The 55491-nt window shown below is 71.1% G+C and carries 53 protein-coding genes, 1 tRNA gene and 1 pseudogene (1 of these 55 cut by a window edge); 21 read left to right on the top strand and 34 right to left on the bottom strand.

Annotation, left to right across the window (positions count from 1 at the left end; genetic code table 11):
- Nucleotides 1-274: 274 nt before the first annotated feature.
- Together GWK15_RS01345 and GWK15_RS01340 are read right to left on the bottom strand one after the other, a co-directional pair.
- Nucleotides 275-691, bottom strand: a pseudogene (locus GWK15_RS01345) (trigger factor); the annotation flags it as partial.
- Nucleotides 692-738: 47 nt separating this feature from the next.
- Nucleotides 739-823: transfer RNA gene (locus GWK15_RS01340), tRNA-Leu, on the bottom strand.
- A 127-nt stretch (nt 824-950) separates the two neighbouring features.
- Here GWK15_RS01340 and GWK15_RS01335 point away from each other — a divergent pair.
- Nucleotides 951-1574: a glutathione S-transferase family protein gene (locus GWK15_RS01335; RefSeq protein ID WP_168038315.1), complete on the top strand. Its 624-nt coding sequence runs from the start codon at nt 951-953 to the stop codon at nt 1572-1574.
- 12 nt (nt 1575-1586) lie between these two features.
- On the opposite strand, the gene GWK15_RS01330 is transcribed toward GWK15_RS01335, so the two are convergent.
- The 3 genes from GWK15_RS01330 to GWK15_RS01320 form a co-directional block, all read right to left on the bottom strand.
- Complete coding sequence (locus tag GWK15_RS01330) at nt 1587-2846, bottom strand: sigma-70 family RNA polymerase sigma factor (RefSeq protein ID WP_168038313.1); 1260 nt, start codon at nt 2844-2846, stop codon at nt 1587-1589.
- Between the two features lie 47 nt (nt 2847-2893).
- Nucleotides 2894-3316: a YciI family protein gene (locus GWK15_RS01325; protein WP_168038311.1), complete on the bottom strand. Its 423-nt coding sequence runs from the start codon at nt 3314-3316 to the stop codon at nt 2894-2896.
- Between the two features lie 105 nt (nt 3317-3421).
- Nucleotides 3422-5806: a 1-deoxy-D-xylulose-5-phosphate synthase N-terminal domain-containing protein gene (locus GWK15_RS01320; protein WP_168038309.1), complete on the bottom strand. Its 2385-nt coding sequence runs from the start codon at nt 5804-5806 to the stop codon at nt 3422-3424.
- A gap of 400 nt (nt 5807-6206) precedes the next feature.
- Here GWK15_RS01320 and GWK15_RS01315 point away from each other — a divergent pair, with 400 nt between their 5' ends.
- The gene (locus GWK15_RS01315; protein ID WP_168038307.1) at nt 6207-6650 is read left to right on the top strand and encodes a cupin domain-containing protein; all 444 of its coding nucleotides are present in this window, start codon (nt 6207-6209) and stop codon (nt 6648-6650) included.
- Between the two features lie 73 nt (nt 6651-6723).
- Here GWK15_RS01315 and GWK15_RS01310 read toward each other — a convergent pair whose 3' ends face one another.
- Nucleotides 6724-7383 carry a glutathione S-transferase gene (locus tag GWK15_RS01310; RefSeq protein ID WP_168038305.1) on the bottom strand — a complete coding sequence of 220 codons (660 nt, stop codon included), beginning with the start codon at nt 7381-7383 and terminating at the stop codon, nt 6724-6726.
- 95 nt (nt 7384-7478) lie between these two features.
- On the opposite strand from GWK15_RS01310, the gene phaZ reads away from it, so the two are divergent.
- A complete protein-coding gene (gene phaZ / locus GWK15_RS01305) occupies nt 7479-8690 on the top strand; it encodes a polyhydroxyalkanoate depolymerase (RefSeq protein WP_168038303.1) in 1212 nt (403 codons plus the stop codon).
- Here phaZ and GWK15_RS01300 read toward each other — a convergent pair.
- The 3 genes from GWK15_RS01300 to GWK15_RS01290 all read right to left on the bottom strand — a co-directional run bounded on the left by GWK15_RS01300 (nt 8687) and on the right by GWK15_RS01290 (nt 12415).
- Nucleotides 8687-10111, bottom strand: coding sequence for a malonyl-CoA decarboxylase (locus tag GWK15_RS01300; protein ID WP_168038301.1), 1425 nt, complete (start codon nt 10109-10111; stop codon nt 8687-8689). The two genes, phaZ and GWK15_RS01300, sit on opposite strands and share 4 nt — an antisense overlap.
- Nucleotides 10112-10247: 136 nt before the next feature.
- Nucleotides 10248-10625 carry a hypothetical protein gene (locus tag GWK15_RS01295; RefSeq protein ID WP_168038299.1) on the bottom strand — a complete coding sequence of 126 codons (378 nt, stop codon included), beginning with the start codon at nt 10623-10625 and terminating at the stop codon, nt 10248-10250.
- A gap of 353 nt (nt 10626-10978) precedes the next feature.
- Entirely contained in the window at nt 10979-12415 is a 1437-nt protein-coding gene (locus tag GWK15_RS01290) for an NAD(P)H-hydrate dehydratase (protein ID WP_168038297.1), read from the bottom strand.
- Nucleotides 12416-12464: 49 nt separating this feature from the next.
- Between GWK15_RS01290 and GWK15_RS01285 the strand changes: the two genes are divergently transcribed.
- From GWK15_RS01285 to GWK15_RS01260, 6 genes are read left to right on the top strand one after another with little or no spacing between them, the layout of a single operon-like run.
- Nucleotides 12465-13772: a sulfite oxidase gene (locus GWK15_RS01285; RefSeq protein WP_168038295.1), complete on the top strand. Its 1308-nt coding sequence runs from the start codon at nt 12465-12467 to the stop codon at nt 13770-13772.
- Nucleotides 13772-14128: a hypothetical protein gene (locus GWK15_RS01280; RefSeq protein WP_168038293.1), complete on the top strand. Its 357-nt coding sequence runs from the start codon at nt 13772-13774 to the stop codon at nt 14126-14128. The genes GWK15_RS01285 and GWK15_RS01280 overlap by 1 nt, the downstream gene beginning before the upstream one ends.
- A gap of 55 nt (nt 14129-14183) precedes the next feature.
- A complete protein-coding gene (parA, locus tag GWK15_RS01275) occupies nt 14184-14807 on the top strand; it encodes a ParA family partition ATPase (RefSeq protein WP_168038291.1) in 624 nt (207 codons plus the stop codon).
- 9 nt (nt 14808-14816) lie between these two features.
- Nucleotides 14817-15278, top strand: a complete 462-nt coding sequence (locus tag GWK15_RS01270; protein WP_168038289.1) for a CopD family protein — start codon at nt 14817-14819, stop codon at nt 15276-15278.
- Nucleotides 15275-15724 (top strand): GNAT family N-acetyltransferase, encoded by a 450-nt coding sequence (locus GWK15_RS01265; protein ID WP_168038287.1) that lies wholly within the window; start codon nt 15275-15277, stop codon nt 15722-15724. Before GWK15_RS01270 ends, GWK15_RS01265 begins: the two co-directional genes overlap by 4 nt.
- Nucleotides 15725-15729: 5 nt before the next feature.
- Nucleotides 15730-16221 carry a DUF2165 family protein gene (locus GWK15_RS01260; protein WP_168038285.1) on the top strand — a complete coding sequence of 164 codons (492 nt, stop codon included), beginning with the start codon at nt 15730-15732 and terminating at the stop codon, nt 16219-16221.
- Nucleotides 16222-16227: 6 nt separating this feature from the next.
- Here GWK15_RS01260 and GWK15_RS01255 read toward each other — a convergent pair whose 3' ends face one another.
- Complete coding sequence (locus GWK15_RS01255) at nt 16228-17343, bottom strand: helix-turn-helix domain-containing protein (protein ID WP_168038283.1); 1116 nt, start codon at nt 17341-17343, stop codon at nt 16228-16230.
- A gap of 122 nt (nt 17344-17465) precedes the next feature.
- The gene (locus GWK15_RS01250) at nt 17466-18398 is read right to left on the bottom strand and encodes a DMT family transporter (protein WP_168038281.1); all 933 of its coding nucleotides are present in this window, start codon (nt 18396-18398) and stop codon (nt 17466-17468) included.
- Between the two features lie 71 nt (nt 18399-18469).
- On the opposite strand from GWK15_RS01250, the gene GWK15_RS01245 reads away from it, so the two are divergent.
- Genes GWK15_RS01245 through metC form a run of 4 tightly spaced genes read left to right on the top strand, consistent with a single transcriptional unit; the run spans nt 18470 to nt 21884 of the window.
- Nucleotides 18470-19111, top strand: a complete 642-nt coding sequence (locus GWK15_RS01245) for an NUDIX domain-containing protein (RefSeq protein ID WP_168038279.1) — start codon at nt 18470-18472, stop codon at nt 19109-19111.
- Nucleotides 19112-19834 carry an alanyl-tRNA editing protein gene (locus GWK15_RS01240; protein WP_168038277.1) on the top strand — a complete coding sequence of 241 codons (723 nt, stop codon included), beginning with the start codon at nt 19112-19114 and terminating at the stop codon, nt 19832-19834.
- Between the two features lie 5 nt (nt 19835-19839).
- Nucleotides 19840-20682 carry a 3-mercaptopyruvate sulfurtransferase gene (gene sseA / locus GWK15_RS01235; protein WP_168038275.1) on the top strand — a complete coding sequence of 281 codons (843 nt, stop codon included), beginning with the start codon at nt 19840-19842 and terminating at the stop codon, nt 20680-20682.
- Entirely contained in the window at nt 20682-21884 is a 1203-nt protein-coding gene (metC, locus tag GWK15_RS01230) for a cystathionine beta-lyase (RefSeq protein WP_168038273.1), read from the top strand. Before sseA ends, metC begins: the two co-directional genes overlap by 1 nt.
- A gap of 42 nt (nt 21885-21926) precedes the next feature.
- Here the strand turns inward: metC and GWK15_RS01225 are convergent, their stop codons facing one another.
- The 5 genes from GWK15_RS01225 to GWK15_RS01205 form a co-directional block, all read right to left on the bottom strand.
- A complete protein-coding gene (locus tag GWK15_RS01225) occupies nt 21927-22259 on the bottom strand; it encodes a glycine zipper domain-containing protein (RefSeq protein ID WP_245211377.1) in 333 nt (110 codons plus the stop codon).
- 12 nt (nt 22260-22271) lie between these two features.
- Entirely contained in the window at nt 22272-22685 is a 414-nt protein-coding gene (locus GWK15_RS01220; RefSeq protein ID WP_168038271.1) for a Rap1a/Tai family immunity protein, read from the bottom strand.
- Between the two features lie 138 nt (nt 22686-22823).
- Complete coding sequence (locus GWK15_RS01215; RefSeq protein ID WP_168038269.1) at nt 22824-23057, bottom strand: YMGG-like glycine zipper-containing protein; 234 nt, start codon at nt 23055-23057, stop codon at nt 22824-22826.
- Between the two features lie 17 nt (nt 23058-23074).
- Nucleotides 23075-23506, bottom strand: a complete 432-nt coding sequence (locus GWK15_RS01210) for a Rap1a/Tai family immunity protein (RefSeq protein ID WP_168038267.1) — start codon at nt 23504-23506, stop codon at nt 23075-23077.
- 148 nt (nt 23507-23654) lie between these two features.
- Nucleotides 23655-24116 carry a Fur family transcriptional regulator gene (locus tag GWK15_RS01205; protein WP_245211376.1) on the bottom strand — a complete coding sequence of 154 codons (462 nt, stop codon included), beginning with the start codon at nt 24114-24116 and terminating at the stop codon, nt 23655-23657.
- 43 nt (nt 24117-24159) lie between these two features.
- On the opposite strand from GWK15_RS01205, the gene hisI reads away from it, so the two are divergent.
- The 3 genes from hisI to GWK15_RS01190 are packed head-to-tail and all read left to right on the top strand — an operon-like array spanning nt 24160 to nt 26631.
- A complete protein-coding gene (gene hisI, locus GWK15_RS01200; RefSeq protein WP_209441965.1) occupies nt 24160-24564 on the top strand; it encodes a phosphoribosyl-AMP cyclohydrolase in 405 nt (134 codons plus the stop codon).
- Complete coding sequence (locus GWK15_RS01195) at nt 24561-25610, top strand: CobW family GTP-binding protein (RefSeq protein WP_168038261.1); 1050 nt, start codon at nt 24561-24563, stop codon at nt 25608-25610. Before hisI ends, GWK15_RS01195 begins: the two co-directional genes overlap by 4 nt.
- A 58-nt stretch (nt 25611-25668) precedes the next feature.
- On the top strand, nt 25669-26631 hold the full coding sequence (locus tag GWK15_RS01190) for a formylglycine-generating enzyme family protein (RefSeq protein ID WP_168038259.1): 963 nt from the start codon (nt 25669-25671) through the stop codon (nt 26629-26631).
- A gap of 4 nt (nt 26632-26635) precedes the next feature.
- On the opposite strand, the gene GWK15_RS01185 is transcribed toward GWK15_RS01190, so the two are convergent.
- Nucleotides 26636-26890 carry a SemiSWEET family sugar transporter gene (locus GWK15_RS01185; RefSeq protein ID WP_168038257.1) on the bottom strand — a complete coding sequence of 85 codons (255 nt, stop codon included), beginning with the start codon at nt 26888-26890 and terminating at the stop codon, nt 26636-26638.
- Nucleotides 26891-26939: 49 nt separating this feature from the next.
- Between GWK15_RS01185 and GWK15_RS01180 the strand changes: the two genes are divergently transcribed.
- From GWK15_RS01180 to lpxB, 3 genes are read left to right on the top strand one after another with little or no spacing between them, the layout of a single operon-like run.
- The gene (locus GWK15_RS01180) at nt 26940-27539 is read left to right on the top strand and encodes a GNAT family N-acetyltransferase (protein WP_168038255.1); all 600 of its coding nucleotides are present in this window, start codon (nt 26940-26942) and stop codon (nt 27537-27539) included.
- Nucleotides 27536-28435, top strand: a complete 900-nt coding sequence (locus tag GWK15_RS01175; protein ID WP_168038253.1) for a nitrilase-related carbon-nitrogen hydrolase — start codon at nt 27536-27538, stop codon at nt 28433-28435. Before GWK15_RS01180 ends, GWK15_RS01175 begins: the two co-directional genes overlap by 4 nt.
- Entirely contained in the window at nt 28432-29586 is a 1155-nt protein-coding gene (gene lpxB / locus GWK15_RS01170; protein WP_168038251.1) for a lipid-A-disaccharide synthase, read from the top strand. Before GWK15_RS01175 ends, lpxB begins: the two co-directional genes overlap by 4 nt.
- Before the next feature lie 93 nt (nt 29587-29679).
- Here the strand turns inward: lpxB and GWK15_RS01165 are convergent, their stop codons facing one another.
- The 3 genes from GWK15_RS01165 to GWK15_RS01155 form a co-directional block, all read right to left on the bottom strand.
- Entirely contained in the window at nt 29680-30453 is a 774-nt protein-coding gene (locus GWK15_RS01165) for an SDR family NAD(P)-dependent oxidoreductase (RefSeq protein WP_168038250.1), read from the bottom strand.
- Nucleotides 30454-30641: 188 nt separating this feature from the next.
- Nucleotides 30642-31709: a ketopantoate reductase family protein gene (locus GWK15_RS01160; RefSeq protein ID WP_168038248.1), complete on the bottom strand. Its 1068-nt coding sequence runs from the start codon at nt 31707-31709 to the stop codon at nt 30642-30644.
- 19 nt (nt 31710-31728) lie between these two features.
- A complete protein-coding gene (locus GWK15_RS01155) occupies nt 31729-32682 on the bottom strand; it encodes a Gfo/Idh/MocA family protein (protein ID WP_168038247.1) in 954 nt (317 codons plus the stop codon).
- A gap of 115 nt (nt 32683-32797) precedes the next feature.
- On the opposite strand from GWK15_RS01155, the gene secD reads away from it, so the two are divergent.
- The gene (secD, locus tag GWK15_RS01150; RefSeq protein ID WP_168038246.1) at nt 32798-35365 is read left to right on the top strand and encodes a protein translocase subunit SecD; all 2568 of its coding nucleotides are present in this window, start codon (nt 32798-32800) and stop codon (nt 35363-35365) included.
- A 21-nt stretch (nt 35366-35386) separates the two neighbouring features.
- Here secD and GWK15_RS01145 read toward each other — a convergent pair whose 3' ends face one another.
- The 14 genes from GWK15_RS01145 to GWK15_RS01080 all read right to left on the bottom strand — a co-directional run bounded on the left by GWK15_RS01145 (nt 35387) and on the right by GWK15_RS01080 (nt 54672).
- Nucleotides 35387-36556 (bottom strand): iron-containing alcohol dehydrogenase, encoded by a 1170-nt coding sequence (locus GWK15_RS01145; RefSeq protein WP_168038244.1) that lies wholly within the window; start codon nt 36554-36556, stop codon nt 35387-35389.
- On the bottom strand, nt 36553-37440 hold the full coding sequence (mmsB, locus tag GWK15_RS01140) for a 3-hydroxyisobutyrate dehydrogenase (protein ID WP_168038242.1): 888 nt from the start codon (nt 37438-37440) through the stop codon (nt 36553-36555). Before mmsB ends, GWK15_RS01145 begins: the two co-directional genes overlap by 4 nt.
- A gap of 11 nt (nt 37441-37451) precedes the next feature.
- Entirely contained in the window at nt 37452-38378 is a 927-nt protein-coding gene (locus GWK15_RS01135; RefSeq protein ID WP_168038240.1) for a Bug family tripartite tricarboxylate transporter substrate binding protein, read from the bottom strand.
- A 111-nt stretch (nt 38379-38489) separates the two neighbouring features.
- Nucleotides 38490-39551: an ABC transporter ATP-binding protein gene (locus tag GWK15_RS01130; protein WP_168038238.1), complete on the bottom strand. Its 1062-nt coding sequence runs from the start codon at nt 39549-39551 to the stop codon at nt 38490-38492.
- A complete protein-coding gene (locus GWK15_RS01125) occupies nt 39548-40534 on the bottom strand; it encodes an oligopeptide/dipeptide ABC transporter ATP-binding protein (protein WP_168038236.1) in 987 nt (328 codons plus the stop codon). The genes GWK15_RS01130 and GWK15_RS01125 overlap by 4 nt, the downstream gene beginning before the upstream one ends.
- Nucleotides 40531-41964, bottom strand: coding sequence for an amidohydrolase family protein (locus GWK15_RS01120; RefSeq protein WP_168038234.1), 1434 nt, complete (start codon nt 41962-41964; stop codon nt 40531-40533). The genes GWK15_RS01125 and GWK15_RS01120 overlap by 4 nt, the downstream gene beginning before the upstream one ends.
- 14 nt (nt 41965-41978) lie before the next feature.
- Nucleotides 41979-43577: an ABC transporter substrate-binding protein gene (locus GWK15_RS01115; RefSeq protein WP_168038232.1), complete on the bottom strand. Its 1599-nt coding sequence runs from the start codon at nt 43575-43577 to the stop codon at nt 41979-41981.
- Between the two features lie 17 nt (nt 43578-43594).
- Nucleotides 43595-44470 carry an ABC transporter permease gene (locus GWK15_RS01110; RefSeq protein ID WP_168038230.1) on the bottom strand — a complete coding sequence of 292 codons (876 nt, stop codon included), beginning with the start codon at nt 44468-44470 and terminating at the stop codon, nt 43595-43597.
- Nucleotides 44467-45408, bottom strand: coding sequence for an ABC transporter permease (locus GWK15_RS01105; RefSeq protein WP_168038228.1), 942 nt, complete (start codon nt 45406-45408; stop codon nt 44467-44469). The genes GWK15_RS01110 and GWK15_RS01105 overlap by 4 nt, the downstream gene beginning before the upstream one ends.
- A 7-nt stretch (nt 45409-45415) precedes the next feature.
- Nucleotides 45416-47053 (bottom strand): amidohydrolase family protein, encoded by a 1638-nt coding sequence (locus GWK15_RS01100; RefSeq protein ID WP_168038226.1) that lies wholly within the window; start codon nt 47051-47053, stop codon nt 45416-45418.
- A complete protein-coding gene (locus GWK15_RS01095) occupies nt 47050-47823 on the bottom strand; it encodes a class II aldolase/adducin family protein (RefSeq protein WP_168038224.1) in 774 nt (257 codons plus the stop codon). The genes GWK15_RS01100 and GWK15_RS01095 overlap by 4 nt, the downstream gene beginning before the upstream one ends.
- A gap of 132 nt (nt 47824-47955) precedes the next feature.
- Nucleotides 47956-48831 carry a transglutaminase N-terminal domain-containing protein gene (locus GWK15_RS01090; RefSeq protein ID WP_168038222.1) on the bottom strand — a complete coding sequence of 292 codons (876 nt, stop codon included), beginning with the start codon at nt 48829-48831 and terminating at the stop codon, nt 47956-47958.
- Nucleotides 48828-51305: a circularly permuted type 2 ATP-grasp protein gene (locus GWK15_RS01085; protein WP_168038220.1), complete on the bottom strand. Its 2478-nt coding sequence runs from the start codon at nt 51303-51305 to the stop codon at nt 48828-48830. The genes GWK15_RS01090 and GWK15_RS01085 overlap by 4 nt, the downstream gene beginning before the upstream one ends.
- Nucleotides 51298-54672 carry a transglutaminase family protein gene (locus tag GWK15_RS01080; protein WP_168038218.1) on the bottom strand — a complete coding sequence of 1125 codons (3375 nt, stop codon included), beginning with the start codon at nt 54670-54672 and terminating at the stop codon, nt 51298-51300. Before GWK15_RS01080 ends, GWK15_RS01085 begins: the two co-directional genes overlap by 8 nt.
- Before the next feature lie 148 nt (nt 54673-54820).
- On the opposite strand from GWK15_RS01080, the gene GWK15_RS01075 reads away from it, so the two are divergent.
- Nucleotides 54821-55491: the 5' portion of a ferredoxin reductase family protein gene (locus GWK15_RS01075; RefSeq protein ID WP_168038216.1), read on the top strand. It continues 634 nt past the right edge of the window; the window shows 671 of its 1305 coding nt (coding positions 1-671); its start codon is at nt 54821-54823; its stop codon lies off the right edge, out of view.

The following is a 55491-nucleotide window of genomic DNA, read 5'->3' as shown; positions in this document are numbered from 1 at the left end:
TCACCGTGCCGTTCACCGCCACGTCGAAATAGGGCAGGCCCTTCTCCGAGCCGATGGCCGCGATCGTCGCCGCGAGGCCCGTCGGGACGGTCAGGCCCCAGCCCGCCGGCATCTCGCCCGGGTTGCCCGGCACCGCGCCGAGGCCGGGGCCGTTCTTCAGCAGGTCGGCCGGCAGGCGGCCGGTGAAGTCGCAGACCAGCACGTCGCCCTTGCCGGCCGCGCGCGGCTCGGCGTCCTCGAGCGAACCGTTGCGCTCGGCGATGGAGGCAAGCGCCTTCTCGATCGCGTCATCGGTCGGCTCGGCCTTCAGGCGCTCCAGCGCGATGCCGGAGAAATCGGGCATCGGGACGTCGGGCAGGATCTCGAATTCCATCTTGAACTCGAGGTCGGCGCCTTCGGCGAAGTTCACGATCTCGATCTTCGGCTGCATCGCCGGCTTCAGCCCGCGATCGTCGATCACCTTGCGCGACGAATCGGAGACGGACTGCTCCAGCACCTCGCCTAGCACGGCGGAGCCGTAGCGGCGGGTCACGACCGACATCGGCACCTTGCCGGGGCGGAAGCCCGGCATGGTCACGGTCTTGGCGATCTCGGCCAGGCGCTTGTCGCGCGTGGAGGCGATGTCGCCCGCGGAAACGGTGACGGAATAGGCGCGCTTCAGACCGTCATTCGCGAGCTCGGTGACCTGCATCGAGGGACGTCCATCCATTCTAAGGCTAGAGAAACCCGGCGGCGCCTTGGTGCGGGCGAAGGGATTTGAACCCCCACGGCTTGCGCCACCGGAACCTAAATCCGGCGTGTCTACCAGTTCCACCACGCCCGCCCGCGAGGCGCCGCGCGGCGGCAGGGGGCGGGGTGTAGCGCATGGGGCCGGGGTTTCCAAGCGCGGCTGGACGGAAATCGGCCCGAAAGGCGAGGCTGGCGGGCCGGAACGGGCCAAGGAGGGCCGGATGATCCTGATCGGGCAGTATGATTCACCCTTCGTGCGCCGCGTGGGCATCGCCCTGACATTGCTCGGCTTGCCCTTCGAGCACCGCCCCTGGTCGACCTTCGGCGATGCCGGAATGATCCGCCCGATCAGCCCCCTCACCCGCGTCCCGGTGCTGGTGGTCGACGGGGTCGCGCTGACCGACAGCCACCTGATCCTGGCGCAACTGGACGAGATGGCGCCCCCCGGGAGGGCCCTGATGCCCGCCGATCCGGCGGCGCGGCTGGCGGCGAGGCGGTTGCTCGGCCTCGCGACCGGCCTGGCGGAGACGGCCGTCAGCCTGTTCTACGAGAAGGTCCTGCACGACAGCCCCTCGCCGCTGCTGGTCGAACGGCGCGGCGGGCAGGTGGCGGCGACGGCGGAGGTGCTCGAGACCGCGGCTGCGGCGGCCGCGACGCCCTTCCTGTGCGGGGCCGCCATCACGCATGCGGACATCGCGTTGGCCGCCGCGATGCGCTTCGTGACGGAGGCGCATCCCGGGCTGCTCGACCTGGCCGCCCTGCCGGCACTGGCGCGACGCTGCGCCGCGCTGGAGGCGATGGAGGCGTTCCAGGCGATCCGGCAGCCCTTCATTCCGCCGTCGTGAGAATCGCGCGGTTCAGCCGCAGGCCGCCGCGCGCCCCAGCAGGAAGTCCCGTTCCCTCTCGTTCCGCGTCAACCCGGCGGCCTCCGCGAAGGCGACCCGCGCCTCGGCCAGCCGCCCGGCGCGGAACAGGGCGTCGCCCTTCGCCGCCGGCAGCGGCGCGTAGCCATCGAGTGCCCCGCCCGCCTCGAGCGCCTCGATCAGGCCAAGCCCGGCCGCCGGGCCGAAGGCCATGCCGTGAGCGATGGCCCGGTTCAGCTCCACCACCGGCGACGGCATCGCCACGGCCAGCCGGTCATACAGCCCGGCGATCCGCGCCCAATCCGTCTCGGCATAGGATCGCGCCCGCGCATGACATGCGGCGAGCGCCGCCTGGAGCACATACGAACCATCCGCGCCGCCGAGCGCCTCCGCCCGATCCAGCGCGGCCAGGCCCCGGCGGATCTGCAGCCGGTCCCAGCGCGCGCGGTTCTGCTCGGGCAGCGGCACCAGCGCCCCGTCCGCCCCCGTCCGCGCGGCAAGGCGCGAGGCCTGGATCTCCATCAGCGCCAGCAGGCCGAAGACCTCGGGCTCCTCCGGCGCCAGGCCGGCCAGGATGCGGCCAAGCCGGCAGGCCTCGGCGCAGAGCGCGGGCCGGACCAGGTCCTCGCCCGCCGTCGCCGCGTAGCCTTCGTTGAAGATCAGGTAGAGGACCTCGAGCACCGAGGCCAGGCGCCCTGCCCGCTCCGCCCCGCGCGGCACGGCATAGGGCAGGCCGCTGGCGCCCAGCGCCTTCTTCGCCCGCACGATGCGCTGGGCGATGGTGGCCTCCGAGGAGAGGAAGGCGCGCGCGATCTCCCCGGTGGTCAGGCCGCCGACCAGGCGCAGCGTCAGCGCCGCCCGCGCGTCGGGCGCCAGCAGCGGATGGCAGGCGGTGAAGATCAGCGCGAGGAGGTCGTCGCCATATTCATCGTCCAGCGCGGCGTCGCGAAGGCCGGCGCCGTCCTCCACGGCCTCGGCGGCGTCGCGCGCGATCTCGGCATGCTTGCGCGCGAGCATGCGCTCCCGACGGATGCGGTCGATCGCGCGGCGCTTCGCCGTCGCCATCAGCCAGGCGCCGGGATTGGCAGGTACGCCGGCGCGCGGCCAGTCCGCGAGTGCCGCCACCAGCGCGTCCTGCGCGAATTCCTCGGCGAGGTCGATGTCGCGCAGCATCCGGACCAGGCGCCCGATGAGCCTGGCCCGTTCGATGCGGAAGACCGCCTCGATCGCCTGGTGTGTATCCGCCGGCGCCACGCCGCCGGCTTAAGGCGGCGCGGCCGGGCGGCGCAAGCGCCGGGGCTTCAGCGGCCGCCGGTCTGCTCGCGCAGGCGCTCGATCTGGACGGCGAGGTCCTCGGTCATCGCCTCGCCGAAATCGCCGGCCTCGACGACCGGGCGGATCTCGATCTCGCTCGGGCCGGGCATCGGGTTGGGGCAGCGCTTCACCCATTCCACCGCCTCGGCCATGTCCTTGACGTCCCACAGCCAGAAGCCCGCGACGAGCTCACGCGTCTCGGCGAAGGGTCCGTCGATCACGGCGCGGCGCGGGCCGTCGAAGGCGACGCGCTTGCCCTGGGAGGACGGGCGCAGCCCCTCGCCCGCCAGCATCACGCCGGCCTTCACGAGTTCGTCGTTGAAGCTGGTCATCGCCTGCAGGAGCTCGGTCGTGGGCATGGCGCCCGCCTCGCTGTCGGCCGTCGCCTTGACCATCACCATCACACGCATCGTCGTTCTCCTCGATCGCGGAAGGTCCCATCGACCGTCCTGCCGATGCGACGAACGGGCGCGGTCGGAATCGACAGCACCGGCGAAAAAAGTTCGCGCCGGGCGTCAGCCCAGCAACGCCTCCGCGCAGGCGTCGAGGATCGCATCGCTGTCGAGCCCGTATTCCCGGTAGAGATCCGGGATGTCGCCCGCCTGGCCGAAGCGGTCGACGCCGAGCGGGACGACGCGCTGGCCGCGCACAGCCCCCATCCAGGCATGGGCCGCCGGGTGCCCGTCCAGCACCGTGACCAGCGCCGCGCCGGGTGCGAGCGGGGCGAGGATGCGCTCGATATGCGAGCCCGCCCGCACGCCGCCCCGCACCTGCCGCCGCGCCGCGAGCCAGTCGGCATGCAGCCGGTCAGGGCTCGTGATGGCGAGCAGGCCCGCCATGGGTTCCTCGCTCCGCAACTCCTCGAAGGCGGCGACCGCCTCGGGCGCGAGCGCGCCCTGGTAGGCGATGGCGATCCGCGCCCCCTGCCCCGGCGGCACGACCCAATGCGCGCCGGCGATCACCGCCGCCGGATCGAGGGCGCGCTGCGGCTGCTCCAGCCCGCGCGTCGACAGGCGCAGCCAGACGGCCGAACCGTCCGGCTTCTGCATGTGGTCGAAGGCGTGACGCAGCAGGATCGCGAGCTCGTCGGCATGCGCCGGCTCGAAGGAGGCCAGCCGGTCGGCCGCCATGCCGATCAGCGGCGTGTTGACGGATTGGTGCTGCCCGCCTTCCGGCGCCAGCGTCAGGCCCGAGGGCGTCGAGACCAGCAGGAACCGCGCATCCTGGTAGCAGGCATAGATCAGCGCATCGAGGCCACGGTTGACGAAGGGGTCGTACACCGTGCCGATCGGCAGCAGCCGCGCGCCATAGAGCCGGTCCGCGAGCCCCAGCCCGGCCAGCACCAGGAACAGGTTCTGCTCCGCGATGCCGAGCTCGACATGCTGGCCCTCGGGCGACATGCCCCAGCGCTGCGCGGAGGCCAGCTTGGCGTCGCGGAAAACGTCGTTCTTCTTGTGCCGGTCGAAGATGCCGCGGCGGTTCACCCAGGGCCCGAGATTGGTGCTGACGGTCACGTCCGGGCTGGTCGTGACGATGCGCTTCGCGAGGTCGGCGAATTCGCCCTGCCCGCGCCCGATCTCGGCGAGGATCTCGCCGAAGGCCTGCTGGGTGGAGAGCTTCCGCCCCTCGCCCACCCGCGGTGCGGCGAAGGCGGCGGGCACGTGGATCGTGGGCGAGACCAGCGAGCGCCCGCCAAGTGTCAGCGTCTTGCCGAAGGGAACCGAGGCGAGGAAGTCGCGCAGCTCCTCCTCGGGGATGCCGAGGCCCTCGAAGGGGTCCCATTCGTGGCCGGGGCGGATGCCGAGCGACTGTCGGAAGCTCTCCATCTGCTCCTTGGTCATCAGCCCGGCGTGGTTGTCCTTGTGCCCCGCGAAGGGCAGGCCCATGCCCTTGACCGTGTAGGCGATGAAGCAGGTGGGCTGGTCGCCCTCGGCGTCCTGGGCGCGGAAGGCCTCGGTCAGCGTCTCGATGTCATGGCCGCCGAGGTTGTTCATCAGCGCCGCGAGTTCGTCGTCGGTCAGCGGGTCGATGATGGCGCGGATGCCGTCGACCCGGCCGAGCTCGGCGAGCAGCGCGGCGCGCCAGGCGGCCCCGCCCTGGAAGGTCAGCGCCGCATAGAGGCTGTTCGGGCAATCGTCGATCCAGCGGCGGAGCTGATCCCCGTCCGGGCGCGCGAAGGCGGCTTCGAGTTTCCGCCCGTATTTCAGCGTGACGACGTTCCAGCCCATGTCGCGGAACAGGCCCTCGATGCGGCCGAACAGCCGGTCCGGGACGACGCTGTCGAGGGACTGGCGATTGTAGTCGACCACCCACCAGACATTGCGGATGTCGTGCTTCCAGCCTTCGAGCAGGGCCTCGTAGATGTTGCCCTCGTCGAGTTCGGCGTCGCCCACGACGGCCACGTGGCGGCCGGGCGGCACGCCCTCGGGCGCGAGGTTGTGCAGGTGGACGTAGTCCTGCACGAGCGAGCCGAAGGAGGCGAGCGCCACGCCGAGGCCGACGGAGCCCGTGGAGAAATCGACCTCCGGCCCGTCCTTCACGCGGGAGGGATAGGGCTGGATGCCGCCGAACTGGCGCAGCGTCTCGAGCTTGTCGCGCTGCTGCCGGCCGAGCAGGTAGTTGATGGCGTGGAAGACCGGCCCGGCATGGGGCTTCACCGCCACGCGGTCGGCCGGGCGCAGGATGCCGAAATAGAGCGCGGCAAGGATCGAGACCGAGGAGGCGCAGGAGGCCTGGTGCCCGCCCACCTTCAGCCCGTCCCGATTGGGTCGGATGTGGTTGGCGTTGTGGATCATCCAGGCCGAGAGCCAGAGCAGCTTGCGCTCCAGCGCATGCAGGATCTCGACCCGGCGCGCGGCATCGGGCGTGTCCTGGCGGCGCGACTTGCCCTCTGCGGTCATACCCGGACTCCCCCCGAACCTTCGCTCCGCCCTGACTATGGGGCCTGCGCCGGGGCGGGAGAAGGCCGCGGCGGTCAGGGGCGCCGGCGCACCCACACCGGCCCGGCCACGCCGCGGGCCAGCACGCGCATGGCGCCGAGCGTCATGGCGAGGATCAGCAGGAACTGAATGAGAGCGACCATGGCGCGTCTCCGGCGGGAACACGCCGAAGGTCGCACGCCCGATCGCTTGCGGCCGTGACCGGGCGCACGCCCCGCGTGGCTGCCAAAGTCTTGTGCAACGCAGCATTCCGCTTGCATCGGCAGCACCATCGGCGCGAGGCTGTCCGCGAGGAAGTCATCGTGCGGCGCCATTGGCCCCTGGCCCCGAGAGGCTGGCCGGCCCCTTGGAGAGCTGCGCCATGCTCGACGCGACGACCGTCAACCTGTTTTCCCACAACAAGCCGGGCGACACGCCCTGGCGGCTCGATGGGCTGAGGTCCTTCTTCGCCTATCGCGACCTCGGCATCGCTGCGGCCACGGGCGGGCGCGTCATCGCCCACCTGGTCCGCGCCAACGCAGCACCCGAGGCCGGCACCGGCTGGCACACGCACCAGGCCGACTTCCACATCGTCATCATGCTCAAGGGCTGGGCGAAGTTCATGTACGAGGACAAGGAGACGCTGGTCGAGGCCGGCGACTGCATCCATCAGCGCCCGGGCATCGTCCACTACCTCTACGACTACTCGCCGGACATGGAGTATCTCGAGGTCGTCGGCCCGGCGGATTTCGGCACCCAGGACGCCGAGGGCCCCTGCGCGGTGCCCAAGCCGGTGCCCTGGCCCGAGGGCGCGGCGCCGGGCTGACGCAGCCAAGGTGCGCTGCCTGGCCGGCAGTCGCCGGGCGCGGCCGATCGCGGCACGCGCCCGGCGGATACGCTCAGAACTCCACCTCGAGCTCGGCGATCTCCTCCTCGGGCTCGGCGGCGGCGTCGCGCGTCCATTCGACCAGGTCCGGCCAGGCGAGGACGTGGCGCGCATAGGCCGCCGGATGGCCCTTGAGCTTCACGTCATAGGTGCGGAAGCGCGTGGCGACCGGGGCGTACATCGCATCGGCGATGGACGGGCGCGCGCCGAACAGCCAGGGCCCGCCGCTGCGCTCCAGGCAATCCGTCCAGATCGCCTCGATCGCCGATATGTCGGCGCGGGGGCCGGACCAGATCGGGAAGCCGGCGCGGGTTGCCCTGAGATTCATCGGCAGGGCGGAGCGCATCGCCGCGAAGCCGGAATGCATTTCGCCCGAGATGGAGCGGCACAGCGCCCGCGCATGCTTCTCGTCCGGCAGCATGCCGGCGGCCGGGAAGGCTTCGTTCAGGTATTCGGCGATGGCGAGCACGTCCCAGATCCGCACGCCATCATGCAGCAGCGCGGGGTAGCGGATGGAGGAGGAGCGCAGCAGCAGTTCCTCCCGCACCGCCGGATCCGCGGCCGACACCGGCTGGGTGACGAAGTCGATGCCCGACAGCCGCGCGAGCAGGAAGCCGCGCAGCGACCAGGAGGAATAATTGCGGTTGGTGATGAGCAGGGTCGCCTCGGCCATGCCGCGGTCCTCGATGAAGGTGTTGCCGTGCCGATCGTCCCTGGCACAGCGTTAGCATCTCCGTCGCGCCGAGTGCCAGCGGACAGCGACCGGCGATGATCTATTCCTTCTACGACGGCCATGCTCGGGCGCTGGCGCCCATCCGCCACCAGGCGATGTTCGCCGCGGCGATGATGCGCGGCGCCGGGGCCGGGGCGGCGCCGGCGATGCGGCGGCTCCTCGCCGGGCTCGACCTCTTCGCCGGGCTGCGCACCACGCATGACCGGCCCGATTTCGGCCTGCAGCGCACGCTGCTCGGCAACCGGGAAGTCGCGGTCAGCGAGGAGGCCGTGCACGCCACGCCCTTCGGCACCCTGCTGCGCTTCCGCAAGGATGCGCCGGTGCGCCAGCCGCCGCTGCTGCTGGTCGCGCCGATGTCGGGGCATTTCGCGACGCTGCTGCGCCCGACCGCCGAGACGCTGCTGCCGGATTTCGACCTGCACGTGACCGACTGGCACAATGGCCGCCACGCGCCGCTGTCCGCCGGGCCGTTCGGCTTCGACGACTTCGTCGCGCACATCATGGCCTTCCTGCGCGCCATGGGCGAAGGCGCGCATGTGCTGGCGGTCTGCCAGCCCTCCGTCGCCGTGCTCGCCGCCGCGGCCCTGATGCATGAGGACCGCGACCCCGCCCGCCCCCGCAGCGTGACGCTGATGGCCGGGCCGATCGACACCAGGCTGAACCCGACGCTGGTCAACCGCCTCGCCTCAGGCAAGCCGTTGTCGTGGTTCGAGCGCAACCTGATCGCGACCGTGCCCTTCGGCAGCCGCGGCGCGGGGCGGCGGGTCTATCCGGGGGTGACGCAGCTCACCGCCTTCATGTCCCTCAACATCGCCCGGCACATCGCGGCGCACGAAACCTACTGGCGGAACCTCGCGGCCGGGGAGAGCGAGGCCGCCGAGGCCCATCGCCGCTTCTACGACGAGTATTTCGCGGTCATGGACCTGCCGGCGGAATTCTACCTCGAGACGGTCGGCCGCGTGTTCCAGACGCATGACCTGCCGACCGGGCGGCTGACCTGGCGCGGCCGGCCGGTGCAGCCCAGGGCCATTCGCCGCATGGGGCTGATGACGGTGGAGGGCGAGAAGGACGACATCTGCGGCCTGGGCCAGACGATGGCCGCGCTCGACCTCTGCCCGTCCCTGCCGACCTCGATGCGCAGCCACCACCTGCAGACCGGCGTCGGCCATTACGGCGTCTTCGCCGGCAAGCGCTGGCAGCAGGAGATCTACCCGCGGGTGCGGGCGATGATGCAGTCCTACTCCTAAGGCTTCGCCAGCTTCCGGATGGCAGCCGAGGCGGCACGCCGCCCCTCCCCGACATAGGCCTCGTGGTGGTCCTCGATCCGCTCGGGGTCATAGAGGTAGTTGACCATCAGCCCATGGGACTGGCGCAGGCCGTTGTCGGAGATGTCGGCCTTCCAGTTGACGCGTTCGATCCGCGCCCCGTTGGACAGGTGGAAATGCGTCACCGGGTCGCGGGCGCGGCCAGGGCGACGCGGCGCTTCCTCCTTCAGCAGGTAGCGCGCGCAGAGGCGGGCCAGCAGCGGTTCCAGCACCTTCTGCGTCGCCTCCTCCCGCCAGGGCGGGCGGCGGGCGAGCAGGCCGCGCAGGATCGTGGCCTCGTCCGGCTCAGGGGTGCCCTCGGCGGGCGGCGGCAGCAGCGGCGCGAGGGCGCGCAGCGCCTTCCGTTCCTCCTCGGTCAGCGCGATCTCGCCGGCGGCGAGGCTCGCATCGAGCCATTTCCGATAACCCGGAATGGGAGAAAGCGTGCAGAATTGCTTGATATTGCGCATTTCATCCGACAGCACCCCGACCACGCGCTTGATCAGGAAATTGCCGAAGGAGATGCCGTCCAGCCCGCGCTGGCAGTTGTTGATGGAATAGAAGACGGCCGTGTCGGCCTGGCGGGGGTCGAGCACCGGCGCCTTCTCGTCGAGCAGCCGCTGCACGCTGTCCGACATGCCCTGCACCAGCGCGACCTCGACGAAGATCAGCGGTTCCTCGGGCATGCGGGGATGGAAGAAGGCGTAGCAGCGGCGATCGGAATCCAGCCGGTTCTTGAGGTCCCGCCAGGTGCGGATGCGGTGCACCGCCTCGTATTCCACCAGCTTCTCGAGGATGACGGCCGGCGAGCGCCAGTCGATGTGCCGCAGTTCGAGGAAGGCGACGTCGAACCAGGAGGCGAGCAGCCCCTTGAGGTCGGTCTCGAGCGCCTGCAGCAGCTTGTCCCCGTCCAGCCGCGCGATCAGGTCGGCGCGCAGGTCGACCAGGAACTTCACCCCGTCGGGGATGGCGGCGAAGGCCGTCAGCAGCCGGATCCGCGGGGGTTCGAGCGCCCGGCGCAGGCGGGCGGTCGCGACCGCGCGCTCGGCGGCATCGCCGGCGGCGACGACCTTCTCCATCGCCTTGCTCACGGCGGCCGGATCTGAATCGAAGGCGGCGAGGGCGCGGAGGAACTCCGTCCGGCCCGATTGGTCGAGGGTACGGTAGGCCTCGGCGAGGCCGGCCGCGCGGGCGCGGGCGGAGACCTCGCCCCCGCGGCCCTCGAGGCAGTCGCGCAGCCGGGCGGCGAGATCGGCGTCCGCCTGGTCCCCCACCCCGACCACGGCCGCCATGTCGCGCCAGAGGGTGGAGACGCGCCGCAGCGCGCGGTCGAGAAGGCCGGCCTGGATCGCAACGTCGGACATGCACACCCCCGGTCGTGTCAGCAATGAAATCTAGCGACACATCCCGTGAAGCGAAAGCGTGACGCGCAGGCCCCTGAAAGCAGAAGGGCCGCGCTACCCCCCGGTGCGCGGCCCTTCGCTGGGTGCTTCCCCTGGATCAGGCCTTGCCGATCCCGAGAAGCGCGGCACGCACGCTGGAGACGACGCTGCCGGCCTCGGCGGCGATCTCGCCGGCGGCCTGGGCGCGGACCGGCTCATGGCCGACGGTCTCGGCCGGGCCGGGCATCGGGATGGGCTGCGAGGCCACCGCGCCGGCGGCCTGCGGCGGAACCATGCGGAGCGGCGCGGCGGGCGCGGCCGCCGCTCGTTCCGCCTCGGCGAGCCCGTCGATCCCGGTGGAGGTGGCGGGTTGCGCATCATAGAGCGACAGCAACTTCCGGACGCCTTCGAGGCGCTGGAAGAGCCGCGACGCGCGAAGTTCCGCGATGATGGACCGCTCCTCCTGGTGGAGCGCGGTGATGAGGTTGCTGCTCACTGTGGGCCCCCTGGTTCAGGAGGCGTTAACGTATGAGCAACTGAGTCATGAAATCAACGGCTTGCATCAATTTCGAGAGTCTTGTTTTTCAGATCAGGATGTGGTGTGGAGATGCGCTTCCCACAACCTAGATATAGTTCACGCAGAAGTGGTTACGCGGCGTGAGATGGTTCCGGAACGGGTCGACCGGGTGAGGATCACCCACTTCAGGGCGCAAGGGGAACCGGAATGACACTGTTGCGGTCAATGTGATCGGCGTTCTGCGCGCCCAGGTTGTTTTCCGCGTCCGAAATCTGGGCATTCTTAAACTTAATTCTAAGTAAATTCGATTATATATCTGTTTTAATTAGATCTTAGGTCGCACCTTGCGCCGCCGCGAGCGCATCGGGGATCCGCGACGCCAGATCCTCGGCGATCAGGCCAGGCCCGCAGCGGAACGCAGCCTCGCCATGGACCCAGGCACCCGCCGCGGCGGCCTCGAAGACCGGCATCCCTCCGGCGAGGAAGGCCGCGATCATCCCCGCCAGCACGTCCCCGGTGCCGCCCGTCCCGAGCGCGGCCGGGGCATGGGCATTGACCGCCGCCCGCCCGTCCGGGGCGGCGATGACGGTGTCGGGTCCCTTCAGCAGCACCACCGCGCCGGCCGCCGCCGCGGCACGCCGTACCGCCTGCAGCCGGTCCCCGCCGACGGGGCCGAAGACCCGCGCGAACTCGCCCTCATGCGGCGTCAGCACGGCGCAGCCGGCCAGGGCCTCGGGGCGGCCGGCAGCGGCGGCGATCGCGCCCGCATCGGCCACGACCTGCCGCCCCGCGTCGCGGATCGCGGCCAGGGCAGCCAGCGTCTCGGGCGCCGCCGGCATGCCAGGCCCGACCACCCAGACGCGCCGGCGCTCGTCGGCCAGCAGGGTGGCGAGCGGCGCCTCGCTGACGATGACGCCGGGATCGCCGGTCCGCAGGACATCCGCCGTGGCGCGGTCCGGCGCCAGCAGCGTCGCAAGCCCCGCCCCGGCCCGGCGGGCCCCGGACGCCGCGAGCCGCGCCGCCCCGGTCATGCCCGCCCCGGCCAGGATCGTCACATGCCCGCGGCTGTATTTGTTGGCCGCGGGGCCATGGTCGGGCAGGCGCCACAAGGGCGGCCCGGCCTGCCAGCAGCGCGGCCGCACGGTCTCCAGCACCGTGCCGGGCAGTCCGATATCGGCCAGCACCGTCTCGCCGCAGAGCGTCCGGCCCGGCATGAGCAGATGCCCCGGCTTCAGCCGGAAGAAGGTCACGGTCAGCGCCGCGGCTGCGACGACGCCCCTGCCCTGCCCCGTCGCGCCGTCGAGGCCCGAGGGCACGTCCACCGCCAGGATCGGACCGCCCGACGCGCCCAGCGTCTCCGCCACCGGGCCATCGACAGGCCGCGTCAGCCCCGCCCCGAACACCGCATCGATGACGAGGGCCGCGCGGGCGGCCTCGGCGGGCGCGAAGGCGGTCATCGGCCCGTGCCATCGCGCCGCCGCGGCGGCCGCATCCGTCCCGGCGCGCGGAGGCGCCAGCGCCGCGACGGCCACCGGCCAACCGGCCTGTTCCAGGATGCGGGCCGCGACATACCCGTCCCCGCCATTGTTGCCTGGCCCGGCCAGCACCAGCGTCCGGCACGGCCGGAAGCGCCGGATGGCAGCCCGCGCGACCGCGCGGCCGGCGGCCTCCATCAGCCGCTCGCCGGGGATGCCGCCGGCGATGGCCGCAGCATCGGCACGGCTCATCTCCTCGGGGGTCAGGAGGGCCTGACTTGCGCTGTCTCGCATGCATGCAGGATGCTCCCGGCAAGAGAATCAAACCAGGGAGGATGCCGGGATGGCCACCACGCCCCGACAGGAGCGCTCGCTCCACGAACTCTATCGCGACGACCCCGAACGTGCCGACGCCCTCGCCTGGGGCAGGCGAGGTGCGCTGAAGGGGGCGGCGCTCGCCGCCATGGGCACGGCGCTGGGCGCGGCCATTCCCTTCGCCTCCCGCATGCCGGCGGGGCTGCTGCCGGCGGCGCTCGCGCAGTCCCAGGGCGGGCCGCAGCTGCTGCAGATGGAAGGCAAGGCGCCGCTGATCATCCTCGGCGAGCGGCCTCTGGTGGCGGAGACGCCCGAGAACCTCCTCGACGACGAGGTCACGCCCTCGGACAAGATGTTCATCCGCAACAACGGCCAGATCCCCGACGCCTTCGCCGGCGATCCGCGGTCGTGGAAGATCAGCGTCACGGGCGAGGTCGCCACGCCGCTCGAACTCTCGGTCGGCGACCTGGCCGCGCGCTTCGAGGTCGTCACCCGCCGGCTGCAGATGGAATGCGGCGGCAACGGAAGGTCGGCCTTCGCGCCGCAGACCTCGGGCAACCAATGGGGCAACGGCGCGATCTCCTGCGCCGAATGGACCGGGGTGCGGCTGCGCGACGTGCTGCGCGCCGCCGGGATGAAGGAGACGGCGCGCTTCACCGGCCATCATGGCGCGGACAGCCACCTCTCGGCCCAGGGCGAGGCGATCAGCCGCGGCATGCGGATCGCCAAGGCGATGGACGAGGACACGCTGATCGCCTTCCGGGTGAACGGGCAGCCCATTCCGCACATCAACGGCGCGCCGGCGCGCCTGGTCGTGCCGGGCTGGCCGGGCAGCCTCAGCCAGAAGTGGTTCACGCGCATCGAGCTGCTGGCCGAACCGCATCGCGGCCGCGGCATGGGCGGCACCTCGTACCGCGTGCCGGTGCGGCCCATCGTGCCGGGCAGCCGCAACAACGGCGCCGACTTCACCGACATGGAAAGCATGCCGGTCCGCTCGATCCTGACGAACATCGCGCACGGCACCCGCATGCCGGCCGGCACGCGGGACGTCGCGCTGCGCGGCAAGACCTGGGCCGGAGACCTCACCGCGCGGGCAGTCGACGTCTCGATCGACTACGGGGCCACCTGGCAGCCGGCGCAGCTCGGCGCGCCGGCGAATCGCCATGCCTGGCAGGTCTGGACGGCCGGCGTGCGCCTGCCCTCGGACGGCTATTTCGAGATCTGGCACCGCGCCACGGACAGCGAGGGCCGCATGCAGCCCCACGCGGCGACCAACTGGAACCCGCAGGGCTACGGCGCCAACGCCATCAGCCGCGTGGCGATCCTGGTCGGCTGATGCGGAAGCTGTCGATCGCGACGGCGGCGCTGGCCTTCGGCGCCGTCGCGGCGGCCCTCGCCCAGGGCAACGCGCCGGGCCAGGCCGGCTTCACCGCCCCGCAGGAGGAGGAAACCGTCCTCGCCGAGGGCGAAGGCCGGTCGGAAACATTCGCCTACTGCACCGTCTGCCACAACACGGCGCTGATCCGCCGCAGCGCCTTCTCTCGCGAGCGCTGGGACGAGTTGATGGACTGGATGGCCGAGAAGCAGGGCATGAACCCGCTCGAGGGCGAATTCCGCGAGACCATCGTCAACTACCTTGCGCAGCATTACGGGCCGCGGACGCGGGGCGGGCGGAACCCCTTCCTCGACTGACGGCGCGACCGGCGGCGCACCCTGGTATGCTGCGCCGCCGTCACCGGAGTCGCTCATGGCCTTCGTCATCGCCGTAGCCCAGCGCAAGGGCGGCGCGGGCAAGTCGACCATCGCCGCCAACCTCGCCACCGCCTATGCCGAACAGGGGCAGCGCGTGGCGCTGATCGACGTCGACCCCCAGCACAGCCTCGCCCGCTGGGACGAATTGCGCGGCCGCTCGGCCAAGGCGCGGCCGCTGCATTTCGAAGCGCCGTCGGGCTGGCGCGTGCCCGGCATCCTTGACCGGCTGCGGCGGGACAGCGACGTGGTGCTGCTCGACACCGCGCCGCATGACGACACCGATGCGCGTGTCGCGATCCGGTCCTCCGACCTGGTGCTGGTGCCGCTGCAGCCCTCGGCAGCCGACCTGTGGTCGATGGATGCGACGCTCGACCTCGCGAAGAAGGAAGGGCGCAGGGTGCTGCTGGTGCTGAACCGTGCGCCTGCCTCCGGCCGCCTGCTCGACAGCGTGACGGCGGCGATCCGGGACCGCGGCCTGCCGCTCGCGGATGCGACCATCGGCAACCGGACCGCCTTCGCACAGGCCTTCATGGCCGGGCTCGGCGCGGTGGAGGCGGCGCCCAAGGGCGTCGCGGCCGAGGAGATGCGCGCCCTTGCCGCCGCGCTGCGGGGCGCGTAGGGCGTCCGCATGGCGACCATCCTCTATGTCCTGCACGTGCTCGGCGCCGTCCTCTGGGTGGGCGGCATGGCCTTCGCGATCCTGGTGCTGCGCCCCGCCGCGCATGGGGTGCTGGAAGGCCCGCAGCGCCTCGCGCTGATGCAGGAAGTCTTCCGGCGCTTCTTCCGCGTCCTGTGGCACGTGGTGCCGATCATCCTGCTGACCGGCTGGACCATCTTCGGACTGTCCTATTGGGGCTTCGGCGCGAGCGTCTGGCATGTGCACCTGATGAACCTGACCGGCATCGTGATGACGGGCGTCTTCCTCTACGTGACGATGGTGCCGTGGAAGGCGATGCGCGCGGCGATCGCCGACGGCCGCACGGCCGATGCCGCCGCGGCGATGAACCGCATCCGGCTCGGCGTGACGGCGAACCTCGGTATCGGCGTGCTGACCGTCGCGGTCGCCGCCTGGGGACGTTTCGGCGGATGAGCGTGCGGACCCGCAAGCCCCGCCTCAAGGGCATCGAGATCGTCGAGGACGCCGCGCCGGAATTCGAGGCGGTCGGCGCCATCCAGCGCGGCCTGCACGACTTCAACCAGGCGATGGGCGGGTCCTACGACCGCGAGCCGGTGACGCTGCTGGTCCAGGACGCCGAGGGCAAGACGCTCGGCGGGCTGCTCGGCCTGACCTTCTGGGGCTGGCTGTTCATCGACTGGCTGTGGCTGAGCCCCGACCTGCGCGGCCAGGGCGTCGGCGCCGACCTGCTGAAGCGCGCCGAGGCCGTGGCGCGCGACCGCGGCTGCACCAACGCCTATACCGACACCTTCTCCTTCCAGGCGCCGGGCTTCTGGCAGACGAACGGGTATGTCGAGTTCGGCCGGCTGGAGGGGATGCCCGCGGGCCATGCCCGCGTCTGGTTCCGCAAGGCGCTGTAGCCACCATGACGGCGCTGCGCCTGTCCCGCATCGCGCTGACCGCATCGCTCGCGGCATTCTTCAGCCTGATCGCCTTCGGCAACATCACCGACTACGGCACCAACTTCGCCTTCGTGCAGCACGTCATGTCGATGGACACGACCTTCCGCTCGCCGGGCGTGATGTGGCGGGCGATCACCACGCCCTGGGCGCATCATGCGGCCTATGCCGCGATCATCGCCTGGCAGGTGGGCACGGCGGCGCTGCTGTGGTTCGGCGTCGCGCGGCTGTGGGGCGCGCGGGCGGGCACGGGCGCAGCGTGGAACGCGGCCCGCGCGCCGGCGATCCTGGGCCTCACGGCGGGCGCGGTGCTCTACGGCTTCGGCTTCCTCGTCGTCGCCGGCGAGTGGTTCTCGATGTGGCAGTCGCGGGAATGGAACGGCCAGGCGAATGCCGCGATGTTCCTCACCTTCATCGGCATCGCGCTGCTGCACCTTGCGTCGGCCGAGCCGGAATAGGGCGGTTCAGAGCGCGCGCAGCAGGTCCACTAGGCAGCCGCGATCCGCACCGTCGCCGCGCCGCACGGACCGCGGCAAGGGCGCGATGCCGGCCAAGGCCTCGGCACGCAGGTCGCGCGGCGCGATGCCGAATTCCCGCCGGAAGGCCCGGCTGAAGGTCGAGGGATCGAAGAAGCCCGCCGCCTCGGCGATCTGGGCGATGCCGCGCCGCTCCTCCGGATCGGAGAGGAGGCGGTGCGCGAGGGCGAGCCGTTCCTGCTGGATCGCCGACGCGACGCCGCCAAGCGGTTCGAACAGCCGGTAGAGCGCCGAGCGTGAGATCCCCGCGAGGGCGCACAGCCGCGCGGGGCCAAGTGTCGCCGCGCCGAGGTTCTCCCGGATGATCCGCCGCACGCGCGCGAGGTGCAGCGGTTCGAGCAGCGTTGCGCCCTGTCCGTCCTCCGTGGTCACCGAGGTAACGGCGGCGCCGAGCAGGCTGCGCGTGGTCTCGACCAGGCGCGACAGGTCGGCGGCGGTCAGTGCCGTCGCCTCCCGGCCCAGCGTCGCCAGGAAGTCGGCGAGGATGCGGCCGAAGGGCGTCTCGATCGGTCGGTAGAGCGCGGCGGACAACGCGGGCTCGAGCTCCGGCACCGCGTCGCGCGCGACGAAGAGAGAGAGCCACTCGATCTCCTCCCCCCGCCGCTCGGCCTCGAAGGGGCGGGCCATGCTGAGGACGTAAGGGATGCCGGGGCGAAACTCGACATCGGCGCCGCAGCCGCTCTGCCGGTGCAGGCCGCGGCGGCAGACGGCGATGATCCAGTGGTCGAGGGAATCGCGCCGGATGCGCGCGGCGGTGCGGCCGTAATCGTAGGCCGGCAGCGTCGCGCCATAGAACATGAAGGGCCCGAAGCCGAGCGCCGTCCCGGTCGCGGGAAAGCCGGGCGCGGCGCGCTCATGCACCTTCACGCCGTCGAGGTAGGGGACGCTCAGCGAACGCCAGGCATCGAACTGCCGTTCCGGCGGCAGGGCGGCGGTGGAGACGACGACCGGACGCAGCGCGGCGCCCCGCTGCTCGGCACCGGCGGTGGACAGGCGGGCCGCATCCGCACCGGGACGCGGCAGTCGCGCTGAGACCTCGTTCATGCGGCCGTGCTTTCGTAAGGAATTCAGGCGCTTCGCAGGAAGTCACTGGACGGGAACGGGCACCGCCGGTTCAAGAATAAACTGCCCCAAGGGGAAGGACGCGCCGGAACATCACGCGATCGTCATCGCTTCACGCCGAGCGTGACTTCGCGGTGCCAGATGTAGATCCCTGCGCCAACCAGCACGCAGATCCCCGCGAAGTCCCATCCATCCGGAAGTTCCGCCCAGACGAAGGCGCCAAGCGCCGTCGTCCAGATGATCGCGGCGTATTCGAAGGGCGCGAGAAGCGTCGTCTCGCCGGTGCGGTAGGCGGTCGTCATCACCACCTGCGCGAGCGCCGAGATCAACCCGATCCCCAGCAGCAGCGCCCATTCGGTCAGGCTCGGCCAGACCCAGCCAGGCAGTGCGGCGATGCCCGCCAGCACCGCGGACCCCACCGCGAACCAGAAGACGATGGCGACGGAACTCTCCCCGGCCTCGCCCATGCGGCGGATGGTGATCATCGCCAGCGCCCAGCCGACCGATCCGAGCAGGCAGAGCGTGATGGCGAGCCCCGCTCCCTCCATCGCCGCCCCGCCGGGGCGGACCATCATCAGAACGCCGGCGAAGCCGACGAGCACGGCAAGGCCGCGGCGCCAGCCGACCGACTCCCCCAGCAACGGAACCGAGAGCACCGTGAGGAACAGCGGCATGGTGAAGCCGAGCGCGGTGACCGTCGCGATCGGCAGGTGCACGTAGCCGTAGAAGGCGCCGACCATGCCCATCATGCCGAAGACCGTGCGCGCGGCGTGGCTCATCGGGTTGCGGGTCGCGAGCGCGGCGAGACCGCCGCTGGCCAGCACCACGGGCAGCAGCGCGGGGATGGCGAACAGGTTGCGGAACAGGATGACCTCGGCGACCGGCACGCCGGCGCCGATCGTCTTGGCGCAGGCAGCGGCGAGCGAGAAGGCGGCCGTCGCCAGCAGGACGAGGAGGATGGCGCGGCGCTGGGCGCGGGTGCGCGCCTGCGGGTCGGCGGGGGCGGTCCCGCTCGTGCCGCTGCTGGCCTTCTCCATCCTGGCTGCTGCCCTCCCCTGCGCCCCGGTGCATGGACGGGCCGGGCGGCCAAGGGTAGGGTCCGGCCCGCATGAACGCCAGACACCCGAAGGCGAAGCCGATCCCGGCGCATCCCGACGTGACGGTGCTCTCGGAGGAGGTGGTCTGGGACGGCCGCTTCCCCGTGCAGCGCATCCGCTTCCGCAAGCGCCGCTTCGATGGCGGCGAAGGCGGCGTGCAGACCTGGGAGTTGCTCCGCCGCGGCGCGGCCGTGGCCGTACTGCCCTGGGACCCCTGGGCGGACCGCGTCGCGCTGATCGAGCAGTTCCGCCTGCCTGCGCTCGCCGCCGGCCTGCCGCCGGTGATGGTGGAATGCCCTGCCGGCCTGCTCGAGGACGGCGAGGATCCCGTCGAGGCCGTGCGCCGCGAACTGCATGAGGAGACGGGCCTCGAGCCCGACCGCGTCGTCCCGCTCGGCCGCTACATCCTGACCCAGGGCGGCTGCGACGAGACGATCAGCCTCTTCCTCGCCCGCGTGCGTCTGCCGGAAACGGGCGTGGTCGGGCACCACGGGCTCGAGCACGAGCACGAGGACATCCGCCTGAGCGTACTTCCGGCCGAGGACGCGCTGGCCATGCTCGACGACAACCGCATCTGCAACGCCACCGGCGCGCTGTGCCTTTCGGCCTTCGCCCGCCGGCGCGCGGCGATGCTCAAGGACTGGACCGCCTGAATGCCGACCGAACTCGTCTTCCGTGACGATGCCTATGCGCGCGAGATCACCGCGCGCGTCGTCGCCGCGACGCCCGAGGGCGTGGTGCTCGACCGCACGAACTTCTACGCCCGCGCGGGCGGACAGCCGGGCGACGTGGGCATGCTGCGCTGGGCGGGCGGCGAGATGGCCATCGCCGATACGCTGAAGGGCCCCGAGGACACCGTCCTGCACGTTCCCGCGCCGGACGCCGCGCTGCCGCCGGTCGGCGCCGAGGTGACGGCCGTACTGGACTGGGCGCGGCGGCATCGGCTGATGCGCATGCACACCTCGCTGCACCTGCTGTGCAGCCTGATCCCGGGCGCGGGCGTCACCGGCGGGCAGATCGGGGCGGACAAGTCGCGCCTCGACTTCGACCTGCCGGATCCGCCGACCAAGGAAAGCCTGACCGAAGGGCTCAACGCGCTGATCGCCGCGGACCATCCCGTCAGCGAGACCTGGATCACCGAGGCCGAGCTCGACGCCAATCCGGGCCTGGTGCGCACCCTGTCCGTGCAGCCGCCGCGCGGGTCGGGGCGCGTCCGCCTGGTGCGCATCGGGGATCCGGCGGCGCCGGTCGACTACCAGCCCTGCGGCGGCACCCATGTGCGCCGCACCGGGGAGATCGGCCGCGTCGAGGTTGCGAAGATCGAGAACAAGGGCAAGGCGAACCGGCGGGTGACGCTGGTGCTTGCGGGGGAATGACGCCGATGGAGATGCTGGTATCGACCGAATGGCTGGCCGGGGAACTCGGCAAGCCGGACCTGGTCGTCTTCGACTGCTCGACCTACCTGCCGAACGAGACCGGCAACAAGCATGACGGCTTCCGCGCCGCGCACATCCCGGGCGCGCGGATGTTCGACATCGACGCCATCGCCGATGACGAGACCGACCTGCCGCACATGGTGCCGACGCCGGCGAAGTTCGCGCGGATGATGGGTGCGCTCGGCGTGTCCAACGACACCCGCGTGGTGTTCTACGACCAGCACGGGCTGCGATCCTCGCCGCGCGGCTGGTGGATGATGCGGCTGTTCGGCCACGACAAGGTCGCAGTGCTCGATGGCGGCCTGCCGGCCTGGAAGAAGGAGGGCCGCGCGGTCGAGACCGGCGATGCCCCTGCCCCGCCGGCCGCGACCTTCATCCCCGACTTCCGCGCCGCGATGCTGAAGGGCATCGGCGACATCAAGCAGATCGTCGCCGACGGCTCGGCGCTCATCCTCGATGCGCGCGCCAAGGGTCGCTTCGATGGCGCCGCGCCGGAACCGCGCGTGGGCCTGCCCTCCGGGCACATGCCGGGGGCGGGCAACGTGCCGGCCACCGAGATGTCCGGCCCCGACGGGAAGATGAAGGACGCGGCGACGCTGCGCGCCATCTTCGCCGCCGCGGGCGCGGCGGGCGGAAAGCCGGTCGTGACCTCCTGCGGCTCGGGTGTGACCGCCTGCGTCATCGCCTTCGGCATGGTGCGCGCCGGATTGCCCGAACCCGCCGTCTATGACGGCTCCTGGACCGAATGGGCTTCGCGCCCGGAAACAACCAAGGAAAAGAGCGCCTGATGCCCGACGACGTCTCCAAGCCGCGTCACGACTACCGCTTCGCGACGCAGATGTCCCATGCCGGCCGCGCCGGCACGCATGCCCATGGCTTCGTGAACCCGGCGGTGCATCGCGGATCGACCGTGCTGCATCCGGATTGCGAGAGCCGCCGGTCCTTCGCCAAGGACCGCTACAACCGCGTCATGACCTACGGCACGCAGGGCGGGCCGACGCATTACGCGCTCGAGGACGTCATCTGCGAGATCGAGGGCGGCACGCGCTGCACCCTGGTCGGCACCGGCCTCGCGGCCGTGACCGTGCCGCTGATGGCCTACCTCAAGGCCGGCGACCACTGCCTGATGCCCGACAGCGTCTACGGCCCCGCGCGCAACATCGCGAACGGGCTGCTCGCCGCCTATGGCATCGAGACGACCTTCTACGCCCCGGCGATCGACGAGGCCGGCATCGCCGCGCTGATGAAGCCCAACACCAAGGTCGTCTACACCGAGAGCCCAGGCAGCCACACCTTCGAGCTGCAGGACATCCCCGCCCTCGCCCGCGTCGCCCATGCGCGCGGTGCGAAGGTGCTGATGGACAACACCTGGGGCATTCATCACTTCATGCCGTTCCGGCACGGCGTGGACGTGTCGATCCAGGCGCTGACCAAGTATGTCGGCGGGCACTCGGACGTGCTGCTCGGCTCGATCACCACGAACACCGAGGAGGACTTCCTCATCGTCCGTGGCGCGGCGAGCCAGATGGGGCATTTCGCCGCCCCCGACGATTGCTGGCTGGCGCTGCGCGGCGCGCGCACCATGGCCGTGCGCCTGAAGCAGCAGGAACAGAGCGGGCTGGCCGTCGCGCGCTGGTTCGAAGGCCGGCCGGAGGTGCAGCGCGTGCTGCATCCGGGGCTGCCGTCCCACCCGCAGCACGCGCTGTTCACGCGCGACTTCACCGGGTCCTGCAGCCTGTTCGGCGTGGTGTTCCAGCCGCGCTACTCGGAAGCGGAGATCTTCCGTTTCATCGACAGCCTGGCGCTGTTCGGCATCGGCGCGTCCTGGGGCGGGTATGAAAGCCTCGCCCTGCCGACCACGGGCTTCATCACCCGCACGGCGACGAGCCCCGACCTCGGCGGCTTCACCGTCCGCATCCACATCGGGCTCGAGGATGTGGCGGACCTGATCGCGGATCTCGAACAGGGCCTCGCGACCCTGCCGAAGTGACCGGGCGGCGGGCGGTCCGCGGGCCGCCCGCCCTTCCCCGCATCAGTTGCTGGTCGTCGTGCGGCGCGACTGCTGGCCCTGGCTGTAGCCGCGCTCATAGGCCGCGTTGAGCTGCTGCTGGCGGCGTTCGGCCGCCTGGCGCTCGGCGAGCTCATGCTGGTGCCACAGGTAGCCGCCGACCACGCCGGCGCCGGCGCCGATCAGCGCGCCCACGCCCGCATGGGCGGTGAAGGACCCGATGGCCGCGCCCGCGAGGGCACCGACGGCACCGCCCGCGAGCACGTCGCGCCCGCCCTGCGTCATGCTGCCGTCCGAGCAGCCGCCGAGGCCGACGACGAGGGCCGCGGCCGGAAGAATGGCGATCTTGCGCATCATGCGGTCTCCGTCTCAGCGCGCCGGGCGCCGCGCGGGCGGCTGCGGGCAGGGATAGGTGGCGATGAACCAGCGGGCGAGGCCATCCACCGCGAGCTCGTTCGACACCTGCGGGTTGTTGCGCGCCCAGGTCGCGAAGGCGGCCGCGGCCTGCGTGCCGGTCGGCGCCGGGTCGGGCACGCAGAACAGCGGGCGGTGCCGCGTGCCGGGCTGCGTCATGACGGCGTGGTACTGCGCGAAGCCGGCGATGAAGCCGCGGCAGAGCCCGTCGGCACTCGCGAAGTTCGCATCCGTCTGCGGCGTGCCGCACAGCGCGGCGAGTTCGGCGACCGTCGCGGTATGGGACCCGCGCGCCGCCGGCGGCGCCTGGGCGAAGGCCGGCGCCGCGGCCAGCAGGGCCGCCGCCGTGAGGAGTGTCTTGAGGCGCATGTCTGTCATTTCCTTGCGTCACGCGAACTCGCGGCCGCCCTTCAGGGCGACTCGGGGCGCCCGACGAGTGTCGGACGCCCCAGGCCGGATTCGCAACGTGCAAGGCGAAGGGCCGCCCGTCAGGGCGGCCCCGGTGCGTCAGCGCTGGCGGCTGCTGCTGATCGCGTAGCCGGAGGCGCCGCCGACGCCGGCGCCGATCAGCGCGCCCCAGCCGGCATTGCCCGAGAGCGAGCCGAGCGCGGCGCCGCCCAGGGCGCCGATGCCGGCGCCGGTCGCGGTGGCGCGCTGGTTCTCGGTCATGCCGGCGCAGCCGGCGAGGCCGAGGCCGAGCACAAGAACCGCGCCGAGGCGGAGAGGCTTGCGGGTGGTCATGGTGGTCTCCTCCTCGCTTAGCGGCGGCGGCCGGCCGGGGCGGCCGGGCACGGATAGGTCTGGGCCGCGAAGCGGAGCACGCCCTCGGCCGCGCGGGTGGTGGAATACTGCTGGTTGGCCGCCGCCCAGGACACGAAGGCGGCCGAGACGGTGTCGAGCGTCGGCGCCTGTTCCGGCAGGCAGAAGATCGGGCGCTGGGCGTTGCGGCCCGTGGTGTAGAGCGAATGCACCTGGCCGATCGACACCAGCGTCGCGTAGCAGGCCGGACGCAGCGCCATGGCATTCGCGTCGTCGGCCGCCGGGCCGCACAGCCGCGCGAGGTCGGCCGTGGTGAAGGCGGCGGGGGCGCCGCCGGCGGCCTGGCCCTGGGCGAGCGCCGGCGCGGCGGCGCCGGCCACGGCGAGCGCGACGGCCAGGCCGGCGCCCCGGATGATGGTGGGCGAGATCATGTGCGTGCCTTCCTCCTCCTTGCCGCGGCCCCATGGCCAGCGGTCGCTTCGGCGTCACCCCGACAGCCTGCCGGTCGGCGGCCCGCGTCACAATGATCGATCGCAAGGACACGGGACGCCCGCCGCACTGGCGGGACGTCGCGCCAAGTCAGGCGGTGCCGCAGCGCGCGCAGACGCCCTCGATCTCGACCGTGGCCTCGACCGCCGTGAATCCCACGCGCGCGGCGGCCGCCGCGATGGCGTCGGCCACCGCGCTGTCGGCGATCTCGACCGTCGCGCCGCAGCGGCGGCAGATGAGGAACTGATGCGGGTGGTCGTGCGCGTGCCCGTGCCCGGTCTCGACGCAGCCGATGAAGGCGTTCAGCCGCTCGACCTTGTGGATCAGCCCGTTCTCCAGCAGGAAATCGAGCGCGCGATAGACGGTGGGCGGCGCGGCCCCCGGCCGGTCGGCCTTCAGCCGGTCGAGCAGCGCATAGGCGCCGACCGGCGAATCCGCGGCCAGGATGAGCTCGAGCACCTGGCGGCGCAGCGGCGTGAGTTTCGCCCCGCGCCGCAGGCAGGCGGCCTCGGCCTCGATCAGTTGCTGTTCCCGGCTGATGGTCGCGGTCATGCGCGTTTCCCGTTCGCGTCGCGTGATACTATATCGTGACGGCATGAGCACCACCGCAACCGCCGCCGCGCGTTTCCTCGACGCCGTCCGCTTCGACGCCAATGGCCTCGTCGCCTGCATCGCCCAGCAGCACGACACCGGCGAGGTCCTTATGATGGCCTGGATGAACGCCGAGGCGGTGGCAGAGACGCTCGCCACCGGGCGGGTCTGCTACTGGTCGCGCTCGCGCAAGGCGCTGTGGCGCAAGGGGGAGACCTCGGGCCAGGTGCAGCGGCTGGTCGACCTGCGGGTCGATTGCGACGGGGATACGCTGCTCGCGCTGGTCGACCAGACGGGCGTCGCCTGCCATACCGGGCGGCACAACTGCTTCTTCCGGGCGATCCGCGGCGAGGAGCTCGCGACCATCGCCGAGCCCGAGGTCGACCCGAAGGCGCTCTACGGCGCATGAAGATCCCGGTCACGGTGCTGACGGGCTTCCTCGGCGCCGGGAAGACGACGCTGCTGAACCGGCTGCTCAAGGCGCCGGAGATGGCCGGCACCGCCGTCCTGATCAACGAGTTCGGCGAGATCGGGCTCGACCACCTTCTGGTCGAGCGGCTGGACGAGGACACCGTCCTGCTGAACGCGGGCTGCCTGTGCTGCACGGTGCGCGGGGACCTGGTGCGGGCGCTGCGCGACCTCGCAGTGCGGGCCGAGCGCGGGCAGGAGGTGACGCGCGTGGTGGTCGAGACGACGGGCCTCGCCGACCCCGCGCCGATCCTGCAGACGCTGATGTCCGATCCGGTGGCGCTCTCGGCCTTCACCCTGGATGGTGTCGTGACGCTGGTCGACGCGGTGAACGGGGCCGCGACGCTCGACACGCAGGTCGAGGCGGTGAAGCAGGCGGCCATGGCCGACCGCATCGTGGTGACCAAGACCGACCTGGCGGGCGAGGCGGCGGCGACGGCGCTCGAGGCGCGGCTTGTCGCGCTCAACCCGGTCGCGCCGGTGCTGCGGGCGGTGGCCGGCGGGATCGCGCCGGTTGAACTGCTCGGCATCGGTGGCTTCGCCGTCGGCGGACGGATCCCGCAGGTCGCGGCGTGGCTCGCGGCCGAGGCCGGCCACGGGCATCACCATCACGACCACCACCACCACGACCCGAACCGCCACGACGCCGCCATCCACGCCTTCGGGCTGGTCTTCGACGATCCCCTGCCCTGGCAGGGTGTCGCCACCTGGCTCGAGATGCTGGCGCTGACGCGCGGGGACAGCGTGCTGCGCGTGAAGGGCCTGCTGAACCTCGCGGGGGAGGACCGGCCGGTGGCGATCCATGGCGTGCAGCACGTCTTCCATCCACCCGTCAGGCTGGCGGCCTGGCCCGCGGGCCACGACCGCAGGTCGCGGATCACCTTCGTGCTGCGCAACCTGCCGCGCGACATCGTGGAGGCCGGACTCGTATCCTTCGTCACATCCGCGCGAGAAGCGGCCGAAATCACGAGCGAATCCCGGCGCTGACGACTACCGACTACACATCCTTGTGTAGTATCCGTCAGGTCACATGCCCATGCACGCCATGCAAAACGGAAGGATCGGGATCGCGCGGGGTCTCCTCCTGCTCGGCCTGCTTCTGTTCCCCGCCGTCGCCCGTTCGCAGTCCCAGGCCCCGCAGACCGTCCGAGACTGCGAGAATTGCCCCGAGATGGTCATGCTGCCGCGCGGCACCTTCACCATGGGCGTGCCCCCCGGGGAGGAGGAGCGGGAGACAGTTCCGGTCGACGTGCGCGGGCGATCCTCCCCGCAGACGCGGATCACCATTGCCCCGGGCCTCGCCATGGCGGCGCGTCCGGTGACGCGGGGCGAATTCGCCGCCTTCGTGGCCGCCACCGGCTATGCGCCCGGCACCGGGTGCTGGACCTTCGTGAACAGCGGGAATTCGTACGAATACCTTGAGCGGCCTGGACTGAGCTGGCGCGATCCCGGCTATCCGCAGGCCGACAACCACCCGGTCGTCTGCGTGTCCTGGGAGGATGCGAACGCCTATGCCGAATGGCTGTCGCGGCGCACCGGGCGCGTCTATCGCCTGCCGAGCGAGGCGGAATGGGAATACGCCGCGCGCGCCGGCACCGCCGGCCCGCGCTTCTGGGGCGATGCCAATTCGCAGGCCTGCCAATACGCCAACGTCGCCGACCTGACGCTGGCCTCGGCGCTGAACCTCGACCGGCGGCCTCAGTTCTCCTTCCGCTGCAACGACGGCTTCGTCTACACCGCGCCGGTCGGCAGCTTCCGGCCCAATCAGTTCGGCCTTTACGACATGCTGGGCAATGTCTGGCAGTGGACGATGGACTGCCTGAATCCCGACCTGTCGGGCCAGACCGGCGATGGCGCGGCGCGCACCACCGGGGATTGCGCCACCCGCATGATGCGCGGCGGATCCTGGAGCCACCTGCCCTGGTATGTCCGCGCCGGCAACCGCGCCCGCGGCCACGCGGCGGACCGCTTCAGCTTCGCGGGTTTCCGCCTGGTCCGCGAACGCTGACGCGTCAGCCGCGGCGCAGCTTCACCCACAGGATCGGCAGCGTCAGTAGCAGCGTCGCCGCGTTCGCGGCGACCACCGCCGGCAGCCCCGCCAGCGCGCCATAGGCGAGCCACAGCACGATGCCGGTGATCAGCAGCAGCAGCATCGCGAGGCTGAGGTCCCGCGCGCTGCCGCTGCGCAGCGTGCGTACCGCCTGGGGCAGGTAGGCGGTCGTGGTCAGCGCGCCCGCGACCAGGCCAAGGACTTCGATGGGGTTCATGCGGCCGCCCCCCTTTCCCGGCGGCGGGGGCGCCCCTATGCATCGGGCCATGGAACCTGTCCACCTCCGCTTCGAGACGCTGCGCGGCGACGATCTGCGCGCCTGGCTGCCGCGCCTCGCGGGGCTGCGCATCGCCGTCTTCCGCGACTGGCCCTACCTGTATGAGGGCGAGGCGGCCTACGAGGAGAAGTACCTCGCCGCCTATGCCGACAGCCCCGGCGCCGCGGTGATCGCGGCGATCGACGGGGAGCGCGCGGTCGGCTGCGCCACCTGCCAGCCCATGGTCGAGGCCACCGCCCGCGTGCGGGACGCCTTCCGCAGCCGTGGCATGGACCCCGCCCGCTGGTGCTATTTCGGCGAGAGCGTCCTGCTGCCCGAATACCGCGGCCGCGGCGCCGGCGTCCGCTTCTTCGAGATGCGCGAGGCCCATGCCCGCGCCCTCGGCCTTCGGGCGGCGGCCTTCTGCGCGGTGACGCGCAACGACAACGACCCGCGCCGCCCGAAGGACTACGTCCCGCTCGACGCCTTCTGGGGCAAGCGTGGCTATGTCCGGCGCGCCGACATCTCCGTCGTCTTCGACTGGCAGGAGGTGGGCGACGACCGCGAGACGCCGCACGCCCTCGGCTTCTGGGTGAAGGACCCGCTGTGAGCGCGCCCGAGGCGAAGCCGCTGCGGCTCGGCCTGCTGCAATACGGCGTCGGGCGGCCCGATGGCGTCGCGGCCTTCGGGCGCGCGCTCGAGGCACGGCTCGAGGCGGGGCGGGCGCAGGCCGACCTTCTCGTGCTGCCGGAATATGCCTGCGTCGAGCTCGGCGCGGCGTTGGTCGGCGGCGACGTCACCGACGAGCAGACCGAGCTCGCCGCCATGGTCGCGGCCGCGCCGGAGATCCTCGCCGCGATGCGAGCGGCCGCGCGGCGGCTCGGCGTCTGGCTGCTGCCGGGCACGCTGCCGATGCGCGCGGAAGACGGGCGCGTCGTGAACCGCGCGCCGCTGATCGCCCCGGATGGCCGCATGGCGATGCAGGAGAAGCGCGCCATGACGCGCTTCGAGGCCGAGCGCTGGGGCGTCTCGCAGGGCAGCGACCCGCAGGTGTTCGACACGCCCTGGGGGCGGATCGGCATCTCGGTCTGCTACGACGTGGAATTCCCCAAGCATGTTCGGGTGCAGGTCGAGGCCGGCGCCTGGGCGATCCTCGCACCGTCCTGCACGGATTCCATGCACGGCTTCAACCGCGTGCGGGTCGGCGCCGCGGCGCGGGCGATGGAGAACCAGTGCTACGTCGCCATCACGCCGACCGTCGGCACGGCCCCTTGGTCGGCCGCGCTCGACGTGAATCGCGGCCATGCGGCGGTATTCGGCCCGGTGGATCGCGGCTTCCCCGAGGACGGCGTGCTGGCGCGCGGTGCGCTCGACCAGGAGGAATGGGTGTTCTGCCGGCTCGACCCGGCGAAGATTGCGGCGGTGCGGGCCGACGGCCAGGTCCGCAACCACCGCGACTGGCCCGCGCGGCCCTTCCGCCCGGCCGCATCGGCGGCATTCGCATGACGCTGGTCTACATCGTCGCCGGCGAGGCCTCGGGCGACGTCCTCGGAGCGCGGCTAATCGCGGCGCTGCGCCGCAAGCGCCCGGACCTCGACTTCGCCGGCATCGGCGGGCCGCGCATGGCCGAGCAGGGCGTCCCCAGCCTGTTCGACTATCGCGAGCTCGCGCTGATGGGGCTGCTCGAGGTGCTGCCCAAGGTCTTCCGCCTCAAGCGCCTGCTGGCCGATGCCGCAGCCGACGTGACGGCGAAGCGCCCCGCGGTGCTCGTGACGATCGACAGCCCGGGCTTCACGCTGCGGCTCGCCTCCTTGGTGCGGTCGACCGGCGTGCCGATCGTGCACTACGTCGCGCCCCAGGTCTGGGCCTGGCGGCCAGGGCGCGTGGTCAAGCTGAAGGAGAAGGTGGATCGCATCCTCTGCCTGCTGCCCTTCGAGCCGATCTTCTTCGAGGCCGCCGGGATCCCGGTGACCTTCGTCGGCCATCCGGTGCTGGAAAGCGGGGCGGATGCCGGCGACGCGGAACGCTTCCGCACCGCACACGGCCTGCGCGGGGAAGAACGCCCCATCATCGTCATGCCCGGCAGCCGACGCATGGAGGCATCGCGCCTGCTGCCCATCTTCGGCGCGGCGCTGCGCATCGCCTCGGAAAAGCTGCCCGGCCTGCGCCCCGTCGTGCCCGTGGCGCCGATCGTCGCCGAGACGGTTCGCCGCGTCGCCGCGGACTGGCCCGCCGCCCCGATCCTCGTCGAGGGCAACGATGCCAAGCACGACGCCTTCGCCGCCGTCGCTCGGTCGGGCGGCGCAGGGCTGATCAAGTCGGGCACCTCGTCGCTCGAGATGGCGGTCGCGGGCATCCCGCATGTCGTCGCCTATCGGGTGAACCCGATCACGGCGGCGATCGTGCGCCGGCTGGTCAAGGTGCCGCACGCCTCGCTGGTGAACCTGCTGGCCGAACGCGAGGTGGTGCCCGAACGCATCCAGGAGGCCTGCACGCCCGAAGCGCTGGCGGAGGCGCTGCTGCGCCCGATGCTCGACCCTGCGGTGGCAGAGGCGCAGCGCGCGGGGTTCGCCGAGGCGCTCGCGAAGCTGCGCGCGCCGGAAGGGCTGCCGTCGGATGCGGCGGCAGAGGCCGTGCTGAAGGCGATCGAGGAATAAGGTCGGGGGAGGAGAACCTCCCCCGATCCCCCTCCCTTCTTTTGTCACTTGAGTCCAAGGCGTAGGGGGGAAAGGTTCCTTCTCGCCCTGCCCTCACGGCTGCATGTGGCTACCGCCGTCCTCGAGCCAGTTCTGCCCGGTGATGAAGGACGCGCCCTCCGACAGCAGGAAGCAGATCAGCGGCGCCACCTCCTTCGGCGTGGCGATGCGCCCCAGCGGGATGCGCGCCAGCGTGCGGTCCCGGAACCGGTCGGAACGGATGGTCTCGGTCATCGGCGTCTCGACCGTGCCGAACCCGACGCTGTTCACGCGGATGCCGTAGCGCGCCCATTCCAGCGCCGCCGTCATGGTGATGCCGTAGAGCCCCGACTTCGCCGCCGAATAATTCACTTGGCCGATCGATCCGCGCTTCCCGGCGGTCGAGGAGATGTTGACGATCGCCCCGGGCCGCTGCTCGCCGGCCTTGGCGCGGGCGATCATGTGCCGGCCCACGGCTTGCTGCATCAGGTGGCAGGCGGTGAGGTTCACGTCGATCACGGCCTGCCACTGCGGCAGCGTCATCTTCTCGATCATCGCGGCCCGCGTGATGCCGGCGTTGTTGACCAGGCCGTGCACGGCGCCGAAGCGGGCCGCGGCGTCATCGACGATGCGGGCGCAAACGACCTCATCCGTCACGTCGCCCTGGATGGCGAGCGTCCGGTCGCCGGCGAGTGCGCCGGAGACGGCCGCGAAGGTCTCCGGGTTGCGCTCGACCATGACGAGGTTGCCGCCGAGCTCGAGCACGAGCTCTGAAATCGCCCGCCCGATCCCCTGCCCGGTACCGGTGACGATGACGGTGCGGCCCGTGAGGGCCATCGGATTGGTCATGGCGCTTCCTTCCCCTGAGTGTTCTTGGAGGGAACGTCGCGCCGGCCGGTCAGGCTGGCAATACCGGAGGGGCACCGCCCCTCCGGCAAAGGCCGGAAGGCCTCTGCAACCCGCCACGAGGTAATGGTTTCCAAAGGCCCTTCGGCCTTTGGTGGGGGAGGTCCGGAGGGGGCAAAGCCCCCTCCGCGTCAGTTCAGGCGCAAGCCGCGGATGAGATCCGGCGAGGGCGCGACCTCACCGCGCTCGACGCGCTTCACGATCTCGGTCAGCGCGGCATTGGCGCGGGCATCGATGCCGACTTCCTTGCCCTTGGCGACGACGAAGCCGTTGAGGAACTCGATCTCGGTCCGCCGGCCCTTCACCATATCCTGGCCCATCGAGGCACGATGCGCGCCGCCGCCCGGCTTCTGCGTATCCGCCAGGCGCTGCGCGTCATAGGCCGCGCGGGCCGCGGCGTCGCCCTCGCCCGCCTTGGCGATGATCTCGGGGTCGAGGTGCAGGATCTCCTCGAGGTCGTAGCCGAGGGACTGGCCGACGCGGATGGCCTCCGAGCCGAGGCGTGCCGCGAAGGCGCGGATCGCATCGTCCGCGGTGGCGTCCTTCGCGACCATGCCGGTCGCCGCGGCGATGCCGTTGCCCATCACGTTGGCAACCAGCTTCGACCAGCGCTCGCCCCAGAGGTTCGTCGTGGTCAGCGCGGAATCCGACAGCGCGACCAGGGAGGTGATGTACTCGGCGCGCGGGGAGACGCGGCCATGCGGCTCTCCGACGCGGTAGACGGTATGGGACGCGCCCGACTTGCCCGCGGCGCGCTTCACCAGGCCCGGGCCCGTGAGTTCCACCGTGATCAACGAAGCGATCGCGCCGAGCACCCGGCCCCAGCCGACGATGCCCGCGATCACTTCCTCATTGATGCAGTTCTGCAGGGAGACGACGTACCCGCCGGGCGCGAGATACTGCGCGATCATCGTCGTCGCCCAGGCGGTGTCGTAGGACTTCATGCAGACGAAGGCGATGTCGACCGGCTTCTGCTTGGCGAAGGACTGCAACTCGGTGAGGTGGATCGCCTTCACCGGCACGGTGAACTCCGGGACGTCCTTCAGGTGGGCGATGGTCAGGCCCTTGGTGCGCATCGCCTCGACATGCTCGGGCCAGGGGTCGATGAAGGTCACGTCGTGCCCGGCCTGGGCCATGTAGGCCCCGGCATAGCCGCCGACCGCGCCGGCGCCCACGATGGCGATGCGTGGCTTGTCCATACTCTGTCGCTTCCTTCCCTCAGCCCGCGCGGATCGCGGCTTCCACGGCCAGCGCGACCTTCAGCGCGCGGCGGCCGGCGGCACCGTCCACCACAACCGGCGCGCCGTCCAGGCAGGCGGCGACGAAGGCGATCTGCTCGGCTTCCAGGCTGTCGTGGTCGGTCCAGGTCGCGCGGTCGATGCCCGAACCCGGCATGGTCGCGACCGGCTCGGCGCCACCACGGCGCAGCACCGCGAGCGAGCGGTCGAGGAAGTTGACGCTCATCTCCCCCTCGGTGCCGAGCACGCGCAGGCGGCGTTCCATGGCGAGCGAGACGCGCGAGGCCGTCAGCACCGCCGCCCGCCCGCCGGCGAAGCGCAGACGCGCCACGGCGAAGTCCGGATGCTCGGACGCCACGGCAGAACCGACCGCCTCGATCGCCTCCGGCTCCCCGCCCGCGAGTTCGAGAACCAGGTCGATGTCATGGATCATCAGGTCCAGCACGACGGAGACGTCCAAGCTCCGCGGCCGGAAGGGCGCGGCGCGGACGGCATCCCAGGACAGCGCCCGCCCCCCCGCCGGTGCCCCGGTCACCGCCCGGAAGGCGGCCGAGAAGCGCTCAATATGCCCGACCTGCAGCAGCCGCCCCTGCCGGGCGGCGAGCGCGATCAGGGCATCGGCCTCGACCAGGGTCGCGGCGATGGGCTTCTCGATGAAGACATGCTTGCCGGCGGCGAGCGCCGCCTCGGCCAAATCGAAGTGGAATCGGGTCGGCGCGGCAACGATCACGGCGTCCGAGGCCGCGACCAGGGCCGCGGCGTCGAGGGGGATCGTTCCGGTCTCGGCAGCCACGGCCGCGACCCGGGCCGGGTCGGCATCGTGCAGCCCGGCCAGCCGGACCCGCGGGTTCGCCGCGGCCTTGAGGGCATGGAACCGGCCGAAATGGCCGACACCGAGGATTCCGAGGGCGAGTCGAGGATCGGTGGCGCTCATGACGCGGTCCTAGACCCTTCTCCGTGGCATGGAAATCGGCCCGGAGAGCGGGGTTGCATCCCCTGCCCCCCCTCGCCATTGTCCGCCCCGCTCAGAACTGGGGTACCGACTGCCGATGCTACATTTCGCGCGCTGGAAGACGGCCAGCATCCTGCTGGTCTGCCTGGCCGGGCTGCTGGTGAGCATCCCGAACCTGATGCCGCGCACCGCCTTCCCGGACTGGTTCCCGGTGCGGCAGGTCAACCTCGGCCTCGACCTGCGCGGCGGGTCCTACCTGCTGCTCGAGGTGGACCTGAACACGGTGGTCCGCGAACGGCTCGACAGCATGGTCGATGGCGCCCGCACCCGGCTGCGCACGGCCAATATCCGCTACGTCAACCTGGCCGCGGACGTGCCGAACCGGCGCATGGGCCTGCGCGTGACCGACCCGGCCCAGGTCCAGGCGGCGGTCGCGGCGCTGCGCGAACTGGCGAACCCCATCCAGACCGCGACCGGCCAGTCCATCCCCGACCTCGAGGTGACGAGCCAGCCCGACGGGCAGGTCTGGGCGACGGTGACCGAGGCCGGGCTGCGCGCCAAGGCGACCTCCGCGGTCGAGCAGTCGCTCGAGATCGTGCGCCGGCGCGTCGACGAGACCGGCGTGTCCGAGGCGCTGATCGCCCGCCAGGGCCAGTCGCGCATCCTGGTCACCCTGCCCGGCGTCGAGGACCCAAACCGCATCAAGGAACTGCTGGGCCGCACCGCCCGCATGACCTTCCACCTGGTGGACGACAACGCCGCCTTGGCCGCGACGCCGCCGCCGGGGGTGATGTTCCTGCCCGGCGAGCGCGAGGGCGAACGCTACGCCGTGCGCCGCCGCGTCGAGGTGGACGGCGCCAACCTGACGAACGCCCGCGCCGGCCAGGACGGCCGCAGCGGCGAATGGGTGGTGAACTTCCAGTTCGATTCCGTCGGCACCCGCCGCTTCGCGCAGATCACGCGCGAAAATGTCGGCCGGCCCTTCGCCGTGGTGCTGGACGACAAGGTCATCACCGCCCCGGTGATCCGCGAGCCGATCATCGGCGGCCAGGGCCAGATCAGCGGCAACTTCAACGCGCGCTCGGCCAACGACCTCGCGGTGCTGCTGCGCGCCGGCGCGCTGCCCGCCCCGCTCACGGTGGTCGAGGAACGGACCGTCGGGCCCGAGCTCGGCGCCGACGCCATCCGGGCGGGCATGATCGCGCTCGCCGCCGGCACGGTCTTCGTCTTCCTCTACATGGGCCTCGCCTACGGCATCCTCGGCTGGTTCGCGAATATCGCGCTCGCCATCAACATCCTGCTGGTCGTCGCCAGCATGACGCTGATGGAAGCGACGCTGACCCTGCCCGGCATCGCCGGCATCGTGCTCACGCTCGGCACTGCGCTCGACGCCAACATCCTGATCAACGAACGCATACGCGAGGAAGTCCGCAACGGACGAACACCGATCAGCGCGCTGGAGGCCGGCTACACCAAGGCCTCCGGCACCATCATGGATTCGAACCTGACGAACCTGATCGCCATGGCCTGCCTCTATGGCTTTGGGTCGGGCACGGTGAAGGGCTTCGCGGTGACGGTCGCCATCGGCACCGTGGTGCAGATGTGGACCGCGACGGTGCTGACGCGCCTCATCACCTCCTGGTGGTATCGTGCGACGCGGCCGAAGGAACTGCCGGTGTTCCAGCGGCCCGGCCTGTCGCTGTACGAACGCCTGCGCCGCCCGCTGTTCCGCATCTTCCCCGACAACACCCGCATCCCCTTCATGAAGGCGGCGCGGATGGGGCTGATCGGTTCCGCAGTGCTGTCCTCCCTGTCCGTTGCGATCGCCTTCTATCCGGGGCTCGAGAAGGGTATCGACTTCAAGGGCGGCATCGAGATGGAGGTGCGGACGCCCCAGGCCGGCGACATCGGCGCGCTGCGTGCGAGCGTCGGCGGGCTGAATCTCGGCGACGCCACCATCCTGCAGTTCGGCGACGCCTCGACCTTCGCGATCCGCCTGCCCGCCCAAGGCGACGAGGGCGCAGTGCAGGCATCGGTGAACAAGGTGCGCGATGCGCTCGAGCAGGTGGCACCCGGCACGCGCATCCTGCGCGTGGACGCGGTGGGCAACCGCGTGTCGGACGAGCTGTTCATCGGCGGGATGATGGCGCTCGGCCTCAGCTTCATCGCGATGCTGTTCTACATCTGGGCGCGGTTCGAATGGCAGTTCGGCTTCGCCGCCATCGTCACCCTCATCCTGGACGTCACCAAGACCATCGGCTTCATGGTGCTGTTCCAGATCGAGTTCAACCTGACGACGATCGCCGGCATCCTGACCGTCATCGGCTTCAGCGCGAACGACAAGGTCGTGGTGTTCGACCGCATGCGAGAGAACCTGCGCAAGTTCAAGACGATGCCGCTCGACCAGCTGGTGGACCAGTCGATCAACGAGACGATGAACCGCTCGCTCGGCACGTCCATGACGCTGCTGCTCTCGGCGGTGCCGCTGGCGCTTTTCGGGGGCGACACGCTGTCGGGCTTCGCCTGGGTGATGCTCGCGGGCATCATCATCTCGGCGGGCTCGTCGGTGTTCATCGCGGCGCCGATCGTGCTCTACAGCGGGCGCAACCGTCTGCGGCGCAGCGAGGAAACCGCGGTCGCGCCGGCCGGCAAGCCGGCCGCCTGACGGGGCGGCCGGCCGGGCGCGTCAGCCTTCCCAGGCGCGCCTGTAGAGGCTGACGATCGTCGCGGCGTCCGGCACCGCCGGATTGTTCGCCGGGCTGCCCGAGGCAAGCGCCTGGTCCGCCATGGTCGTCAGCAGTCCATCCCACTTCGCCGGATCGATGCCGAAGGCGCCGGGCGTCGGCACGGCGAGGTCGCGGTTCAGGTCCCGCAGTTCCTGCAGCAGCTTCGCGCCTGCGGACTGGTCGCCCTCGGCCGAGGTGGCAATGCCCATTGCGCGCGCCGCTTCGGCATAGCGCGGCAGGGCGGCGTTCAGGCTGTACTCCGTCACCGCCGGCAACAGCATCGCGTTCGACAGCCCGTGCGGCACGTGGAAATGCGCGCCGATCGGGCGCGACATGCCATGGACCAGCGCGACCGAGGAATTGCTGAAGGCGATGCCGGCCAGCGTCGCACCCTTCATCATCGCAGCGCGCGCCACGGCGTTGGACGGTTCGCGGTAGACCGTGCGCAGGTTCGGCGCGATGAGGCGCATCGCGCGCAGGGCGTATTCGTCGGCCTCGTCATTGGCGCGCTTGGACACGAAGGCCTCGAGCGCATGGGTCAGGGTGTCGATGCCGGTGTCGGCCGTGGTGCGCGGCGGCACGCTGAAGGTCAGCTCGAAATCCACCACGGCCGCCAGCGGCAGCGCGCCGAGGCCGGCGATCAGCATCTTCTCGTCACGCTCGGTGTCGGTGATGACGGTGAAGCGCGTTGCCTCGCTGCCCGTGCCCGCCGTGGTCGGGATGCAGATGACCGGCAGCGCGGCGCGATTGGCCTGCGCCGGCACCTTGAAGTCGCGCATCTTCACCCCCGGCGCCGCGGCGCCGAGGATCGCCATCGCCTTGGCCGTGTCCATCGGCGATCCGCCACCGAAGCCGACCAGGCAGTCGTAGTCGCCGCCCTTCATCGCGGCGACGCCGGCCTCGATGACGGTATCGGTCGGATCGGGGACGGTGTCGCTGAAGACGCCGGCGGCGATGCCAGCCCCGCGCAGCGGCGCGAGCGCCTTCTCGACCGTGCCGGAGGAGACCATCCAGGGATCGGTCACCACCAGCGGCTTCGACAGGCCGAACTGGCCCAGTACCTCGGCGAGCCTGCCGACCGAGCCGCCGCCAATCATCAGAAGGCGGGGCGAGACGAAGGTCGTGGTCACGACGCCTTCCCCTCCCGGATCATCGTGATGATGCCGGAGAAGTCCTTGCCGCCGCCGCCGCCTTCGACGAAGCGATCGAATAGCGAGAGGGCGAGCGCGCCGACCTTCGCATCCACGCCGGCATCCTTCGCCGCCTGCTGCGCGAGGCCGAGGTCCTTGCGCATCAGCGCCGCGGTGAAGCCCGGGGCGAAGTCGCGGTTCGCCGCACTCGTCGGCACCGGGCCCGCCACCGGGCAGGAATTGTTCAGCGCCCAGGACATGGCGGTGGACTTGGAGCAGACGTCATAGAGCGCCTGCGCCGGCAGGCCGAGGCGCTCGGCCATGACGAAGGCTTCCGAGGTCACCGCCATGGTGGCCGCGAGCATCATGTTGTTGCACAGCTTCGCCACCTGCCCCGCGCCGGCCGGGCCGCAATGCACGATCGTCCTGCCCATGGCGCCGAGGATGGGGCGCGCGCGCTCGACCGCATCGGCCTCGCCGCCGACCATGAAGGTGAGCGTGCCGGCCTCGGCCCCGCCGACGCCGCCCGATACCGGCGCGTCCAGGAAGGGGCGACCGGCCGCCGCGGCCACGTCGCGCGCCGTCGCGACATCGATGGTCGAGCAATCCATCAGCAGCGCATCGGCGCGCGAGGCCTTGGCGAGACCGCCCTGCCCCAGCCAGGCGTCGCGCACCTGCTCGCCCGCTGGCAGCATGGTGATGACGACGTCGGCGTCCTGCGCGGCGGCCGCCGAGGAAAAGGCCGCCTTCGCACCCGACACGACGACGGCATCGACCGCCGCCGGCACGATGTCGAAGACGACGACCTCATGCCCGGCCTTGAGCAGATTGCGCGCCATATGCGCGCCCATGCGGCCAAGACCGACGAAACCGATGCGTGCCATGACGCTCTCCCTTATTCGGCGCGGATGCCGACGCGGCGGATCAGGTCGCCGAGGCGGACGAATTCACGTTCATTGCGTGCCTGATAGACCTCGGGCGTGCCCGGCAGCGGCCGGGCGCCGAGCTCCGCCATGCGCGAGACGATCTCGGGCTTCTCGAGCCCGGCCCGCAAGGCGGCGTTGGTGCGGGCGATGATCTCGGGTGGCGTGCCGCGCGGAGCAACCAGCCCGAACCAGGCGGTGACCTCGTAGCCCGGCAGGGTCTCGGCGATCGCCGGAATCTCGGGGTTGGCAGGCCATCGCTCGGCCGAGGTCACGCCGATCGCCACCAGCGCGCCGGAGCGGATGTGCGGCATGATCGAGGGCAGATTGTCGCAGCCGAAATCGATGCGGCCCGGCAGCAGGTCCGTCATCATCGGCGCGCTGCCGCGATAGGAGACGTGCGTCGCCTCGAAGCCGCCCATCAGGCGGAAGAGCTCGGCGGCCAGATGCGTCGAGCCGCCGATGCTGGTCTCGCCATAGGACAGCGTGCGCTGCTTCGCGAGCGCGATCAGCGCGGCGGCGTCACGCGCGCCGACGCCGGGATGCGCGGCGATGAGGTTCGGGACCTCGGCGATCTGCCCGATCGGCAGGAAGTCCTTGAGCGGATCGAATCCCGCATTGGCATAGAGATGCGGATTGATCGCATTGGTGCCCGGCGAGCCGAGCAATAGCGTGTAGCCATCCGCAGGGCTGCGCAGCACCGCCTGCGCCGCGATGTTGGACCCGGCACCAGGGCGGTTCTCGACCACGAAGGGTTGGCCCAGGGATTCTTGGAGGATCTGTGCCGCGAGGCGCCCAAGGATGTCCGTCGTCCCGCCGGCCGGGAAGCCGACAAGGATGCGCACCGGCCGGTTGGGCCAGGGCGCCTGCGCGAAGGCGGGCGCGGCCAGCGTGGCCATCGCCCCCGTGATGAATGATCGCCGACGAAACGTCGTGGACACTGCTTCCTCCGGGCTTGATTGGCCCCAGTGTCGGTAGGGCATCGCCCGCTTGTCAAACCGCCCCGCGCGTCAGGCGGCCCGCGCCTTGGCGTAGAGCGCGAGGCGCTTCGCCGCGTTCTCCGAAAGCCCGCCGGTGAAGTCGAGGCCGGCCGGCGGCAAGGTTTCCGCGAAGTGGCAGGCGGCATCGTGGCCGGGACCGAGGCGACGCAGTTCCGGAACCTCGCGGCGGCAGCGCTCCTGCGCGAAGGGGCAACGCGTGTGGAAGCGGCAGCCCGGGGGCGGGTTGAGCGGGCTTGGCAGGTCGCCGCCGAGAGGCTTCACCTGCCCGCGGCGTTCGGGGTCCGGATGCGGGATCGCGGAGAGCAGCGCGCGCGTATACGGATGGCGCGGCGAGGCGAAGAGCGACCGCTTGTCGCCGATCTCGACGATCTGGCCGAGATACATCACCGCCACCCGGTCCGCGACGTGCTTCACCACGGCGAGGTCGTGCGCAATGAACAGATAGGCCAGCCCGAAGCGCCGCTGCAGGTCTTTCAACAGGTTCACCACCTGCGCCTGGATCGACACGTCGAGGGCCGAGACCGGCTCGTCGCACACCACGAGGTCGGGCTGCACCGACAAGGCGCGCGCGATGCCGATGCGCTGGCGCTGGCCGCCAGAGAACTCATGGGGGTAGCGCTGCGCGTGGAAGGCGCGCAGGCCGACCAGGGAAAGCAATTCCTCGACCCGCTTGCGCCGCGCGGCGGCGTCGCCGATGCCGTGGACCAGCATCGGTTCCGCGATGGTCTCGGCAACCGTCAGGCGCGGATTGAGGCTGGCGTAGGGGTCCTGGAAGACGATCTGCATCCGACGGCGCATCGCCCGCTGTGCGGCGCCAGTGATGCGCGTGACGTCCACGCCCTCGAAGCGGATGCTCCCGGCGGAAGGTTCGATCAGCCGCAGCACCAGCCGCGCGGTGGTCGACTTGCCGCAGCCGGATTCACCGACCAGGGCGAGCGTCTCGCCGCGGCTCACGCTGAAGGACACGCCATCGACGGCGCGCACCGTGCCGACCTGCTTCGCGACGATGAGGCCCTTACGGACGGGGTAGTGCTTGGCGAGGCCCGTGACCTCGAGCAGCGTCTCGCTCATGCCGCGAAGGCCTCCACGGGCGCACGCAGGCAGGCGGCGCTATGACCGGAGACGACCTCGCGCAGCGGCGGCTGGTCCGACTTGCACTCGGCCGCGGCGAAGGGACAGCGCGGATGGAAGCGGCAGCCCTTGGGCAGCGCGAAGGGCGGCGGCACGCTGCCGTCGATGGCGAGCAGCGTCTCACGCTCCTCATCCAGCCGCGGCACGGAACCGAGCAGCCCGAGCGTGTAGGGATGCATGGGGTCGCCGAAGATGGCGCCGGCCTCGGCGCGTTCGACCACGCGGCCGGCGTACATGACCGCGACCTCGTCGGCCATTTCCGCCACCACGCCGAGGTCGTGGGTGATGAGGATGATCGACATCCCCGTCTCGGCCTGCAGGTCGCGCAGCAGGTCGAGGATCTGCGCCTGGACCGTGACGTCGAGCGCGGTCGTCGGCTCGTCCGCGATCAGCAGCTTCGGGCGACAGGCGAGCGCCATGGCGATCATCACGCGCTGCCGCATGCCTCCCGAGAGCTGATGCGGATACTCGTCGAAGCGCCGATCAGGCGACGGGATGCGGACGCGGTTCAGCGCCTCGATGGCGCGTTCGCGCAGTTCGGTAGCGGACGCGCGCGGATCGTGGGCGCGCATCGCCTCGGTGATCTGGAAGCCGACGGTATGGACCGGGTTCAGGCTGGTCATCGGCTCCTGGAAGATCATCGCGACCTGGCTGCCGCGGACCTGGCGCATCTCGGCCGAGGACAGGCCCACCAGGTCGCGCCCTTCCAGCAGCACGCGCCCGGCCGCGATGCGGCCGGGATGCGCGACCAAGCGCATGATCGACAGCGAGAGCACCGACTTGCCGCAGCCGCTCTCGCCCACGATGCCGAGGGTGCGGCCGCGCGGGACCGACAGGTCCACGCCATCGACCGCCGTCACCTCGCCGCCATGGGTGCGGAAGACGGTCCGCAGCCCCTCGATGCGGAGGAGATCCTCGCTCACGACCAGTGGAACGTCGGGGGCGCGATCTTCTCGGCGCTGCGATGCGCCCAGTCCTGCTGCGGCACTCGGCCGACGACGCGCTTCTGCGCCTCGTGCAGGTGCTCGGCGGCCTGGCGGTAGTCCATGGTCAGCACCTCGCCATCCTCGACCACCTTGTTGCCGTCGACATAGACGGCCCTCAGCGCGCGGTCGCCGGCGGCGTAGATCAGGCTGCGCAGCGGGTCATAGGCCGGGCGGATCATCGGGTGGGTGATGTCCACCAGAGAGAAATCGGCCTTGCAGCCGACGGCCAGCCGCCCGATGTCGTCGCGCCCGAGCGCCTTCGCCCCACCGATCGTCGCGGCGTTGAACAGGTCGGTCGTCTGCAGCGTGCGCGGCGACCCCGCCTGGGTGCGCGCGATATGCGCGGCGAGCCGCATCTCATCGAGCATGTTGTGCGGATAGGTGTCGGTGCCGATGCCCATGTTCACCCCGCCGCGGATATAGCGGCCAAGGTCCTTCATCGCGATACCGCGGCGGGCGAAGACGGTCGGGCAATGCGCGACCGTGCTGCCGGTCTCGGCGAGGCGGCCGAGGTCGGACTCCGTATGCCAGCGCGTCGAGGGATGGTCGTCGAGGAAGATGCCGTGCCCGATGATCGTCCGCTCGCCGAGCAGCCCCATGCTGTCGAGCCAGCCGATCGGCGTCATGCCGTGGCGGCGGGTGATCTCGTGGAACTCGACCACCGACTGCGCGGCGTGGATCTGCCAGGACAGGCCGCGCGACTTCGCCTCCGCCCGGCTGTCCTGCAGCAGGCCGGCCGAGCAGGTGTCGATCTGCGCCGGCACCACCATGCCGAACAGGCGGCCGCATTCATGCTGTTCGGCGCGCTCGATCAGGCGAAGGGCTTCCTCCATCGCCTTCTCGCCGGCCTTCTCGTCCCACTCGTACTCCACGACGTGGCCGTTCTTGGTGAACCAGCGCGCGGAACGGAACATCGGCGCGACGCAGACGCGCATGCCCGCTTCGGCCAGCAGATCGAGCCAGCCCGGATGCGCCATGGACAGGTCCGCGAGCGTCGTGACGCCGGAGAGCAGCAGCTCCGACAGCGCCACGCGCACGCAATGCGGCACCGCTTCCGCATCGGCGCGGAAGATCGGCATGTATTCGTACAGCGAGGAATTGTAGAGCCCCGGCGAGCCGATCTCATCGAGGAAGCCCTTGTTCAGCGGCTCGCTCGAGGGGTGCGAATGGATGTTCACGAGCCCCGGCATGACCATCAGCCCGCGCCCGTCGAGCACCGCATCGGCAGCCCCTTCATAGGCGCGGCCGAGGAAGGTGATGGTGCCGTCCGTGAAGGCGACATCCATGTCGGGCATGTAGCTGTGGGACTTCGCCGTGGAGTCCCACCCCACGACGAGTTCCGCATTCTTGATGAGCGTGGTGGTCATGGCCCTGCCCTCCCTCAGCGCGTCAGCCGGATGTCGAGGCCCTTGTAGAGGGCGATGCCGTAGATGCCGTGCGCCCGCACGCCCTCTGTCCGCGCCGAGGCGGCGACCCAGAGCTGTTCACGCGCCACCGGGAACCAGACGTTGTTCTCGGCGACGATGCGCTGCGCGCGGGCGATGGCGGCCGCGCGGACGGCCGGGTCGACGGAGGTCTGCGCCTCGGTCAGCGCGCGATCGGTCTCCGGGTCGTTCCAGTTCATCCGGTTCGGCGTCGGCCGGTTGCGGCTGTTGAAGTAGAGCGAGAAGGCGTCCGTCGCCGTCACATAGGGGTAGGACATGACGAAGGCATCGAATTCCTGCGTCGCGAGGCGCCCCCAGCCGACCGTCGCATCCCACATCTGGATGCGCATCTCGAGCCCGATGCGCCGCAGGTCGGCCTGCATCGACTGCAGGTACTGCTGCGCCGCCTGGGTCTGGATGCCGTAGACAAGGAAGGTGGCGCGCTGGCCGTCCTTCACGCGGATGCCATCCGGGCCCATGCGCCAGCCGGCCTCATCGAGCACGCGCTGCGCGCCGGCCTGGTCAAAGCGCGGCACCAGGCGCGCAGCCTCGGCATCGAAGCCCGTCACGTTCGGGTTGAGGTACGCATCCGCCGGCGTCGCCGCCCCGAACCAGGTGGCGCGCACGATCGCCTCGCGGTTCACCGCCATGTTGATGGCGCGGCGCACCGCCGGGTCGCTCACCACGGGCTTGTCCACCTTGAAGCCCATGAAGTGGTCCCAGAAGTAGTTCTCCTGCTGGGACATGCGCACATTCGGCTGGCGCCGGAGCTGCTGGATGGCGATATACGGAATGTACTGCGTCACGTCACCCTGGCCGGTCTGCAGCGCAGCGAGGCGCGTCTGCGATTCCGGGGTGACACGCCAGACAACGCGATCCACCTGCGGCGCCGGGTTCTGGTAGACGCCGGACGGCCCCCAGTTGTAGGTCGGATGGCGGGTCAGGACCATTTCCTGCCGTGGCGTCCAGGACGCCCAGCAATAGGGGCCCGTGCCGTTGAAGCCCTGCACGCCGAAGTTCTGGCCCAGGCGCTCGACCGAGTTGCGATCCACGATCGAGGCGAAAAAGAGCGTCAACTGGAACAGCAATTCGCCGAAGGGCTCGTTCAACTCGTACTCGACGGTGAACTGGTCACGCGCGCGGATCTCCTTCACCGGGCCGGCGCGCCACCGCACCGGGCTGCGCGTCGCAGGGTCGATGAAGCGGTTGAGCGAATAGACCACGTCGTCGGCCGTCATCGGGCGGCCGTCGCAGAAGGTCACGTCGCGGCGGAGATGGAAGGTATAGGTCTTGCCGTCGGGGCTGATTTCCCACCGCTCGGCGAGCAGCGGTCGGACCGTCTGCATGTCGAAGTCGAGCGCCACCAGCGTGTCGCTCATCATGTAGATCACCTCGCCCGCGCCACGGGCGGTGGAGCGCGGCGGATCGTAGTTGTCCGCGTCGATCTCACGCAGGATCACCAGCGTGTTGCGCGGATTGGCCGCCTGGGCCAGGGCATCCGCCACCGGCATGGCCGCCGCCAGCGCGAGCAGCGCGGCGCCGAAGGTCTTCCTCATGGTCTTCCCTCTCCCGATCAAACGCGAAGCCTTGGATCCAGCGCGTCGCGCAGCGCGTCCCCCAGGACGTTGAACGCCAGCACGACGATGAAAATCAGCACGCAGGGCACGACGGCGATGTGCGGTGCGAAGAACAGGAAGTTGCGCCCCTCGGAGGCCATCGCGCCCAGTTCCGGCACCGGCGGCTGCGCCCCGAGGCCAAGGAAGGACAGCGCGGACCCCAGCAGGATGACCTGACCGAAGCGCAGCGTCGCGAAGACGAAGATCGCCGACAGGCAGTTCGGCGCCAAATGCTTCCAGATCAGCCGCGCATCGGTCATGCCGGTGGCGCGCGCGGCCTCGATGTAGTCGAGCCGCATCACCACCATCGCGCTGCCGCGCACGATGCGCGCCATCAGCGGCACGGTCGCGACCGACAGTGCCAGCACCACCGAGAAGATGCCCGGCCCGAAGATCGCGGCGATCGCAAGCCCCACCAGGATCGCCGGGAAGGACAGCAGGATGTCCACCAAGCGCATGATCGGCCCGTCCAGCCAGCGATGGTAGAAGGCCGCGAGGAAGCCGAGCAGCGCGCCGAGCCCGCCGCCCAGCAGCACCGCCGCGAAGCCCATCAGCAGCGACACGCGCAGGCCGTAGACAAGGCGCGTGATCATGTCCCGCCCCTGCGCATCAGCGCCGAGCGGCAGGCCCTCGCTGCCCGGCGGCTGCATCGCGAGCGAGAGGTCGTTGTCATAGGGATCGGTCGGTGCCAGCAACGGCGCGAAGACCGCCGCGGCGATGATGAGCGTCACCAGCGCAAGGGAGACGGCCGCCGCCGGTTCACGGATCAAGCGCGCCAGCACGCCCGGACGCGGCGGCGCGATCGGTTCTTCGGTCTCGGTCGTCGCACTCATGCGCCGCGGATCCTGGGGTCGAGGGCAGCGTAGAGTACGTCCACCGTCAGGTTGATCACGATGAAGCCCATCGACAGGACGATGATGGTCCCCTGCGCCATCGGGAAGTCCGAGGACAGGATGGCGCCGACCGCCAGGCGCCCGACGCCCGGCCAGGAGAACACCGTCTCCGTCACCACGGCCCCGCCGAGCAGGAAGCCGATCTGCAGCCCGATCAGCGTGATGACCGGCACCAGCGCGTTGCGCAGTGCGTGGCGCATCACCACCAGACGCTCGGTCAGCCCCTTGGCGCGCGCCGTGCGGACGTGGTCGGCCGACAGCACGTCAAGCACCGCCGTGCGCGTCATGCGCGCCACCGGCCCGATGAACACGCCGCCCAGCGTCACCGCCGGCAGGATCAGCGAAAGCATCCCATCCAGCGTCCAGATTGGCCCCGCCCGCCCGGTGAAGGGCAGCCACTGCCACTGGAAGCCGACGAACCAGATCAGCACCAGCCCGAGGAAGAAGACAGGCACCGACACGCCTGCCACCGAGATCGCCATGATCGTCCGGTCGATCAGCGATCCGCGCCAATAGCCCGCGAGTGTGCCGAGCAGGATGCCGAGCGGGATGGACCAGAACAGGCTCGCGAACATCAGCTCGAGCGTCGGCCCGATCGTCGCGCCGAGTTCCTGGCTGACGGGCACGTTATTGATGATGGAGGAGCCGAGGTCCCCGTGCAGCAGCCGCCAGACGTAGAGCGCGAACTGCTTGTAGAGCGGCTCGTCGAGGCCGAGATCGGCCCGGATGGCGGCGATGACGTCAGGCGTCGCCGTCGGCCCGGCGCGCACCGTCGCCGGGTCGGTCGGCACCACCTGCATCAGCAGGAAGCCGATCAGGAGCACGCCGAACATCACCGGGATGGCAAGGATCAGGCGCTGGATCGCGTGGCGCAGCATGACGGGGCTACTGCGCCGCGACGGCGCCCGGGGCCTCGCCGTGCCGGTCGAAGATCGCGGCGCCGTCGCGGAAGGTCAAGTCCGCCCGAGTCTTCAGCATGGCCTCGGGCTCGATCGCGAAGACATCCGCCGAGAGCACGGCGATGTCGGCCTGCATGCCAGGGTCCAGCGTGCCGCGGCGATCCTCGGCGAACTGGGTGTAGGCGCCGCACCAGGTGTAGCAATGCACGGCTTCTTCCGGCGTCAGCCGTTCCTCCGGCCCCAGCACCGTGCCGCGGTTCGTCTTGCGCGTGACCATGGTGAAGAGGTTGATGAAGGGATCGACCGTGCAGACCGGGCAGTCCGAGGAGGCCGCCGGGTGGTGCCCCTCATCGAGCCAGGTCTTCATCGGATAGGCGCGGTCCGAGCGCTCATGGCCGAGGTTGCGGACGTAGAGGTCGCCGAACTCGTACATGAAGGTCGGCTGCGGCACCGGCAGGATGCCGCGCGCCTTCATGCGCCGGCGCTGGCCCGCGGTGAGGAAGCCGCAATGCTCGATGCGATGGCGGCGACCGGCGAAGGGGTGCGCCTCGCTGTCCGCGGCCTCCATGCCCAGCAGCACCTGCTCGATCGCGGCGTCGCCGATGGCATGGATATCCAGCTGCCACCCCTGCTCGTGATAGAGTTTCAGCAGCGCGTGGATCTTCTCGTCCGGGAAGGTGAAGACGCCCGTGCCACCGCCGACCGAGGCGAGATACGGATCGAAGAAAGCCGCCGTGAGCCCGCCGGCCGACCCGTCGGCGAAGACCTTTACCGCGCCCCAGCGCAGGGAATCATCGCCCGCCATCGGCCGCAGCCCGGCCGCCCAGGCGTCCTGCGCGATGCCTTCCGGATTGCCGGCCAGCACCTGCCACATGCGCAGCGGCAGCCGACCCGCAGCCTTGGCCGCGTCATAGGCCGCGATCTCGTTCATGCCAGCGGTCATGCCGACATTCATGTCGGTCGCCGAGGCGAAGCCGAGCGAGGCGAGATGGTCGCAGGCCGCGCCGATGGCATCGACCATGCGCGCCTGGTCGGGCTCCGGCATCACGTCCTTGACCAGCCGCATGGCGCGTTCCTGGAACTCGCCCGTGAGCTTGCCGTTCTTGCGGACGATCACGCCGCCTTCCGGGTTCGGCGTATTGTGACCGACGCCGGCGAGCTTCATCGCCGCGCTGTTCGCCACGCCGACATGCCCGCAGGTCCGCACGATGAAGACCGGGTTGTCAGGCGCCGCGGCGTCGAGTTCCTCGGCGGGCGGCTGGCGCCCGATGTCGAGCTCCCCATGGTCGTAGCCACGGCCCAGCACCCACGCCCCCTTCGGCAGCGCCTGCGCCGCGGTGCGGATGCGGCGCAGCACCTCGTCCAGCGTGCGGACTTCCTCGGCGCGCAGGTTCACCTGCGACAGGCCGAGCCCATAGGGCAGCAGGTGCATATGCGCTTCGTTGAAGGCGGGTATGGCGACACGGCCGTTGAGCTCGATCCGTCGCGTCCCCGGCCCTGCCGCGGTCATCGCATCGGCGCCGATCGCGAGCACCCGCCCGTCCTTCACGGCGATCGCATCGGTGAAGCCTTGCGCGAGGCCGCGGAAGACGCGCCCCCCTGAGATCAGCAGGTCAGCGGTCACGAGCGGTAATCCGGCTTTCCGTCCCCGATCAGGCGCAGCGCCGCGCCCCAGGCCATGGCGAAGGCGCTCTCGTCGCTGCCCTTGTTGAACTGCGCGGCGGTGTGCAGGCGCACGCTCTCGGGCGGCATGACCAGTTCGGCGCCGCCGGACATGGCGGAGATCTGCGCCTGGCAGGCACGCTCGAGGTAGTAGATGTTGAGGAACGCCTCGGCCGGGAAGCGCCCGCAGACCAGCAGCCCGTGGTTGCGCAGAATCATCGCATTGTGGGTGCCGAGGTCCTTGACCAGCCGCTCCCGCTCATCGAGGTCGAGCGCGATCCCTTCGTAGTCGTGATAGGCGAGGTGCCCGTAGAACTTCAGCGCGTGCTGGCTGAGCGGAAGCAGGCCCTTGCGCTGGGCCGAGACGGCAATGCCCGCCTCGGTGTGGGTATGGATGACGACGCTCGCATCGTCGCGCGCCATGTGGATCGCGGAATGGATGGTGAAGCCCGCGGCGTTCACCGGCTTCGATTCCGCGGCTTCCTCCACGACGTTGCCGTCGAGGTCGATCTTCACCAGGTCGCTCGCGCGCATCTCATGGAACAGCACGCCGTACTTGTTGATCAGGAAGTGATGATCGGGGCCCGGCAGGCGCGCACTGATGTGCGTGTAGATGAAGTCCGTCATCCGGAAATGCGCGACGAGGCGGTAGAGTGCCGCGAGGTCGCAGCGGATCTTCCATTCCTCTTCGCTGACGCCGCGCATGGCGGCGCTCGGGGTGACGACATTCATTGCGCAATCTCCGGCCGGTCGTCGAAACTGTCATCGCGACCGCCGCAGGCGTCAACCCGCGTTACGTCCCCGACATGCGGCGCGGGATGCATGGCCTGCCGACGGGACGGGCAGGTCGAAGCGTGCCTGCCCTCAGGCGGGCACGCGCGCATCCGCCTCCTCGAGGTCGACGCCGACCCATAGGCCATGCTCCCCGCCCCCGAGGATCACCCCGCGCAGCGGGCTCACATCCGCGAAATCGCGTCCCCAGGCGAGCACGACATGTTCGTCGCGCACGACGATGTCGTTGGTCGGATCGAGCCCTACCCAGCCATGGGCGGGGCCCAGCCAGGCCTCGACCCATGCATGGGACTGGTCCGCGCCGCGCCGCGCGACGCCACCTGGCGGCGGGCGGGTGCGGACGTAGCCCGAGACGTAGCGCGCCGGCAGGCCGAGCCCCCTGAGCCCGCTGATCATCACATGCGCATAGTCCTGGCAGACGCCGGTGCGGCTCTGCAGCACCTCGGACACCTGGGTGTTCGGCCCCGTGACGCCCGGCTTGTAGGTGAAGTCGCGCCGGATGCGCGCCATCAGTTCCAGCAGGCCGGCAAGCACCGGCCGCCCCGCCGGGAAGGAAGCCGCGGCATAGCCCGTGGCCCCCGGCACCAGCGGCGCGAGGGCGCTCGGGAAGACGAACTCGGCAGCCGGTGACAGGCGCGCGGCCTCGGCGACCTCCGCCCACGCGGGTGTCGCGGCGATGGCGGGCGGATCGGGGAAGCGCACCTCGACCAACGCCTCGGCGATCACCTCGAACTTCGCGTGCGGCACGTCGAGGAAGGCGCGCGTCGCGAGGTTGCCGAAATGGTCGGTCGCCTCGGTCACATGCGAGGGCGTCGGCGTGATGGCGAGCGTCGCGCGCGCCACCGACTGGTGCGGCAGCCGCCGCGGCGTCAGCAGCAGCAGATGCGCGGCGAGATCCACCGGGCTCGCATAGGCATAGGTGGTGACGTGGCGCAGCCGGTAGATCACGCCGCCCCCTTGAGCGCCGGCGCCGCGCCTTCCATGCCGACCGTCTGCCTCGCCGGCAGCAGCGCGAAGTAGCGCCGCGTCACCGCATCCGACAGCGCGGCGATGCGGTTGCCGACGGCCTCGAGCCGCGGCGGCAGGCCCGCGGCCGCGAAGGTCTGGTCCGGCGCGGCAAGGACATGGGCGACCATCGCCTCGGCCTCCGCGAGCAGCGAGGCCGCCTCATCCGGCAGGGCGCGATCCGCCTCGCCCGCGACTTCCGACAGGTTCCGGCTGATCGCGGCCAGCTGGAAGGCGAGCGCACGCGGATTGCTCTCGTCGGCAAGCACCAGGTCCAGCGCCGGCGCGGGCTGCAGGATGCTGAGGTAGCGGCTGCGATAGGTGATGACGCTGTCGCAGAGTTCGAGGATCAGGCGCAGCCCGCCCTCGATGCGTGCCGGCGGCTGTTCCAGAGCGAAGCCGACCTCGGAGGCGATCGCCTGCGCGCGCTCGATCCGGCGCCCGAGGTCGAGAAACAGCCAGGCGCCGCCGCGCACCATGCTCTCGGCCGCGACGCCGGCGACGGCGGTCGCGAAGCGCAACACCGGGATCATGGCGCGCGCGATCGCCTCGAGGCTGTCACCCGCCTGCTGCAGCTCGGCGCGCGCGCTGCGCAGCGTCAGCGTGAAGGTCGCGTGCATGTCGGCGGTCAGCCGGTCCCGCACCATCGCCGTCAGCGTCGCGATGCGGTCGGCGAGCATCGGCAGCGCGCCGTCCGGGCGCATCTCGCGCGCGATGATACCGGGCAGCGCCTGCGCGGCCGAGGATCCCGCGACTTCCTCCGCCCCCGTGAAGCCCGCCTGGCCGAGGCAGCGGGCCAGGGCGGCGACCTCGGCCGCCTCGCGTGGCAGCACGACGCCACGGGAGATGCGCGCATGGGTCGCGCGCACCAGCCGCGCGGCCCGTTCCAGCCGTTCGGTGTAGCGACCGAGCCAGAACAGGTTGTCCGCGACACGGGACGGCAGTGCACCGGGCTGCCGGCGGATCGGCAGCGGCGGCAATTGCAGCGCGGCGGGGCCGATGATGTCGTGGCCTTCCTCGGCCAGCACCCAGACATCCTTGGACAGGCCCTGCGTCGGCAGCGCGCCGCCGAGCGCGGCATCGGCGCCGATGCGCGCGAGGCCGCCCGGCATCACGCGCCATTCCGCACCGTCGAAGACGGCGAACATCCGCAGCACGAGCGGGCGCGGTTCGAGCCGGTCGCCGACCACGGTGGGCACGACGGAAGGGACCGGTAGGCGCGTCGCGGCGTGGGCGCGCGGCCGCGCCTCGGCGTTGCGCGCCACGTCCCAGGCCTCGCGCGGCACCTCGCGCCGCGCCGCGCCATCGGTCGCGGCGCAAACGGTCCAGCCTGGCTCGGCCAGGACGCGCGCGCGCGCAGCGGGATCGCCGAGCCAGAGCGTCTCGACCGAGGGCAGCAGCGGCGCCTCGCCCAGCAGACGCTGCATCAAGGCCGGCAGGAAGGCGGCGAAGGCCGGCGCTTCGGCGAGTGCTGCCCCCGGCGCATTGAGGATGCGGACCTGCCCATGCCGCGCCGCGTCCAGCAGGCCGGGCACGCCGGACGTCCCGGCATCAGCGCTTTCGAGCGGGTCGAGCATCGCGCCCTCGAGCCGCGAGAGCAGCACGTCGACCGGCTGCAGCCCCTGCAGGGTCTTGAGGTGCACCGCCCCGCCGCGCACCGTCAGGTCGCCGCATTCGACCAGCGCGCAGGACAATTCGCGCGAGAGCAGCATGTCCTCGACCCAGCGCGGATGGTGCGTCCCGCGCGTCAGCAGCGCCACCGCCGGGTCTGGCCGGTCCGACGGCGCAAGGCGCTGCAGCGCATCCTGCCAAACGTCGAAGAAGGGCCGCATGGAACGGACGGAAGCACCGCGGAAGGCCTCCGGCATCACGCGGGCGAGGATGCGGCGGTTCTCCCGCGCGAGGCCGGCGCCCGCCGGCGCCGTGGTCCGGTCGGCCAGCACGCGCCACTGCCCGTCCGGGCCGCGCATCAGGTCGACGGCATAAAGATGCAGCTGCGGCACCGCCGGCGCGACGCCCTCGCTGTGGCAGGCGCGCAGGAAGGCGCGGTTCGCGAAGACCAGTTCGGGCGGCACCAGCCCTTCGGTGAGCAGCGCCTGCGGCCCATACAGGTCGCGCAGCAGCGCCTCGATCATCCGCGCGCGTTGCGCGATCCCGGCCTCGAGGGCGGCGAATTCCTGCGCCGACAGCACCAGCGGCAGAGGATCGCAGCGCCAGGCGACCTCGCGCTTCGATCCGGGCAGCACGCCGGCCATGCCCTCATCCTCGAAGGCACGGTCGAGCCGGCGGGCGCGTTCGCCCAGCACCCCCTCCCCCATCCCGCCGAGGATGCCGAGCAGCGTGCGCCAGTGCGGGCGCACGCCACCGCGGCCATCCACCATCTCATCGACGGGCGGGACTGACTCCCCCTCAGCCATGACGTCTGAGGTCGAGGGTGAAGGGCAGTTCCAGCGCGGCCACGGGCTCGGGCGGCGCCATCGTCCCGGCGGTATGGCCGAAGGGGAAGAAGCGGGCACGGCGGCGCGCCTCGGCCTCGTTAGCGTTGACCGGGTAGCGCTCGTAGTTGCGTCCGCCCGGATGCGCGACGTGGTAGGTCAGGCCGCCGAGGCTGCGCCCGCTCCAGCGGTCGAAGACATCGAGGATCAGCGGCGTCTGCGGCCGGGTCGTCGGATGCAGCGACGATGGCGGGTTCCACGCCTTGAAGCGGATGCCGGCGACGTATTCCCCCGCGCGCTCGGTCGCGCGTAGCGGCACCGCGACGCCGTTGACCGTCAGCAGGTGGCGGTCCTCGACCCAGTTGGTCACGCGCGCCTGGACGCGCTCGGCGCTGCTGTCGACGTAGCGCACGGTGCCGCCGGCCGCGGATTCCTCGCCCAGCACGTGCCACGGTTCGAGGGCGTGGCGCAGTTCGAGGTGGGTGTCGCGGACCGGCACCTCGCCGATCAGCGGGAAGCGGAAGGCGAGGTGCGTGGCGAACCAGTCGGCGTCGAGCGGCGCGCCGAGGTTGCGCAGCTCGTCGATCGCGTCGCGGAAATCCTGCTCGCAGTAATGCGGCAGCATGAACTGGTCGTGCAGGCGCGTGCCCCAGCGCACCAGGCGGCGCTCATAGGGCCGTTCCCAGAACGACGCGAGGGCGGCGCGCATCAGCAGCATCTGCGCCGCCGACATCTCGGCATGCGGCGGCATCTCGAAGGCGCGGAACTCGACGAGGCCACGACGCCCGCTGCTGCTGCCCGGGTCGTACATCTTGTCGATGCAGAACTCGGTGCGATGCGTGTTGCCGGTCATGTCGCAGAGCAGGTTGCGGAACAGCCGGTCGGTCAGCCAGGGCGGCACCTCCTGCCCGGCATGCACCTTGGAGAAGGCGATCTCGAGCTCATGGAGGGAATCCATCCGCGCCTCGTCGATGCGCGGATGCTGGCTGGTCGGGCCGATGAAGAGGCCGCTGAAGAGATACGAGAGCGAGGGATGGTTGTGCCAGAACCCGACCAGCGACTTCAGCAGGTCCGGGCGCTTGAGGAAGGGGCTCTCGGCCGCCGTCTCCCCGCCCATCACCACATGGTTGCCGCCGCCGGTGCCGACATGCCGGCCGTCGAGCATGAACTTCTCGGCCGCCAGGCCGACCTGCCGCGCTTCCTCGTAGAGCTGCTCGGTCCGCCCGACCACCTCGCCCCAATGGGTGGCGGGGTGGATGTTCACCTCGATCACGCCGGGGTCCGGCGTGACCGAGAAATGCGTCAGGCGCGGATCCGACGGCGGCAGGTAGCCTTCCAGGACCACCTTGCGCCCCGTCTCGGCCGCCGTCGCCTCGACCGCCGCGGTGAGGTCAAGCCAATCCTCGGCCGAAAAGAGCGGCGGGTAGAAGACGTGGATCTTGCCGTCGCGGGATTCGACCGTGAGCGCGGTGCGCACCACGCCCGGATCGGACTGGCCGACCACGGGCAGGTCCTGCGGCTGGGGCCGGAACTCCTCGATGCCGCTGCTGGTGCGCTCGCCGGGCCGGGGGCCGAGGATGCCGCGCTGGCGCAGGCTTTCGGGCTGCATCTGCGCGCGCAGCGCCCGCTGGGCCAGCAGCGCGGCGTGCGGCGGCAGGTCCTCGCGCCAGGCGAAGGGGTCGGCCTCGGATTCGATGATCCGGCGCGCGTCCTCCTCGCTCATCCAGGGCAGCGAGGCGAGCGGCAGGCGCAGGCCGATCGGGCTGTCGCCGGGGATCAGGAACAGGTGGTCGCCGCGGAAGAACCAGCGGCCGGACTGCCAGCGGCGGACGCCGTCCTGCATGACCCGGCGCAGCGGAAGGATGGAGCCGACCTCGGCCGACAGCCCCTGACCGAACACCTTGGCCAGGCGCGCCCGTTCCAGCGGATCGGTGAGCCTGCTGTCCTCGACCACGACATTGGCCGGCAGGCGCTGTTCCTTCCACAGGTAGTAGTGGATGTCCTCATGCGCGCCCTGCACCAGGCCGGGATCGACCTGCAGCCGCTCGGCCAGCTGCCGGGCGAAAAGGGCGGCATCCGCCGCGGTCGCGTCGTCGCGGTCGTCATCCGAGGCGAGCAGCGCGGCATCGGTCCAGACCGGCTCCCCATCCGTCCGCCAGTGGGAATAGAGCGCCCAGCGCGGCAGCTGCTCGCCCGGGTAGTGCTTGCCCAAGGCGTATTGCAGGGCAGCGCCGGGGGACCAGAGGTCCTTCAGCCGCCGGAGCAGCCGCCCGGCATAGGCGCGCTTGGTGGGGCCGAGCGCATCCGTGTTCCATTCCGGGGCATCGCGGTCGGAGGCGGCGACGAAGGTCGGCTCGCCCCCCATGGTCAGCTTCAGGCCGAGCCGCGCCAGCTTGCGGTCGACTGCCTCGCCGGCGGCGCGGATGCCTGCCCATTGGGCAGGGGTGTAGGGCTTGGTGACGCGCGGGGTTTCCCGGATGCGCCGGACCGACATCTCGAAGCCGAACTCGGTCTCGACCTTCTCGAGCGCGCCGGAGATCGGGGCGGCCGATTGCGGCTCCGGCGTCGCGGCCAGCGGGATGTGCCCTTCCCCGGTCAGCAGGCCGGAGGTCGCGTCGAGGCCGATCCACCCCGCGCCCGGCAGGTAGACCTCGGCCCAGGCGTGCAGGTCGGTGAAGTCGGCCTCGGGGCCCTCGGGGCCTTCGAGCGGCTTCTGGTCGGCGACCAGCTGGATCAGGTAGCCCGACACGAAGCGCGCGGCGAAGCCCAGGCGGCGCAGCAGCTGCACCAGCAGCCAGGCGGAGTCGCGGCAGGACCCCTTCCCCTCGCCCAAGGTTTTCTCGGGCGACCAGACGCCGGGCTCCATGCGCACGACGTAGGCGATGCGTTCCTGGACCATCTGGTTCAGGCCGACCAGCATGTCGACCGTGCGCTGCTCGGTCCGCGGAACCGCGGCGAACAGGGCTTCGAGCAGCGGTCCCGCCGGCTCGATCCGGCGGAACGGGGCCAGTTCCTGCTCGAGCGCCGGGTCGTAGGCGAAGGGCCAGGTCTCGGCCTCGGGCTCGAGGAAGAAGTCGAAGGGGTTGATCGTCGCCATGTCGGCGACGAGGTCCACCGTCACGTCGAAATGGGTCACCCGCTCGGGGAAGACCACGCGGGCCAGGAAGTTCCCCTGGGGGTCCTGCTGCCAGTTCAGGAAGTGGGGCTGGGGCTCCACCTTCAGGGCGTAGGACAGCACCGGGGTCCGGCTGTGCGGCGCCGGCCGGAGGCGGATGGTCTGCGGCCCGAGCGTCGCGGGGCGCTCGTAGCGGTAGGTGGTGCGGTGCGTCAGCGCGACGTGGATGGACATGTCCGGGCCTGCTCGATTGGGTCCTGCTTTCCCATGGATGCAAGCCGTGGTCCACCGGAAGGATGGCGGTGCCGCTGTTGCGCTGCGTCAACTTCCTGCCGCCCGGCCTCGGTTAGCGATACCGGCCGAGCGGGAGGGGGAGATCAGGATGCCGGCTTGGCTTTTGCTCACCGCCTATGCAGGGCTGGTTGCGCTACCCGCGGCGCTCGGCTGGGCGAGGGTCGGCATCGCGCGTTCCTGGACGGACGAGGCCTCGAGCCTGCTCGCCATGGTCGCCTTCGCGGCCCTTCTGCTCGAATTCCTGCTCTCGGGACGCTTCCGGGCGATCAGCGGCGGCATCGGGATCGACCGGACGATGCGCTGGCACCAGGTCTTCGCGCGGGTCCTGACCGTCGTGCTGATGCTGCACCCCTTTGTCTACACCACGCCGACGGGCGCTCAGTTCCTGATGCCGGACGACGCCACACGCGCCGGGGTGCTCGGGCTCGACGCCGTCAGCCTCGCGACCGGGTGGCTCGCCTGGCTGCTGCTCGGCGTGCTGACCGCCGCGGCGATCGGGCGCGATTCGATCCCGTGGCGCTACGAGGCCTGGCGGCTGATGCATGGGCTCGGCGCCCTCGCGGTGGCGGCGCTCGGGGCCGTCCACGCGATGCGGGCCGGGCGCTACAGCGCGGACCCCGTCGTGGCCGGGTACTGGATGGCGATGCTCGGCCTGGCGCTGCTCTCGCTGCTGGCGGTCTATGTCATCCGGCCGCTGAGGCTCTCCCGGCGGCCATGGCGCATTGCAGCGGTCGAACAGGTCGCGGACCGCACCTGGCG

The sequence above is a fragment of the Neoroseomonas oryzicola genome (assembly GCF_012163135.1).
Taxonomy (GTDB): Bacteria; Pseudomonadota; Alphaproteobacteria; order Acetobacterales; family Acetobacteraceae; genus Neoroseomonas; species Neoroseomonas oryzicola.
Note: the sequence above shows the minus strand (reverse complement) of the source record. Positions and strands in the feature narration are given on the sequence as shown.

Bases quoted from the DNA above. Each gene is read 5' to 3' on its own strand.
- GWK15_RS01280 (WP_168038293.1), top strand. From the start codon at position 13,772: ATGCGGAAGCTGTCGATCGCGACGGCGGCGCTGGCCTTCGGCGCCGTC.
- GWK15_RS01205 (WP_245211376.1), bottom strand. From the start codon at position 24,116: ATGACCGCGACCATCAGCCGGGAACAGCAACTGATCGAGGCCGAGGCC.
- GWK15_RS01120 (WP_168038234.1), bottom strand. From the start codon at position 41,964: ATGACCACCACGCTCATCAAGAATGCGGAACTCGTCGTGGGGTGGGAC.
- GWK15_RS01270 (WP_168038289.1), top strand. From the start codon at position 14,817: ATGGCGACCATCCTCTATGTCCTGCACGTGCTCGGCGCCGTCCTCTGG.
- metC (WP_168038273.1), top strand. From the start codon at position 20,682: ATGCCCGACGACGTCTCCAAGCCGCGTCACGACTACCGCTTCGCGACG.
- GWK15_RS01185 (WP_168038257.1), bottom strand. From the start codon at position 26,890: ATGAACCCCATCGAAGTCCTTGGCCTGGTCGCGGGCGCGCTGACCACG.
- sseA (WP_168038275.1), top strand. From the start codon at position 19,840: ATGGAGATGCTGGTATCGACCGAATGGCTGGCCGGGGAACTCGGCAAG.
- GWK15_RS01335 (WP_168038315.1), top strand. From the start codon at position 951: ATGATCCTGATCGGGCAGTATGATTCACCCTTCGTGCGCCGCGTGGGC.
- GWK15_RS01115 (WP_168038232.1), bottom strand. From the start codon at position 43,577: ATGAGGAAGACCTTCGGCGCCGCGCTGCTCGCGCTGGCGGCGGCCATG.
- GWK15_RS01220 (WP_168038271.1), bottom strand. From the start codon at position 22,685: ATGCGCCTCAAGACACTCCTCACGGCGGCGGCCCTGCTGGCCGCGGCG.
- GWK15_RS01245 (WP_168038279.1), top strand. From the start codon at position 18,470: ATGAACGCCAGACACCCGAAGGCGAAGCCGATCCCGGCGCATCCCGAC.
- secD (WP_168038246.1), top strand. From the start codon at position 32,798: ATGCTACATTTCGCGCGCTGGAAGACGGCCAGCATCCTGCTGGTCTGC.
- GWK15_RS01105 (WP_168038228.1), bottom strand. From the start codon at position 45,408: ATGCTGCGCCACGCGATCCAGCGCCTGATCCTTGCCATCCCGGTGATG.
- GWK15_RS01080 (WP_168038218.1), bottom strand. From the start codon at position 54,672: ATGTCCATCCACGTCGCGCTGACGCACCGCACCACCTACCGCTACGAG.
- GWK15_RS01300 (WP_168038301.1), bottom strand. From the start codon at position 10,111: ATGTCCGACGTTGCGATCCAGGCCGGCCTTCTCGACCGCGCGCTGCGG.
- GWK15_RS01310 (WP_168038305.1), bottom strand. From the start codon at position 7,383: ATGGCCGAGGCGACCCTGCTCATCACCAACCGCAATTATTCCTCCTGG.
- GWK15_RS01095 (WP_168038224.1), bottom strand. From the start codon at position 47,823: ATGAATGTCGTCACCCCGAGCGCCGCCATGCGCGGCGTCAGCGAAGAG.
- GWK15_RS01195 (WP_168038261.1), top strand. From the start codon at position 24,561: ATGAAGATCCCGGTCACGGTGCTGACGGGCTTCCTCGGCGCCGGGAAG.
- GWK15_RS01325 (WP_168038311.1), bottom strand. From the start codon at position 3,316: ATGCGTGTGATGGTGATGGTCAAGGCGACGGCCGACAGCGAGGCGGGC.
- GWK15_RS01135 (WP_168038240.1), bottom strand. From the start codon at position 38,378: ATGGCCACGCTGGCCGCGCCCGCCTTCGCGCAGGCGCCCTGGCCCAAC.
- GWK15_RS01215 (WP_168038269.1), bottom strand. From the start codon at position 23,057: ATGACCACCCGCAAGCCTCTCCGCCTCGGCGCGGTTCTTGTGCTCGGC.
- GWK15_RS01160 (WP_168038248.1), bottom strand. From the start codon at position 31,709: ATGGACAAGCCACGCATCGCCATCGTGGGCGCCGGCGCGGTCGGCGGC.
- GWK15_RS01180 (WP_168038255.1), top strand. From the start codon at position 26,940: ATGGAACCTGTCCACCTCCGCTTCGAGACGCTGCGCGGCGACGATCTG.
- mmsB (WP_168038242.1), bottom strand. From the start codon at position 37,440: ATGGCACGCATCGGTTTCGTCGGTCTTGGCCGCATGGGCGCGCATATG.
- GWK15_RS01155 (WP_168038247.1), bottom strand. From the start codon at position 32,682: ATGAGCGCCACCGATCCTCGACTCGCCCTCGGAATCCTCGGTGTCGGC.
- GWK15_RS01265 (WP_168038287.1), top strand. From the start codon at position 15,275: ATGAGCGTGCGGACCCGCAAGCCCCGCCTCAAGGGCATCGAGATCGTC.
- parA (WP_168038291.1), top strand. From the start codon at position 14,184: ATGGCCTTCGTCATCGCCGTAGCCCAGCGCAAGGGCGGCGCGGGCAAG.
- GWK15_RS01240 (WP_168038277.1), top strand. From the start codon at position 19,112: ATGCCGACCGAACTCGTCTTCCGTGACGATGCCTATGCGCGCGAGATC.
- GWK15_RS01285 (WP_168038295.1), top strand. From the start codon at position 12,465: ATGGCCACCACGCCCCGACAGGAGCGCTCGCTCCACGAACTCTATCGC.
- GWK15_RS01085 (WP_168038220.1), bottom strand. From the start codon at position 51,305: ATGGCTGAGGGGGAGTCAGTCCCGCCCGTCGATGAGATGGTGGATGGC.
- GWK15_RS01260 (WP_168038285.1), top strand. From the start codon at position 15,730: ATGACGGCGCTGCGCCTGTCCCGCATCGCGCTGACCGCATCGCTCGCG.
- GWK15_RS01255 (WP_168038283.1), bottom strand. From the start codon at position 17,343: ATGAACGAGGTCTCAGCGCGACTGCCGCGTCCCGGTGCGGATGCGGCC.
- GWK15_RS01190 (WP_168038259.1), top strand. From the start codon at position 25,669: ATGCAAAACGGAAGGATCGGGATCGCGCGGGGTCTCCTCCTGCTCGGC.
- GWK15_RS01320 (WP_168038309.1), bottom strand. From the start codon at position 5,806: ATGACCGCAGAGGGCAAGTCGCGCCGCCAGGACACGCCCGATGCCGCG.
- GWK15_RS01250 (WP_168038281.1), bottom strand. From the start codon at position 18,398: ATGGAGAAGGCCAGCAGCGGCACGAGCGGGACCGCCCCCGCCGACCCG.
- GWK15_RS01225 (WP_245211377.1), bottom strand. From the start codon at position 22,259: ATGATGCGCAAGATCGCCATTCTTCCGGCCGCGGCCCTCGTCGTCGGC.
- GWK15_RS01315 (WP_168038307.1), top strand. From the start codon at position 6,207: ATGCTCGACGCGACGACCGTCAACCTGTTTTCCCACAACAAGCCGGGC.
- GWK15_RS01130 (WP_168038238.1), bottom strand. From the start codon at position 39,551: ATGAGCGAGACGCTGCTCGAGGTCACGGGCCTCGCCAAGCACTACCCC.
- lpxB (WP_168038251.1), top strand. From the start codon at position 28,432: ATGACGCTGGTCTACATCGTCGCCGGCGAGGCCTCGGGCGACGTCCTC.
- phaZ (WP_168038303.1), top strand. From the start codon at position 7,479: ATGATCTATTCCTTCTACGACGGCCATGCTCGGGCGCTGGCGCCCATC.
- GWK15_RS01165 (WP_168038250.1), bottom strand. From the start codon at position 30,453: ATGACCAATCCGATGGCCCTCACGGGCCGCACCGTCATCGTCACCGGT.
- hisI (WP_209441965.1), top strand. From the start codon at position 24,160: ATGAGCACCACCGCAACCGCCGCCGCGCGTTTCCTCGACGCCGTCCGC.
- GWK15_RS01290 (WP_168038297.1), bottom strand. From the start codon at position 12,415: ATGCGAGACAGCGCAAGTCAGGCCCTCCTGACCCCCGAGGAGATGAGC.
- GWK15_RS01110 (WP_168038230.1), bottom strand. From the start codon at position 44,470: ATGAGTGCGACGACCGAGACCGAAGAACCGATCGCGCCGCCGCGTCCG.
- GWK15_RS01210 (WP_168038267.1), bottom strand. From the start codon at position 23,506: ATGATCTCGCCCACCATCATCCGGGGCGCCGGCCTGGCCGTCGCGCTC.